This is a genomic window from Acetobacter sp. DmW_136, assembly GCF_008690365.1.
GTDB lineage: Bacteria > Pseudomonadota > Alphaproteobacteria > Acetobacterales > Acetobacteraceae > Acetobacter > Acetobacter oryzifermentans.
In genome coordinates, this window is the sequence record NZ_VHON01000022.1 from 1 (window position 1) to 40,545 (window position 40,545).

Consider the following 40,545-nt stretch of genomic DNA (forward strand, 5'->3'; position numbering starts at 1 on the left):
ATATGACCGCTGCGCACACACTTTCATGTCCGCTATCCACATCGCAGCAAGCTTCATCTTCTACCTCAAAGAATGAGTCCTGAGCCTAGACGGCAAGCAGATCGCTGGGCATGTGCAAAGTGTGGTTAGGAAGGATTATGACCGCGAAATGCGGGCGAGCAACGCTATGCCTGATCCAATTTCGACACCACGGGTGCCGGGAGTGCCGTGGGGGCATTGATTGGCAGAGAGAGAACCTTATGGCAAGGGTAGGCGCACATAGGTGTCACTTTTAGAGAAATAAAATGCGTCTCTTGGCTGTTTGTGTAGGATTGTTTTTTTCAGGTGTAGTTTATGCGCAAGATGTAACGCCACAAACAGCCTGCCCCTCTCCGGTAGGGGGGTGGCCTACGCGGCCTAGCTTTATATGCGTTGATTTGACTCCAGAAATCATTACTTCTTTGGAGGGTGTTACGCGTTCTCAGGTTCAGCAAATTTTAGGCGCACCGGGGAAGTGCTCAGAAGGCAAAAGTATGTGTTATTATGACGATTGGAACATTAAAAAAGGCTCCCACTTTGGATCTGTAGCAGTCTATTATGATTCTGTCGGAGATACGAGGCACATTCATGCGCATTCAGAACAAGCATTTCACTCTCCTTTTACAGTAGAAAATTATTTATCGGATCATCCGAACCCATCCTTTGAAGTGGAGTGGGATAATTTGTTTGATGATCTGGATTGTTCTGATTTTTCTGGGGAACCTAAGCGTTGCAATCCGTAGTATTTTAACTACGGATTGCCTTGGTTTGTTACCTCTATACAATAGAAGTTAATTGCAGGATTAAAGGGAGATTAATTTAGTTTTAGCGGCATTAAATTCCTCTGCAGAAATGGCTCCTGCCTCCTTAAGAGCCCATAGCCTTTCTATTTTTGATACTAAATCTTCTGATGCATCTTGCTGTGTCGATACATCTGTTTGGGATTTTTGAAGTCCATGAACCATATCCATAATAACCGAGCAGGCTTCACGAAACTTTGCTGCTTGGATTTTTGAATCCAGAGAAATGCAGTTGGGGGCCTTCGAGGGTGAATTTAATGAACTTGAAGACCAAAAATTTTTTTCTGTATTTTGCATGCCGCCAGCAGATATTTCAAAATATCCAGAGAGCATTTTGTATTTTACTTCAGCAGTTGCGATGCTTTTGTAAGGCAGTTGGAAGATATTCGACCCAAATGTTTGCCCCGTCATAAAGCCTGTTTTTATAATAATTATGCGTTTATTTGTGCATATAAGAGCTTCTTTATAAGCTCCCTTGAGTCTTATTACTATCGTTTCATCATTATTTAATATCTCATCTTCTTTTAATTTTAGTGCAGAGGGTAAGTCTTCTACTAAGGGGTTGGGACGCATGTTCATTCTTTGCTTTAATGGGAAAGTAAAAAATTTTTACAGATATTAGTTAAAGTAATCAATTCACAACCAACTCACCACACCTCCATGCCGTGAACAAGTGCCCCGATGGTTCTGGCTAAAGCTGAACGTGCCATCGCCGCACTTTGCTGTCGCCCCTGATGGCGCTTGCCCGGTGCGTGTGTGGGCGGGCGAGTGGACGCTGTTGCCGTCCGAGTTCTGGTAGTGCTGGTGTTCCAGTAGGGCGCTTTCGTCCGGTTGTTGGGGCTGCTGGCGGACAGGGGGCGACTGGTAGGTTGAGGGGGCAAGGGCGTGTGCAGCATGCGCTGATAAAGCGAAGGCAAGCAGTCCGAACGAGAGGACTTTACGCAGCTACTTGAGCATCCGGCCTCTCCCTGTCGCGCGCTGAGCCACGATAAAGAAAATCCCGGTCAGTCATCGAGTCTGTATCTGACCGTAAGGGTCTTGCCGTATTCGACAACCGGGACGCCGTTTTTGGTGGCGGGGGAGTATCTCGCTTTGCGGCAGTAATCCAGCGCGCTGGCGTTGAAGTCTGTATTCGTGCTGGAGACGACATGGCAGTCCGTGGTCCGGCCTTCGGTATTGACGTCTGTTTTGACCATAACCACGGCCTCGAGATTCTTTTTGACCATCTCATGCGGGTAAACCGGACCATGGGGGATTAGAGTTCCGCGGTCTGATTGTTCGGCGTGTGCGGGAGAAAGGAAAAATGACGCAGCCAAGAGTGCCGACGTGAGCGCTTTCATGTGCAAATCTTATGGTCTTTGTCTAAGCAAAGCAGAAAAAAGGCCTCATTCATCCTAAAGCCATGAATGCGGGCTTTAAGACTTACTCGCATTTCCATATAAGCGAGATCTTCAGATAAACCGCTTGTGGCCGATGCAGGTAATTGGCTGCAAGAAAGCCTAGTGCAACCCAACCCAGTTTTTCCACCCTTCTTGCCGCCCGTTCCCATAATTTGGACCCATGACATCTGAGACAGGCGCCTTAATAAATCTGTGAAAGCCAGAAGATCTGACTTTGACCAGTCAGAAAAGCATTCATAGCTGCCATCAAAATACTTTAGGCTTACATAAGGCCTTTCGCTATCGTTAGCGTTAGCTGGTCTTTTGCCGACACCAAAAACGCTTGCGACGTGCTCCGTAATAATGACCTCTCCAGGGGAGGGCGAAAGCGATTTTGTGTCTTGTTCCTGTTTTCTGGCGGCGCTTTTTAGAGACCTATTTTTAGCCATCTGCCTGAGCGCTCTGATACACCTGCGTATAGAAGCTAGCCATTGTGCTTTGGGATATCTTCTTATTGCATCGGGCTTCAGCGGGTAAGTCACCCCTTGCTTCCATCCAAGGTTCTTCACGATGCGTGAGATGCTCAAGTTTTTTAGCTGACATGTCGCCGTATGCATCCATAACCATCTCAAGATGGTCAATCTCGCATTGCAGCAGGTCAATGCCATCATCAGGCGCAGGTAACGCGTCCCAACCATAGTCTCGATAGGTCTCGTAGACAGCCCGGCACACCGGGCCGTGTGCCCAAGCCTCCAAATGATCAGGAAAAAGAGCTTGTTTTTCTAAGGCCAAATACCAAGCCTGAGCGTAATAGATCAGTTTCTGGAGTTTTAAGTGCGTAATGGCTTCGCCTGACTGTCGATCCACAGCAGCAAGAAACCATTTTGCCACCTCTTTCACGTCTGCCATCAGCTTAATCTCTTCTAAAAACACTGCTCTACTAACGAATAACCATCTGTTAGCTATCAACAAAGGTACTTTTTGTATCTGTTGATAAGTTGCATTTCCTGAGGAAAAAAGAATTCACCCTGTGGATAACCACATAATCACCATAATTAAAATGTGGATTACCTTAATTATGGGGATAAAACCGACGGAAACAAAGCCTCTGTGGATTTCCTTTTTATATCTTTGCTTAGGCGCGCCCCGCAACCCCATAAGTCACATAGATCTGACCATACAGCGCGCCAAACTCCTCCTCGCTGAACGGGTAGCTAAGATCAAATCCGGGAAACTGGATCGAACGGAAGGCGATGCTCTTGCCGGACAGGGCCGCCCTGAGGTGAGGTTCTCCCTCGAACGCCGTAATAGCCAACTCAACCAACTCTTCCGCGTCATATGGGGCAATCGCGCAGTAGATGGCTGCGCATGCGACCCCGATAACCCGCCCTCTCTCGTCCTTCTCGAGAGCGACAACTGCTCCCGTGGCGTTGGGGAATGACTTTATGGCGAGGTAAGCGTCGTCGATGCCAGTCAACGGGTAGATCGTGACCGTCTCGCCATTCCATCCTGACCATACTGCTTGACTTAGGAGGACCATTTGGACTGCCATTTGATGCCCTTTTTCTTTGGGATGTTAGTGGCTGTGGTGGGATTCGGGAGTCAGGAGTTGTGATGGGTTTTAATGACACATGATCTCTGTTTAAGGGGGGCCGTCCGCGCAATAATCTCGCTTTAACCTAGCGGGAGTCGTGGAATGATCTGGGGTTGGTTTAAGAAAAAGCCTGCAAAAGAGGAAAAGCCGGAGCGCGTGTATACACCTCCTCTCTCCCGAGGATTGAGCGCCGATGCGGAAGCTTTAACCATCAAGGCGAACCGGGATTGGTTTACGGCAGACATAGAGGAGGCTGTGCGCGAGCAGATTGACGCACTCCAAGAGGTTCCCGAGAGCGAGCGTGGCTTTATTATGGATCAGGCCAAACAGTCATTTTCTTCCGGTGGCGACTTGGGCCGGTTTAGCTGGGCGTTACGCGAAATCGGCATTGAGCGCCGCCGAGCGGCAGAAATAGCGCATGACATAAACGGTCGCGTCACAGCACTCATTAACAGGGCGAGGCAAATAGAAACCGGGATTTATGCGGCGGAATGGATGCACTCTGGAGCACCATGCTTCTTTCCTTTCGGGGAGAGCAAAAGACGCGCGGCGCGGAGCGGCCTGCATGAGAAGGCCGATGGGAAGCGTTATGATGTGAGAAAGGGCCTAAAGATAGGCAGCAAGTGGACTCACCCCGGAATGGAACCGGGATGTAAATGCGTGTCGAGGATAATCTTGAAGGGGTTTAACGATAAATAAAGGAGCGAGGGGAGGGTTAAAATCTATGCGCCACCACAAGAATGCTCTGAATCGGGCAAAGTCCATGACTTTCTAGTTCTCAGGTTGGTGGCCTTGTAAATCTTCCCCCGATCGTCTCCAGCGGGGCAGTCCTCTGGAACGGACACCAAGCACACTTTGACCTTGTCGCCCGCAACTGACGCATCGACATTAGGTATCTGACTATAAGAAACCTGGTATCCACCGTTCACAAAGGAAACGGCGGACCCAGAGCCTTTGATTGGGCCGTCGGTAGCCTCAAGGCGTGTGCCAACTGATTGAATTTTTGTGAAAACGCACGAACCAACGCGCTTTGGTAGCGCTGCTGTCTCAGCTTCTTGCGTTCCGGGCGACTCTCCAGTGATGGCCGGGCTTTTGTGGGTGTCGTCGGGCTTGGGAAACATCCATCCATATGCGGCCACGCCTACGACAGCGATAATCCCGAAGGAGGTTAACTTCTCCTGCATTTTTCGTTTTTGATAATATGCCCGGTTATATGCGGCTTTCTTGTAATCTTTTGCCCAAAAAGGCTTTTTTCTTCTGCCCATCGTAATCCCTCTCTCTTAAATTAGGGGCACGATAGCCGTACGGGGTGGGGTTGGGGAGTCAGGGCTAGAAGGGGATTTCGTCGTCTAGATCTGGATGAGATCTTTTTTCTTTAGAGGTTGGCTGCATGCCCCAACTGTCTTTGTGGAGGCCTGCGCCTTCAAGTAGCTGTTCCATCACCTGCCTTACGGCGCATCTGTCAGATGTTTTCGTCTCGCGCCACAATTCGATGAGCTTAGGCATTGCGGGCCAAAGTACTTCGATATTTTGACGGCGCAAACACGATAAATCAGGTGATACAGCGAAAAAATTCCAATGCGTCTTTACAAAGTCAAGCATTTCCTCCTCTTCAAAAGAAGGATGAGTTCTCTGGTCTAGTGCAAGGTTTATGGCGCGGATACCGTCATTTACATCCCAATAAGAGAGCCAGTTCGCTTCAATATTGTGATTGTCATCTTCAATGTAGGATCTGTCGGCAGCTTCCAAAACTGCGCGCTCAATAACTTTTGTGATGGTCTGCCCTCGCAGGCGTGCCACGAATTCCAAGGCAAAGCGCATTTTAGGGTCAAGCCGAATGGTTAGGCTTTCCGACTTCTGTGGTCGTTTACGTTTGCGCTCAGTTGTCATTCCGAATCTCCAATATTGATTGAAAATTACACGCACTGAAAAATCATTGCAAATTATGCTTGCACTAAGAATGAGAATCGTGGAATAAAAGCACTGCACAATATGTGCGAGAACATTAAGGAAAGTGCGAAGATGTCTAAATATGTGCCTTCACGAGAGAGGGCATTCGATATTTACAAAGAGGCTAGGCAAAAAGAGCCGAAAACTCGCCTAGTCACAGTTCTCCCCACAGCGGAGATTGAGGCTATTGATGAATGGGGAGTCCCAAACGGAATGGAGAGCCGAACCGCTACCATTCGTTATTTGCTCAAGTTTGCACTCGAACAAAAGAAAGCAGCAGGCCCTAACGCCAATCAGACGCCTGCTGCTTCTAAACAGTGAATAAGGAAAACACTGATATGAATTCTATTATCACAACTACCGCCAGCAATTCCACACTTACTATGTCCAGCCGCGAAATTGCGAAGCTGACCGGAAGCACGCATGATAACGTTTTAAAGACTATTCGCGGCCTAATCAAAAAGGGTGTCGTTTCTGGAAACGAGACCCCTTATATCCATCCTCAGAATGGGCAGACTTATAAGGAATTCCATTTAGACTACCGGAATACGATGGTTGTCACATCTGGTTACAGCGTTGAGCTGCGTGCTAAGATCATTGACCGCTGGATAGAACTGGAAACAAAGACCACTATCCAGATTACGGATAGTGGGAATCTCAACGCCACCCCAAAACCCAAACGCCCTCGCAAGCCGCCGATGCTTGCAACATTCAAAACTGGCTACGGCATCGCCAAGGAACTTGGATTGGATGATAATCAGGCGGCATCACATGCAGGCCGGTATTGCTTGAATAAGTGCGGCGAAAACCCACTGCCAGCCCTTGGCTTGGACAGCCGCCCTACGCCAACCGAGGCAAATTACTACACCGTGACAGAACTCGGTAAGGAGATTGGCTTAAGCGGGCAAGCCATGAACAAGCTGCTTATTGAGCAAGGGTATCAGGCGAAAGTGTCCGGAGGCAGTTCATCCGCAGCTTATGAGCCAACGGAAAAGGGGAAACCTCATGCGCGGATATTTGATGAGGTGCGTAAAGGAGGGCGTGGCTCGCAGCAGGCTTTGAAATGGAAGCATGTAATTGTGAGCCTCCTTCATCCTTTTACGAAAACACCAGCGTAAGCGCCGTAACGGCCAGCCACCCTTTCGGGGGTGGCAACGCTGGTGTGAGAATGAGCGATGCGGAAATTGAAATGTATCTTCTAAGGGCGCGATTATCACTTCCAGATGAAAACGGGCGCTATCAGGTGCCAAGAGAAGGCAGGAAAAGGAACATTCTGAATGTGGGTAAGGCTGTTGCCCAACTCTGGCACGATCTTGAGGAAGAGGAGCGGGTTGGTGTGGGGCAGAAAGCTTTGGCTTGAGGGGCCCCTTCCTTCAATCCTCTACAAATCCTCCTCTCGTTAAATGTCGGGGGGAGGATAGCGAGGTTTGGGCGGAGGGGAGGGTTATTCTTCGGAAGAGTTTTCCTATTTTTTACATAGATATGAAAGTATTTTTTCACACAGAATAACCATATATTCGTTTTCTAAATGCTTTCCGATAATACATAGAAAAACAATTTCTATAAAAAATATAAGCGTAAAAACTGGGGCTGAATTAATTAGAGATTTATATGAAAATAAATCAGCGACCAAGATGAGAGAAATTATCCAGATAAGCCGTTCAGTTTTTCTATTTTTTTCTAATTTTTCAATTTTCTCCTCAAGCTCAGCAGTCGCGTCATATGCTTTTGAGGCCCCGGCTTTTTGTGCCGGGACCGAAAAAACATTCGGATAAGTATTGAGCTGAGGTTTGGTTTTAGACTGCGTTTTGCGTCGTCTGCGCGGCGCGGGCCCGGTACTCATCCAGAATATCCTTGTTGGGAATGTCTATACCGAGGCGTCCGGGGATGTAGTTTTTAGCCCAAGCGCCATCTTCCCAATGAGTGATGGCAACCAATTCACCAGGCGTTTTGGTGATAAGCACATCAATATATTTATTGAGTGATCTAATTACGGTTGCGTCCTCAAGGGCTGGGGCGCGCTGGAATACATCACGGATCGGGTCGCGACCAAATATCGAAACCCGACGATATACCTTTGGTTGAACGGGGCCATAATCCCAAGCCTCAAAGCTGCCATCAATTAATGGTTGCCCGTTGTGTTCGCCCATGAAAGCCATGTGCGCGAGGTACAATATTTTTTGGAGCTTGAGATTGGTGACATTCCAGTTTCCGCGCTCGCAAATGTGTCGGGCCACAGAAAATGAGTTAACGCTCATACTTGCCTCCCTTTCACGAGCAAACTGTTAGGCGAAAAAAGTCTTTGCCTTTGACATGTATCTAATCATGAATTCAGGTCGGCGCAACGCAATTGGGCTCACTCTTTTGTGGATTTCTTTACGCTCTTTGAAATCAAAGGATTAAATTTTGCGGAAAAATTGAACAGTATGGCTCAAGGGAGGGCTGGGGAGGCTCGGCTACGGCGGTATTTAAGGTAAAATTCATGAGACTAGGAAATTATGATGATTCATAATTTGATATTTTTATTAATTTACCAAGGTTTGTGTTGCTGTATCTGTATGATTTTAAACATTATTTTTTAATTAATAAATGAATTAAAATAGTAACAAATGATTTATTTGTTTTTTGCTGTATATGATTCCTCTTGCTTGTCTGTTTATAAAAAGACCTACAAATGTTGTGATTGAAATAACCGATATTGAGATAATGTTACATCTTCCGCAGCTACCTGTATTGGATCATCATTTGCCATTCCCCGCTCTAGTAGTTGCTAGGGCGGCGGGAGATGTTAATTCTCCTATGGATGCTTCCAATCAGTTTTTGCGTGACTTAGATGATTGCTGTAACCGTGTTACAAGCTGGATAGGTCACGTTGAGGCTAGCCGGTATAATTTTTTAATGAAGCTTACACGCCTTGAGGCATCAGGCTCCCTTTCAAATGCTAGTGGCTCTCCTTTATTATCAGAACTCAAGGCTATAGTTTCAGATATTCGATTAGAATTTAAGCGGCAAAAAGCATCGGCCAATAAAAGTTTGGAAAGTGTCAATAAGTGTTTGGATATTATAAAACGAGATAAGCCGCCAAAAACATCTATAATTTTTTCTAGGGCGGACTTGTACAAAAGAATTGTAAAAGATTCTTTAGACTCGACGGAAGATTTCATAGATCTTGTTGAAAGAGTAATACGAAGAACTCAACAGAAACATCAAGAGTCATCAATGAATAGGGCTGTTTCTGTGTATGAAGAAGCTATAAAGCATGTTTTTCATGAGCGGCCTACTTTAAAAACATTCACAACCGTTGACCCATGCGATACAGCAGTTTGGTTTCAAATTCCTATAGAGCGGGCGACACGTCGTGATTTGGAGAGAAGAGAAGCGTTAGAGAACGACTTGTTTTCTCGGGTTGCTGCTACTGACCCTGCATTGGTGGGGGCAATCGGTATTAAATATGTTAATAAAATATAGTAATTGAGAAAAACATGGATTGCGTAGGTTTTTTTAATAGTGCTCACAAGCAACTAGAGCAATTTTCAGATGATCTTCAAGAGAGTGATGTGCGTTCTATAGTGCATATGGCTTACTATTACGTTTATCATTTATGCATTGAGAAATTAGGGGAAAAAGCGTTTGGTCGGGATAGCCTCAAACATTCTGATGTCGAAAGCAGGCTGAGGTCATACAAGGGGCTTGATCCAGTCATTCAAGACGCGAAAAGGTATTTTACTAGTTTAAAAGCGTTAAGGGTGTTGGCAGATTATAAGTTAGAATATCAGCTAACGGCTGACGAAGCGGAGGATGCTGTTGAATGGGCGCAAAAATTAAGAATTACAGCTCTTAAAGAATTAAAAAATGCATCTTAGCATTTGTAAGGCTAATGTTGATTAATGAAATGTTACTTTGCAAGTTTAGCTTTTTTTGCGCGCTACTTAATTCTCATAACTCCTCTATTGTCTCTCTCAGCTTGCTCTCATCCGGGCACCCCGTACGGGCGTGATTGGGGGGAAACGGACGCACACTGCATGCGTCGGGTAATGAGCGCCCCGAACGCACGTGGGCAGTTTAGTTTTGATATGGCGGCAAGCGTGTGTGGGCGCATTGAAAACCTTGCTACGCATTCTGTATTCACGGCTAAATCTTTGCCGTTGGATTTGCGATCTGCTCCAGAATTGCAGCAGATGGCGGAAAATCCCGACATTAATGTGAAGCACAGAGCGTTCGTGCCGCGTAATTCTACGCAGCCGTTGCAGACGTGGCCGGTGTTTTCAAATCAGGGTGTTGTGCAATAGGGCTTGTACCCGCATGCGGGTTATGCCATATATCGGTATATCGTCGTCTGTTTTGTATCAAGCCGCTCCCATATGGAGCGGCTTTTTTTGTTAGCGCTATGGTCAGCTTGCTCAGCATTGAAAACGTCATTGGCTCTATAGGGCGTTACGGGACAACTGCGCCTGTTACTCTGGGTAGTGTGCCGCTGTATGGTATGGAAATTCCAGATGTTCTGACCAATGGTGGTCAACAAAGGCTTGAAGTGCATTGGTTGCCCGGCGGTACCAAGATTGTTGACCGACTAGGCAACGACCCGGCGCGGTTCTCATGGAATGCGCGCTTCACGGGCCCGAATGCGCTGGCACGCGCACAACTTCTCGCGCAGATGCGTGATGCGGGACAGCCGGTTCCATTTACGGGCCCAGGCATCAATGAAACGGTTATTATTGCTGAATATGCCTTTGATTATTCGCTTAAGGGCGCGATCATTCCGTATCGCATTCAGCTAGAGCGCCAGTCTACTTCTGCTGCATCTACCAGCACATCAACATCTGCACTTTCATCGCTGATCGGAGATGACGCGGCTAGTGCGTTTTCTGATGTGACGAGCGCAATCAGTGATGGCGCACAAACTCTTTCCAATATTTCTGCGCAAGGGCAGGCTGTTATCGGTCAGGCAATCCCGTTGGCAAATATGGTTGGCGCGGGCAGTGCTTTGGCATCCGTTAGTGATCAGTTGACTATGGTGCAGGGGCTATCGGGCGCGGGTATCAATCTGGCCTCTGCGCCCGATAATGTGGCGTCAATCGTGACAGGCTTAAAATCTACTGGTGCCAGCTTTTTGACCACCATTTCGCAATCTGGGGCGAATATTTCGGGAATTTCTATCCAGAATGGCCCTAGTCTTTCAGTGCTTACGGCCAATGCAGGCTTGCAAAGTTCTGCTGTTGATAGTGGAGCTTTGGTTAACCGCGGCTATGCTAACACTTTAACCGCTGGAGACAGTAGCGGAAACTGGCAACTTGTATCGGCAGCGGTGTAGATGGCGAATACTATTAAAGTAAGCGCGGCAGATGGCACTTTATACCACGTGGCCTGCCGCGAACTGGGAGATGCCACGCAATGGTGGCGGATTGCGCAATTGAACGGGCTAATTGATCCTGATCTTTCGCCTTTCACCATGCCTGTAACGCTCACGCTGCCTACACCTGATCAGACCCAGAATGCGGGCATTCCTGATTATACATCATGAGCAACATTACACAGGCGGTAACCGTTGTTGGTTCTAGTGCTGCTAATTGGTGCCGCGCGCCTCGTTGTAGGGTTCTGATTGACGGAAAATCCCGACAGGAAACACAGGCAAAACAGTTCTCCCTGATGAGAACACGATATTCTCGTGCGGACACTCTTACGCTGACATTTGCTGTGGACCGTCAGTTTTTGGCTTCAGCCAGAACGGGCGGTGTCGCCGGATGGTTTGATCAAGCGGGTGTGGCGAACGGCAAACCGGGGCCTGAAATCGATATTACACTGCAAATGCAGGACGCTGCTCTAGGTGGCGCGCAATGGGCGACGGTGTTTCAGGGAATGGTGACAACGGTTTCTTATGAACCGCTTATAGCTACGCTTGATATTGAATGTCGGGATTATCTAGCGCGGCTTTTGGACATGCGCGTTCTGGATGCATGGATGAACATGACGGGGCCGGAAATTATCAAGGATATGGCTTCTCGTGCAGGCCTAACGGCTGATGTGTCAATCTTTGGCAGTATGCAGGGGCAGTTTCGGCAGACAGAACACAAGCGTCATTCTGGGGTGAGTGGTAATCGCTTCCGCAGTGCTTTTGATCTAGCCCGGTATATCGCCAATAGTTCACAGGCTGATCTATATGTAGATGGCACGATGCTTGTGTGCAGACCGATGCTTTCGCCTTCGTCTGACGGTGCCGTTGTTCATAAATTGGCTTATGTAGATAGAAGTTCCAATGCTGCCATTCAGGCCGGATGCGGGAACCTTACTCTCAGGCGCGACTACCAGATTGCTAAGGGCGTGATGGTGCATGTTTTGTCTTGGGACAGTCGGCAGCGTACGAAGGTGGAATGGTATTTCGGCCCTGATGGAGGATCTGCCCGTAAGGCATCGGAATCTGGGAACCTGCATAGTTTCCAGTTTCCGGGGTTGCGTATGGATGAAGTGCAGGCCCGCGCTGAGCAGCTTTACCATGAAATTATCGCGCATGAGCGTGTGATTTCTTACGAAGCGCCGGGAATTATCGCCTTAGAGCCTCGGCAGTTCATGTCTCTGACTGGTACAAATTCCACATGGGATGGAACGCATGCCGTGGATGCAGTGACAACATCGTACGGTGAGGGCGCAGGCTTTCGGCAAAATGTGACATTGCGCAACCGCGATGTAACGCAGGACGAGACGCAGGAATATGATTGATAGAAGGCCAATGGCGTTTGCTGCTGGGGGTACTTATGGGCAGCAAGAAAACGGTCTGATCTCAGCGGTTGACCCGGTTACATATGACGTAAAGGTCAAGGTGATGCCAGGGGGCGTAGAAACGGGTTGGCTGCCGTTTGCCGCTGTGCAGGTCGGAGACTTGTGTATTTCGTGCCCGCCGAATGTGGGCGCACAGGTGCATTTGCTGCCGGTTTGCGGCGACCCTGAACATTCTGTTGTGGCCGCGCCTGTATTCTGCACTGTGATGTCGCCACCAGTATCGCCAGCGACAGGAAAGGTGGCTCAGCCGGGGGAATATCTCCTGATGGCTGGATGTGGCGCGCCACCTGTGGATGAAACTAGCCGTGAAAGAGGAGAGGCGGCATCTGCTGCTCCGTGGATGCACATCACGCGGGATGCACTCTATTCTGGAGCGGGGGATGTCACGACAGCCACCATTCAGGATGGTCGGCACCAATGGAAAGTTGGTGGGGTTACAGCCACGCTGTCTGCTTCCGGCTTTGATGTATCTGGTGGGAATATGACCACTGATCAGGATGTCAAAGCGGGCAATATCAGCCTGACCGGGCACGTCCACAGCAATGGCAATAAAGGCGAGAATACTGAGGGGCCAATTGGATGAGTTGCCTTTCCCACGAATGGGGTGGTGATCTACAAGTTGACGCTTCTGGAGCGCTTGTAATTTCCAGCAACCATGATGGCGTGCGGCAACGCTTGCTTAGGCGACTTATGACGCCACAGATGGGATATATCTGGCAGCCTGAGTATGGCGCCGGGTTACCCCAAAAGATCGGCCAGATCATCACGGAAGAAGAGCTTTATGCACTCATCCGCTCTCAATGCGCCTTAGAAGTGGGAATTGATCAAACGCAGCCTGTGACTGTGACTCTGACTGATAATGGCGATGGCGGATTTTCCTGCCTGATTTCTTACACAGACGCGCAAACAAACAGCGTGCAGGCTCTAACGCTGACCTGACGGAAACTTCATGTCACTTCCTTTAAGAACGTATGCTGCACTTGTCGCTCAGTCAGTGGCGGCGGCGCAGGGTGCGTGCGGCACGTTGCTGGATATGGCTGTGGGCACGCCGCTGCGCGCAATTATGGAATCTGTGTCGGGCACGGGTCTGTGGTTGCAATATATCGCATTGCTTATTCTGTCCCGCTCGCGGTTAGCCACATCAAGCGGCGCGGATGCAGACAGTTGGGTGGCTGATTTCGGTATGTCCCGTATGCCGGGGACGGCTGCTACAGGCGAGGTGACGCTGACTTCATTTCAGCCAGATCAGCAGTCTGCATCAGTGGCAGTTGGGGTTCTTGTTCGTACTGTTGCGGGTGTAAATTATGCTGTGACGGAAGATACAAGCAATTCTGCATGGTCTGCCGCAACTGGTGCTTATGTGCGGCCAGCGGGAACGGGATCTATTACTGTGCCCGTTGAATGTCAGGCTTCTGGCTCAACTGGCAATGTTGCCGCAGGCGCCATCTGCCTTCTTGGAACTAGCATTGCCGGTATTGATACCGTGACGAATGCAGTAGCGCTTGTGAATGGCTCCGATGGAGAGACAGACGCGCAGTTAAGGGCTCGTTTTCCTGATTGGCTGGCGGCAAAATCTACAGCCAGTAATCCGGCTATTGAAAATGCTATTGCGGGTGTACAGACCAATCTCACTTATGAGATTATTAACTGCGCAGCACCAGATGATACATTCCGCCCAGGATACTTTACGGTTGTTGTAGACGATGGCACGGGCGCGCCATCTACTGATCTTTTGGCATCTGTGTATACAGCGATTGATGCTGTTAAAGCGGAGGGTGTCGGGTTTGCTGTTATCGGGCCCATTGAACTTCGGGCAACAGTCAGTATGACGGTAACCGTGGCTGCGGGAACAGATACAGCTACGGTTCAAACTAATATTCAGAACGCAATTACGACCGACATTGATGCCCAGAAAGTGGGGGCGGGTTACGCATACAGTCGTCTTCCTGTGGTAGCTTACAACAATGCCGGGGTGGATATTGTTTCCATCACGAATGTGCTGTTGAACGGCGCACAATCAGACCTATCTGCCGCCACAAAACAGGTGATCCGGGCAGGTTCTGTTGCGGTGACGGTTGTTGAGGCGGGAAGCTGATGGCTACGGGAGATCAAAATGATTTTGCCCGCCGTGTTCGGCAACTCCTTCCATTCGGCTGGTTCCCAAATCCTCCAGCAGCAAACCAGAGTGAAAAAGCGCCTGTTCTGAATGGTGTTTTGCAGGGCATCGGGAATATTCTGTCGTGGGTTTATGACCTGTTCGGGCAGGTTAACATTCAGATGCGTCTGGCCACGGCCACAGGCTCTTTTCTGGATCTAATTGCCTACGATTTCTTTGGCGATGCGTTGCCGAGAGCTTCTGGAGAGGCAGATGCGGCTTATAGAAAGCGCATCCGAGAGGCTCTTGTCGCCCAGAAAAACACCCGCACAGCCATTACGGAGGCATTGCAGGATCTGACGGGGCAAACGCCTGTCGTGGCTGAGCCCACGAGTGCCAGTGATTGTAAGGGACTTGGTTCAACACCAACGCCAGCCGCCGGCGGTGGCTACGGGTATGGTGTGGCAGGCCTGTATTACGGTGGCCTGAATGGAGGCCAGTTTTTCGTGACGACAAAGCAGGGCAATGCAGCGTCCGTGGCGGCGATTTATGCCGCAATCAATAATGTGCGCGCCGAAGGTGTTACGGCGTGGGTGAAGGTTGAAAACTGATGCAGCGCAGGATTGTTTATCAAGGGCAGATTCCGCTTGATGCAGATTTGTTGTGGGGTGAACGCAATCTGAAAACTGCATTGGGGCAGGCGTTAAATCTTCTTTATGGAGATTTTTCTACAGTTTCTGCGGCTTTCGGTTTTGCTGTTACGCCATCTGCTTCTGCGCTGACCATTGCTGTAGGCTCTGGTGTCGTGGCATCATCTGGCGCTATTGATGAAACAGCCTTCGGCGGGAATGGGGGTGGTATTTCTGCTGATACATCCGCGCAGTTTGTAGTTTACGGATGCGCAGGAGGAATTGTTGCCCTGACAGCAGGGCAGACCGCCACACTTTACGCCGTCTGTTCTGAGGTAGACGCAGATGAAACTGTGCTGCCATTCTATAACGCGGACAATCCAAGCCAAACACAGGCTGGGCCGGGGAATGCTGGAACACCCTTACCTGTCACCCGTTTGGCGCAGGCGGAATTGGTTCTGGCATCTGAAGCACCCACGGTGCCGTCTGGTGGCGCAGTTGTTCCACTTTACACAGTAACGGTTCCTACTGGAGCGACAACCGCTGCTGTAGCTACGGTACGGGCTCTAACTGCATTTTATCCAACGATTCCACAGCTAGAGCGTGGTCGTTATCTGGGAACGCAGAAATTCACCAGCAGCGGCATATACACTCCAAGTAACCGCGCACGAATGGTGCGTGTTCGGATGTGCGGAGCAGGTGGCCCTGGAGGATTTGCGCAGGCAAATAGTGATACTTCTCACGTTTCAGCCGGGGGGTCAGGCGGAGCTGGTGGAGAGATTGAATTCTGGTATGACGTATCGGATGGCACAGCGCAGTCTATAACTGTGGGTGCATCTGCTGAGTCTACCAATACCAATATCCAATCGACTAGTGGCTCATCATGGTTTGGGGCCGCAGTCGAGTGTCAGGGAGGGAATGAAGGTGGTTACGGCGTAACCACATTAAGTTCCGATTTGAGCATCGGTGTTCAGGCGGGCGGTGGCCCGGTGTATATCCATGATAATACGAAAATCCTGTCAGTTGCCTATCAAAAACAGGGGCAGGGTGGCGCGGGCGGATGGGCCCTTAAAAATACCGGCTATCCGGGGATAGGAACGCCATCTGGGTTTGGGGCTGGAACCTACACAACCGATAACGGTGCAGGGACTGCTGCGTCAGGGTTCGGCGCTGGTGGGGCTGGGGCTGGTTCCAATACGTCAACGGGATACCCCGGAGGGCTTGGCTCTCAGGGCGTTGTGATTATTGAGGAATATGCCTGATGCAAAGGTATGTAGTTTACCGCACGATAGCAACTAATACGCAGCCTGTCGGCTATGTAGTCAATGCGGTTCTATGGGATGGAAAATCCTCATGGGCGCCCCCGAATGGTATGGCTGTTATTCAGAATGATATTTTGAATATTGGCGATACTTACAATTCAAATTCTTAAATTCCCCTGTTTTTTATTTTTAAGGCCGCTTTTTGCGGCCTTTTTTTATGTGAGGACTCATGGCTGACGCAGATCAATACACGCCTGTGCCGCTACGGCAGTTGGCGCCACTGGTTGCGGCATTAATTGTAAAGGCCTCTTTGGATGGCCTAGACATTGGGGCTTCGACAATTAACGGTCAGCCAATTACAGACTACTCAAAAGCTGTTGATGATGCTGTCAATCAAGTTCTGGAAAATGCTGAAAATATTAATGCCGCAGCCATTAATATTGCGGCAGATGCTGATCGCGCGAATACATCTGCATCCAGCGCTCAAACTGCGGTTGCAGGCGTAACGGCAGATGCTAACGCGGCCAAGGTGCTTCTGACAGCAGCTCTGTCCGGATCTGCGCCCCTTGAATACCGCGGCTATTGGGATGCTGCGACAAACTCCCCCGCGTTAGCCAGCGGCGCTGGGACTGAGGGCGATCTCTATATCGTTTCAGTCGCCGGGACCACAAACCTAGATGGCAATGCCGCGTGGTCAGTTGGTGATGGAGCGTGGTTTACCGGCGGCAAATGGGTGTATTTTGCCCGCGCTGGATGGGCTGCCGTAGCACAAGAAATCGTAGCTCTCAACGCGTTGGGGGTGGGCGATCACAGGCTATCTGCGGGCGGCACAGGGTTTTCGATCTGCGATAGTAACGGCAACGTTGCGTTTGAGATTGATTTTTCGGGAAATATGCTTGCCATCAACCTCGGTTTTCCGGACGGCTCTATTCTGCAAGTGGCGGAAGAACAGACTGCGCCGCTACGTCTGGTCGGCTCTGATGGCACCTATCTCGATATAGGCCTGCCAGACACAGACCCGGTTATTGTAGAGGCCGCTCCTGATCTGTGGTTAGACGCAGCGAGCGGGCTAACATGCGCTGCGTCTGGTAATGTGCAGTCGTGGAGCAGCAAAACGGAATCGCCGTGGGGTGCGACATTTGCAGCGGGCAATCCCGTTAAAATTGCAAACGCAATTGGCGAACTCCCTGCTATCCATTTTGACGGTGCATCGGCGCTCTCTCACGCCCTGCCGTTTACTCCGGGCACCGTAATCGCAGTTTACCGCAACACAACTACCGCAGGCTCAGCGCAACCTGCAATTGTTGCGTGCGACAGCGCCACCGCTGGCACTCCCGCTTACGCATTGCGTGGGTTTATCCCCATGGGCGTTGGCGGCGGTTTTGCGCGTGCGCAGGGCTATCAGGTCGGCACCAGCGTATCTGGTACCGAGTTTGCAGGGCGTGTGTCTGGCGCGTTAGGCCACTGGCAGGTTCTGGGTGCAACGTATTCTAACGACACAGTAGCCGTGGCATCCGGTAAAACACACAGCATCCCGTGCGTAAAATCCCCAACCGCTACAGTGTTGGCCCCCGGCGGAAAATCTGGGACGATTGGCGCCACGTATAATGCGTCTGGCGCTCTAACAGATTATTTTACCGGCGACCTGTGCGAGTTGCTGATCTGGCAACGCGCGTTGAGCCAGCGCGAATACAACGCTGTTGTTGATGCGTTGCAGAGCAAATACGAGTTACAGCCTGTATTTGGCCGTTTTCTCTATGGCGCATTCCAAACGACCGAAGCGGGCCTTGAATCAGGTGGTGTCGAAGGTCTGGTTATGCTCACGTCTGACAATGGCGTTGAGTGGCAGCACGTTCCGACTGAGTTGATTTTTGACAGCGCACACACAATGCGTGATCCGACAATCACGTATCACAACGGGCGTTTTTTGCTGGCCTGCACCGCTGGATCGTTTGGAAACGGGTATCAGGATCGGTTTTCCGTTTATTCGTCCACGGATGGTCGGCACTGGTCATTTGTGACTGACGTGATTTGCACGGTAGGCGGCGTTACGTCTCACCAAACATGGGCTCCGGAGTGGTTCCACAACCCGGAAGATGGCGTTTTGCGCCTTGTTGTGCATCTCGATATTGGCTCTGCCGCTAGTCAGATTTACGAAATGCACCCGACTGATGATACGTTGCTTAACTGGTCAACACCGGTTCTGATTTCGCTGTCTGGTTATGCAAACGTCATTGATAGTTTCCCTCTCTATTACAAAGATCGTTGGGTTCTGTTTTTCAAAGATGAAAGCGCCCGCCAGATCCAGATTGCCACAGCATCTGCGCCCACAGGCCCATACACAGTCCTGACAACAGGCGATTGGGCTGGATGGGGCAGCGGCGTGGAAGGCCCTAGCGTGATGCCGCTTGGGGAAGATTCTGCGGGCAACACAATGTTTAGGATTTACATCGACGCTCAGGGCGCGGGCATTTCGTACAGTGATGCTGTTGGCGCATGGCCCGATGTGCTGACGGGAAAATGGTCAGCCCCCAAACTCCTGACGGTACCGTCAAACCCGCAGCACGGCACGTGCATCCGCAATCCAATTCCAAATTTTGGAGTATAAAATGTCCGGACTTTCTCTCACTATTGCAGGTGCATCATTTGCCGGTTCAGTCGGATTTGATCCCGCAGGCGATAGCACAATCACAGACTGGTACGTGTTTGGCGATCGCTCAGGCGCAGGCAGCATCACAGGCAGCCTGACCAATCAGGCGGCTGGTGCAAAAGCGCCGACTGTTACAGGCGAGAGCAGCATTGCTGTCAACCAAAACAATATTGTTATTGATAACGTTAAATCTGAGATTGTCAGCAATCTAGCGGGTGGTCAGGATTTTACTGCGTTTGCTGTTGTAACAGCAGATTTTTTTAACGCCACAACGTCTCCAACCGCTCAGGGCAACCCGGTTACAGCAGGTATGTGCGGTGTTATCCCATTCGGTAATATTATCGGTAGCCCAACATTGCAGGGGATTGGCGTTCAGGCAAATGCACAATCTGCAAATACATTTCGTTGGGAGGGATACTCTCAGGGAGCGTATTCGGGCTGGAGCACGCTGCATCAGATTTTCACCCCTACTGCGGCACTCCCGATTTCTGAAACACCGATCTTGTTGGCGCTGACACAAACAGTCTCAACAAAAACACTCACGTTTTACGATCTGACAAATGCACCGGGCAATGCGCTGTCTGCGGGCGCTATGGGCACGGGGTATAACGTTGCCGATACAAATATCCTCGTTGGCAGCTCATACGATGCACAGAATGGAAACGCTCCATGTCTGGGTGCAAAACTCTCATTTTGGGCAGGTTTCCAGCGAGCCATGACACAGACCGAGGTGCAGGACATGGCAACAAAAATCCGCCGTGTGTTGAAACAAAACGGCCTGGTTGTCGGGTAAAACCGCAAAAAATCGAGAAAATTGAATGACGGATGAACAGAGCGCGGGCACCCCCAGCGTTGCTGATGGCGTGCACGCACGTCTGGATGATCACGAAGAACGCCTTGCCGCTGTAGAAAGGCGGCAGGACGTGACAGATGGCAAGCTGGATAGCATCAGCCGAGATATTGCGGCTGTGCGGGCAGAAGGCAATGCCCGCCAGCAAGCTACAAATGCCGGAATGGATCGGATTGGTATCCAGCTTTCTGATCTTACCCGCCAACTGGCGGCCCATACGGGTGCGCAGGAAGAGCGGAACAGACTGGCAGAAGACGGTTTGCGGCGTTGGAAAAAGTTGGCGGTTATTGTGGGGATTTTCTGCACACTTGGTGCTGCGGTTGGATCCACATTGCTCTCAGATCAGGAGGTAGCCAGCACGATCTGGGTAAAATGGCTGCACTGGCGCGAACCGTGGGATGTTCCTACCCAGCCCACACCGCAGCCGCAGGAAACGCAGTTCATTCTGCCCCCGCGTGAAATGGAGGCGACATGACCGGACTAAACCTGTCTCAGTTTAAATCCCTCATCGTGCGGCCTGCGCTTGCAGGGGCTGGGCTTGGCGGTGAGGCGGCAGTTAATTTGCTAACCGGCACCTGCCTTGTTGAGAGCGGCCTTTCTTGGCTGGAGCAAGTCAGGGGGCCTGCCCTCGGTATCGCGCAAATGGAGCCCGCAACGCATGACGACTGCTGGGTAAATTACCTGCGCTACCAACAAGATACCGCAAACCACATCCTCGCAACGTGCGGCCTCTCTGGGTTGCCTGATGCGAGCGTGATGGTCTGGAACCTGCGGTATGCCGTTTTGATGGCGCGTGTGAAATACCTGCGTGTTCCAGCGCCGCTACCTGGCGCAAACAATGCCGACGCCCTCAGCGCCTATCACAAGCAGCACTACAACACGGCGTTGGGGCAGGCCAATGCCAGTGCAAACACATCTCTATTCCAGCAGGCCATCAATGCATGATGCGGGTTCTCCTGCCTCTCATGCGCCAACTGGCATGGCGATTACTCAGAAAGGACAAATACGGTGTTTCTCACCGAAACGGAATGCGAGCGCATAGCCAAACGCACCGCAGATATCGTGCTGGCAGAACTCCGCCGCAGCATCCACCGCAGCCCAAACGGAAACCTCGTAATTGAGGTTGTGGAAGTGAACACACTGCCTGTCAGCTTGCGGGGAGGGGTGTCGCATGACTGATGCACCTGCTCCCGTAGCGCCAAAACGCTCTGCCGTTGTCGCGCAAACAGCCAAGGCCATTACGGCTGGCCTGTCCTTGCCCGCTATGGTGGCGGCACTCCCACAACCTGAAGCAACATGGGTGCTTTATGCCTGTGTTGTGTTTGCGGCAGCAGGGGCGGCAGCAACGCAGATCCCACTTCCGGCCAATCAGTCCGGCAAGCTGTGGCTGGTTTATCGGATCATCAACTTCCTTGCCCTCAACTGGAAGCAGGCCGCCAATGCTGCGATTATTTTGCGCGGAGCAGTTTCTTCCAAATCTGAACCGCCCAAGGCTGGGCCGGGTTCTGTTGTGACCATTCCGAAAGACGATACGAAATGAAAAAAGCATTCCTCGTTTTGGGGCTTTTGCCTCTTCTGGCTGCCTGTGCTGATACTTCACAGGGCAAATTACGTCAGGCTGTTTATGATGTGGACAGCGCTTATCATGTGTTGGCCAACCCTATGCCGGATGTGATGGCAGGCAAGGTTCCCGGTGTGGCATTAACCGACACGCAAAAGACTATTGCCAAGGCAGCCAGTCAGACCGTGTTTAATGAAATCCAGTCTCTGGAAACCTCTATCGAAAGCGGCAACAGCATTACGCAGACGGGCGTAAGCGCATTGCAAGCAGACTTCGCATCATTCGAAACCTGCTGGGCAGGCCTGAAAACCGGCACCACGCCGGATGCCTGCGCAGCCCTTGGTGGGAAACACTAACCATGAATGCAACAGAAATCAGCGCCATCCTTGGTGTAGTTGGTACCGTAGCTGGTCTGGCCGAAAAATACGGGCCAGAAGTTTACGAGACGGTGAAAGAGGCCATTGAGCAGTCCAAGAGCAAGACTGGCCCAACTGTAGCAGATATTCAGGCCATTTTTGCCAAGTGCAAGGCGGATAACGCGGCTATTCAGTCTGCATGATGCCAGATTTTGAATGCGGGATGATTGTTGGTGGCGGGGGAGTTTTCCTCGCCACTATCGCGCTGGCTGTGGGCTGGCGGTTGCTGGTGGTGCGGTCTGATTTTTGGGGAAGAAAGTGACGGGCTTCCACCGTCTGCGGGGTATGCCATGCAGTTTATGCTGCACCGTCCAATCCCCTCTACATTGCCTGCGCCCCGAAGGTAGCCCGTAGTTTTTCCCGGCGCTGCGTTTCCGCCCCGGCTACGCGATCCCAGCAATGATTTATGCGCCATGTGCACCTGACGACTACCAGAGAGACCGATGGGGCGCTTCTATCGCCCAGAGCGGTTCGGGTCTGGCGCCCGCCAACTGTCAAGTAATCCTTGATAGCTGGAACCTGAAACTGGTTCCGGTCGGTGTATCTGCCACACCTGTTCAGGGGTTCGCCGCGCCTTTACCAAGTCTGTGACTTGAGGAGCCTACTAACCTTTGCGCCTAGCACCGGATTGTGTTGCTGCGGCGTCTCACGGCCCACCAACAAATAAACCCGCCGCAGCTCCGTGAGCATAGTACGGATTGGGGAGGGGTACAAGGGATTTGCGTTTTCTAGTTCGGGTGGCCGAGAAAAATAAATCAGGAAACGCAAAAATATAAGGGAGAGACTGGTGCTGCTGGACAGGATTGAACTGTCGACCTCTCCCTTACCAAGGGAGTGCTCTACCACTGAGCTACAGCAGCTTAGTCTGCGGGCGTTCTAGCTGTTCGCGCGGAACGCCGCAAGACCAGATACGGTAAAAAAGACGAAAAAATTAATCGTCGCGGTGGGTTTTTTCCATGCGCTCGTGCTGCTCCTGCGCTTCAATGGAAAGTGTGGCAATGGGGCGTGCCTCCAGCCGTTTCAGGCCAATGGGCTCACCCGTTTCTTCACAGTAACCATATGTGCCGTTTTCAACTCGCTGCAAAGCAAGGTTGATCTTGCCAATCAGCTTGCGGGCACGGTCTCGCGTACGCAGTTCCAGCGCACGGTCTGTTTCCACACTGGCACGGTCAGTAATATCAGCTTCATGGATGCCGCCTTCAGAAAGGCTGGCAAGCGTATCTCCTGCTTCTTTAAGAAGGTCGGCGCGCCATTTAAGCAATTTCTGCCGGAAGTACTCCGTCTGAAGGGGATTCATGAACTCTTCATCTTCAGAGGGGCGATAATCTGGCGGTAAGGTAATCATGTCTGTCGTCAGCCTTTGCAATGACAGGCAGCCTGCCTTGAAAGAATGACGCGGCTTATAGCGGCATCCCGCTCACCCGCCAACAATTTTATGGGGCTAAAACGCAGAAAAGCGACAAAGGATAAAGTAAGAGTAAGAAAAGACTGCATTTAAAATGAGTAATGAAAAAATATTTTAAGAAAGTTCCCGTTTTTATAAACGCTTTCTTAACAAAATTATGCACGTTTTTGTGAGCTTGATGCTGCTATAAGCCAACCAACAAACATAAAAATCCATCCCGCAGTGGGGAAAGAAAAAACAGCGCTGGTTGAAGTAATGGGCCATAACAGAATGCAACAGGCTACAAAGAGCATGGCTTGCTGCGGATGGTGTTCTACATCCAGCGCTTGCCAGCCAATGCGCACCCATTGAAAAGCCAAACCTATAAATGCCACAAGGCCCGGTAAACCAGCCGTTGTGGCAACTTGCAGATAATAGTTGTGCGGATGAATATTACAGCCCCGATCCGTATCATTTGTAAGCGTTTCTATGCCTAGAAAAGATAAGGCATGTGTTTGGATAGGGACGTGGCAGAAATTCCTAAAGCCATCCATACCCAGCCCCGTCCAAGGGTGTTGGGCAACCATAGCAATGGCGGAACGGAAAAGCTTACCGTAGTCGCTTTGGGCAAAATGATGCAACTGATCAGAAAATTTTAGGACAAGTTTGGCGTAAACAGGCGGAGAGATGACAGGCAAGCAGGCAATCAACCCACCAGCGCACGCAAGAATGAGGCCAAAGGGCAAGCGAAAGCGGGGAAAGATAAATGCCGTAAGAGACAGCCCAAAAAAGAGCAGCACACAGCTCATACGCTGGCCGATCAGCACCATGGTTGTAACGCCCAGCAACAGAAGCGCACAGCCAAGAACCCAGTATTTCAGCTTATTTTGGCGTAACAGGCGTAAAACGCTTGGCATAATGCCGGGAAAAAACAGCATCAGCAGCGTAAACCCCGCGCGGGGTTTTGTGAATGGCCCTGTCAGGCTGCCATCACCCCAGCGCGGCATTCCCATCAGGTTTGTGCCGGTTAGATACTGTTGCCAACATTGGCTTATCAGCCACAAAGCGGCCAGTAAGCAGATGCGTTCCAGCCACATGCGTTGTGCTTTAGTGGCAAGAAGCCAGCATTGTAGTGCCACGCAAAACAGAAAAAGCCGAGGCAGGCAAAGCGCCTGCACCCATTCCCCCGTAATGCCAACACGCATGGAAGAAAGCAGGCATAATCCGCAAAATAATGCGGCCAGTTTAAGCCACGGTTGTTTAATCCATTGCCAGTCCTGCAACAGGACACTGTGCAACAGAAACAGCCCCCCGATGATAGAAGCAAACGTGTCCGAAAGGGCGCGGCTATAGAATAGAAAAAATGGGAAGATACTCAGGCACACCAAACCTGCTGCTGTGAGATATCCAGCCAGCTTAATACGGAATGGGGAAGAAACAGCAGGAAGCATGTCTGGAATGGATAAGGCTGGCCATAAGATAGTGCAGCCAGCCTCCAATCAGTTGGGTTGATTAGAACGGGATTTCGTCATCAAGATCCCCGTTGCCGCCAGATGCATCCCAGCCGCCGGAGTTATTGCCGCCGCTGCGCTGCGCTGGCGGCTGGCGTGGTGCGGATGATGGAGCGCCATAAGAAGCACTACCGCTGCCCCCACTGTTGTAGCCACCGTAGCTGCTGCCGCTTCCACCGCTAAAGCCACCGCCGCCTTCGCTTTCACCTTCGCCACTATTGCGGCTATCCAGCAGCACCAGTTCACCACGGAAGCGGTCAATAATCACTTCCGTTGTATAGCGTTCCTGACCACCCTGATCTGTCCATTTTCTGGTTTGCAGGGAGCCTTCCAGATAAACCTTGCGGCCTTTGCGCAGGAAACGTTCGGCCACATCTGCCAGCCGTTCATTAAAAATGACTACGCGATGCCATTCTGTGCGTTCACGCCGTTCACCAGATGCGCGGTCATTCCATGTGTCGCTGGTGGCCAGAGAGAAGGAAACAATCTTTGCACCGCTCTGGCTGGAGCGCACTTCGGGGTCTTTGCCCAGATTGCCGACCAGAATAACCTTGTTAACGCTGCCAGCCATGAATGCCGTTACCTTCTATTTGCGTAAAATCCATTTTCGTTCTGCCTGTGTAGCGCACCTGCTGGAACGTGTAAAAAGCTTAAAGACGCCAGATAGAAAATCGGGCTGCGCCATGTTGGCGTTCTGCTAGAAAAACGGGTGGGCTTGCCGTTTCTAACGCTTCTTCTTGGGTGGAAAAAGGTAAAGCTTCCTCACGCCCTGTTTCAATAGCCGCAATGGCGTCTGGAGCAATCCAGCCTTTGCTTTGTAGGGCTTTGAGGGCGCGCTCAGGCAGCTTCTGGTGATAGGGGGGATCTAGAAACACCAATCTAGCCGAGGCCGTGCAGGCCGGTGGGGAGATGACATCCCGCGCAATCACGGTGCAGCTATCTTCCCATTTGCAGGCTTGAATATTGGCCCGTAACGCGGCTAGGGCAGGGCGGCTCGTTTCGAAGAAAGTTGCATGCTTTGCCCCGCGAGAAAGCGCTTCTAGTCCCAGTGCGCCTGTGCCAGCAAATGCGTCCAGCACATGCGCGCCTGAGAGAAGTGTAGGCCCACCCCAAGGTGCATGTAGCAGCATATCAAACAAGGCCTGCCGTACACGGTCTGCCGTGGGGCGTGTAATCTGCCCTGTGGGGGCTGTTAGTAGCCGCCCTTTACGGCTGCCAGCAATAATCCGAACCATTAATCTGCCTATTTTGCAGGTGCGCGTTGGGTGGTTGGGGTCTTTTCTGTTGCTTTGGGGAGCTGATCACGCAGCACGCGGGGAGAAACTTCTTCCAGTTCACGGCGCAGCAAAGTGCCAAGCTGAAAAGGCCCATAACTGGTGCGTATCAGGCGGCTGACGTGCAGGTTCATGCCCGCCATTACCTTACGGATTTCACGGTTTTTCCCTTCCTTGAGGGAAACTGTCAGCCACGCATTGTCACCCTTGCGCGAATCCAGAACAGCATGGATAGGGCCGTAACGCACACCATCAAACACGCTGCCTTGGGCAAGGCTTGCCAAGCGTTCTTCATCCACCACGCCAAAGACGCGCACTCGGTAGCGGCGTAGCCAGCCGTTGGAGGGAAGTTCCAGCCTGCGGGCTAGCTCGCCATCATTGGTGAGCAGCAGCAGTCCTTCACTGTTCAGATCAAGGCGTCCAACGCTGATAACGCGTGGCATACCCTCTGGCAGGGAGGCAAAAACCGTAGGCCGACCTTCCGGGTCTTTGTGCGTTGTCACCAAGCCATCTGGCTTATGGTAACGCCACAAACGGGTGCGTTCCGGGGCTGAAACGGGTTCTCCATCAACCTGCACAATATCGCCATTTGTTACAAAGGTGGCAGGGTGTGTTACCGGCTGGCCATTCAGGCGGATGCGGTTTTCCTCTATCATGCGCTCCGCATCACGGCGGCTGGCAACGCCACTGCGGGCCAGCCATTTTGCTATGCGTTCCCCTCGGGTTTCCTGCGTCACGCTGAATCTCCTGCTGCCTGTATGAAGGCTTTGAAAAGTGCTTTGTCTGCGGGGTCTATGCCAAATTCCGGGTGCCATTGCACCCCAAGGCAAAAAGAATGTGTGGGATCTTCAATCCCCTCAATAATACCATCTTCTGCTACAGCGTTAATAATGCATCTTCCCGGTGTTTTGACAGCCTGATGGTGGGATGAATTAACGCCAATACGTGCGGGGTTGTGCGTAATACGGGCCAATAAGGTATCCGGCGTGACCGTTACACTGTGGCTTGCTTCATCCCGTGGGTTTGGCTGTTCGTGCGGAAGGGCTGTGGGGCATTCTTCTGGAATGTGCTGGATCAGGCTGCCGCCAAGGGCCACGGCTATAAGTTGCATGCCACCGCATATACCTAAAACCGGCATATCACGCTGTAAGGCCTCAGCCAGATAAGCAGCCTCAGCCTGCGTGCGGCGAGGGCGCAAGCTTACGGTGGGGTGCACATGCGTTTCCCCATATAGAGAGGGATCAATATCAAATGCGCCACCCGTTATAATCAATCCGTCCAGCAGGTGCATGTAATCGGCACAAAGCTGCGGAAACAAAGGCAACGCAACAGGCAGCCCGCCTGCGGTGGAAACGGCAGACATATAATTTTCCCGCATGGCATACCATTTGAAGCGGGAATAACGGCCTTCACCGCCATCTTCCAAATCAAGCGTAATACCAATAACGGGACGTTTTTCTATCATATGCCACTATCCTGAAAGAACGGAAAAGAAAGAGAGGCAATACCGTTCTTTCAGGGGTATGTAGCAAAGTACTGGCGCGGGAAACAAAAACCCGTGCGACCAATCCGTTTCTGGCTTGCCTGTTAGCGGGACAGAAAGGAAGGAATACTGATAGGAAGCGTTTTGGTGGCGGTGGGGGGCGGCGCCAAGGTTGCCGGTTCGTAATTGACACCGTCTGCAATGGCGAGACCAAATCCAATGGCCGCAGCAGCCAGAATGAAAGACAGGCTATGCATGTTTCTGACCCTCCTCAATCGGGTTTGGTATGCTTGAAAAACAACCCCAAAGGTACCCTCACGCTCTGTTACAGAACAGATTAAGGCTCCTTTAAGGCAGGATGACAAAAAAGCATGCACGATTGCAAGAAGAATCTGGATATTTTCTAGTAGATACAAAGCGAAAAAAACCTGAACGTTTCGGATGGCAGAGAGTAACATTTCGTGAGTACGCGGCATGACTAAACAAAACGGCATGGAGCTGGCGTTGTGGCAGGCGCATCTTGCTGCTGCAAACGGAGAAGTGCCGGTGGGGGCCGTGCTGCTGGATAGCGCCGGAAACGTGTTGGCGCAGGCAGGTAACCGCGTTGAAGAGCTGCATGATCCATCAGCTCATGCTGAAATGTTGGTCATGCGCGAAGCCGTGCAACAGCGGCAGGGGCAAAAGCTGGCAGACTGCACCTTATTTGTCTCGCTTGAACCATGCCCTATGTGCGCGGCGGCTATGGCGCATTTTCGGCTGGGGAGGGTGGTGTTTGGCGCGTATGACCCCAAAGGCGGTGGCGTAGAGCACGGTGCACGCTTGCCGCATCGCCTCGAAACCTTACATCGTATGGAAGTTATAGGCGGCGTAAGGGAGCAGGAATCGGCGGAAATGCTGAAAACTTTTTTCCAGACATTACGCTGCCGATAACATCTTGTGAAATTATCAAAGAGACAGCTTTTTTTTCTTGGTTGAGAAACCATGTTAGCGTTGTAGGCGTAAGGCACTGTAAACTCTGGGCAATCTGTGGTGGCTGCCAGAGAGGGGTGTTTGGACCGTCCGGGAATTGTCCTGTCGGGATAAAACAAGGAACAGTCGAAGTCGTGATGTCGGGAAAATCTGTGACAAAAGTTTGGGCGCGGAACAGACGCCGTAATTGGCTCTCAGCCCTTCTGGCAAGCTGTGTATTGGTAACGGCCGCCGCTCCATGGTGCAGCACGCCAGCACGCGCAGAAGCTGATAGTGTTATTAAGCCGAACACCCCCACTTCTCAGCGTATTCCGGATTTTGTCAGTCTGGTTAAGCAGGTTAAGCCGGCCGTGGTGTCTATTACATCCATGATCCGCGCAGATGCCGTGGAAGGGGATGGCGGCGGTATGGGCGGCATGCCTTTCCCGTTCCCGTTTCCTTTCCAGATGATGCCGCAGCCTTCTCATCAGACGATTGAGGCCAGAGGCTCCGGCTTTGTGATTTCAGCCGATGGTTACGTGGTGACCAACAACCATGTGGTCAAAGGCGCCACCAAGGTTACGGTAACATTGGATGATGGCACAACGCTGCCTGCCAAGGTGGTAGGGCGTGATGGCAAAACCGATCTGGCGCTTCTGAAGGTGACAACGTCTGAAAAACTACCCTTTATTGAACTGGGGGAATCAGATGATGTGCAGCCCGGTGAATGGGTGATTGCCGTTGGCAATCCGTATGGGCTGGGTGGCACTGTTACGGCTGGTATTGTTTCTGCCCGTGGCCGAGATATTAACGAAGGCCCTTACGATAACTTCATTCAGGTTGATGCGCCCATTAATCGTGGGAATTCCGGCGGCCCGCTGTTTACACAGGATGGTAAGGTTGTTGGGGTGAATACCGCCATTCTCTCACCTTCTGGCGGGGGGTCTATTGGCATCGGGTTTGCGATTCCATCGGATACCGTGCGCAATGTGGTCGAGCAGCTTCGCAAAACGGGGCATGTGGTACGCGGCTATCTGGGCGTAAATGCACAGGTTATTTCTCCTGTTATGGCGCGCGCCCTTGGTTTGCCGGCTCCCTCCACACCGGGGGCACCGCCAGTTGGTGCGCTGGTTGCAAGCGTAAGCCCCGGTAGTCCGGCTGAAAAAGTTGGCCTGAAATCGGAAGATGTGATTACCGATTTTAATGGGCAGAAAGTCAGCAACCCACATGATCTGGCTGTGCGCGTGGCGTCTATGGCACCGGGTAAGCAGGCTACAATCGGTTATCTACGCGGCGGTAAAGCCCAGACAGCTACCGTTACAATCGGAGATCTGAAAACTGCTTCCAGTGATGGCAGCAGCGGCAGCAATACGGATGTTGCACGTGGCCAGCGGCTTGGTATTGCCTTGGCACCCCTTTCTCGCGATGTGCGCCAGCAGTTGGGGCTTTCGGCAGATGTGCGCGGCGTTGTTGTGAGTGACGTTGATCCTGGTTCCCCGGCAGATCAGGCGGGTATTCGGCCAGGAGATGTCATTCAGGCTATTGGCAGTCAGGCTGTGGATTCCCCGCGGGCGGCGGTGGCCAGCGTAAAGGCCGCACTGGCGTCTAAAAAGCCTGTGTTGTTGCGGGTTATGCGGGATAATCAGTCTCTGTTTATCGCGATCTCTCCAGATGGCAGTAATAATGCCCCGTCATCTGATGATGGCGGTGATGACGACGATAACTAAAAAATTGAGGTTATCCGAATCGTTGGAAAGGCTGGTTCAGAAATGGGCCAGCCTTTTTCTTTTATGCGCTAAATGGATTTAAGGCCGTAAGCGATGTCTTGCAGATTGGGCAGGGAAAGAATGCGGATGCAGTGATTTTCTGTGCCCGAAATAATTTTATCACGGCGGAGGGCGCTGATGGTGCGGCTTACCGTTTCAATTGTCAGCCCCAGATAGTCTGCAATATCCACACGTGTCATGGGCACAGAAGCTGTGGTTTCTGCATCGGGATCATGCGGATAGGTGCGGTGATATTGTTTGATCCGGTCTAGAAGAAAGCTGGCAACTTTTTCTTTGGCGGTTTTGCGCCCTAACAGCAGCATCTGTTCCTGTGCATCAGCCAATTCATGCGTGACAGCCGAGAGGAGATGGCGGGCAAATCCTGGGTATTCGGCCAATAAATTTTCTATCTGCGCATGTGTGCAGCGGCACAATAATACAGTGCTTACGGTTTCTGCCCCAAAAGAATAGGTGCGTGAGTTACTAAGGCCAACAAACTGGCCTGCATCTGCAAATCCGGTAATCTGGCGGCGTCCATCTGGTAGAGATTTAAACAGTTTAACTGTGCCGCTAATAACATTGAAAAAAGCAGATGCCGGTGTGCCTTCTTCAATAACTGCCGTGCCCGGAGGCAAGGAAATCTGACGTGTGGCGTGTGCCAAAACCGCCACATCCTGATCTTCTATGCTGCTGCACAGGTTATACTCGCGCACCTTGCACATCAAACATCGAGTGGAATCGGTATCTGTGCGTCCGGTGCGTTTGCCAACGGAATGAAGTGCCTGAGCGGAAGGAGAAGGTGGCATGGAAGCAGAATCCGGAAAACCCGGTACCTTCAGCATTATGGCGAACGTGCTGGACCGGAAAGAAAAGGAATATGTGGCGTAACTATTATGTCCTTGTTGATATAAATCAATAATGCGCAGTTGTCTGGGGTGGATTGGTTACAATTTGCCCTAGCTATAGGCCTTAAAATGCGCTGTGGTTAAAATGACACAGTATTGTCGCATATGGGGCGGAGATGTCTGGGATTTGATCTAAATCAAGGCTGGAAGAACGCGCGCATGATTTTTCCCGCTTCAGATATTGTTCTCTAGCGCAGTGGAAAGACACACAGGCATGGTCAAGTTCCGTTCCCTTTTTACGGCAGTGGTGGCTGGCGTTGCCGCTCTGGCCGGTACCGCCAAAGCTCAGACAACAGCTCCTAACGCTGCATATGTGAATGCACCGGTCATGCAGCGCATTCCCGATGCACCAAAGCCGGGTGCGGGGCATTGTGGCCTGTTTGAAACCTGCGCCAGCACAAAGATCGGTCTTGGCCGTGGGGACTTCATGATCCGTTTGTCCGGTGTGGGCGTTCTGCCGCAGGATCGTGATAGCAAGGCTTGGCTGACAGCTCCTGGCCTTGGTCTGAACCATCTGCCATTGAACAACACGCATCTTTCCACCACCAATCAGGCCATGCCGGAACTGACGGTGGAATACTTCATCACAGACAACCTGTCTGTTGATCTGATTGCCACCAGCACCCGTCATGAAGTGGCTGCGCTGGGTAGCGATGTGCCTTCTCTGGGTGGCCCCCGCAAGCTGGATGTTGGTAGCGCATGGGTTCTGCCCCCAACGGTAACATTCGCTTGGCATTTCCGTCCGCATAAGCGCTTCAACCCATATGTGGGTGTGGGTGCAACGGCTATGTGGTTCCACAACATGAACGGTAACCGTGGTTCTGCTCTGGGTCTGACCAAGCTGAACGCTGGCTTCACCGGTGGCCCGTCTGTTAACGTTGGTTTCGATTACCAGATCGTGGGCAACTGGTTCTTCAACGCAGATGTCAAACAGATGTTCGTGCGTATGCATGCTTGGGTTGAAAACCCGGCAGAAAGCCTGAAAGTGAAAGCACACGAATCTCTGGATCCGACAGTGGTTTCCGCTGGTATCGCTTACCGGTTCTAAGGCACATTATGGGCGCGGTATCCGTATCTGATCTGATTTCCCGCTACGGTGGGAATCTGCCGCGCTATACAAGTTACCCGACCGCAGCCAGCTTTACGGAAGCGGTCGGCCCCCAACAGGTTGCAGGTTGGTTGAAAGCACTGCCTGAGAATGAACCTGTCTCCCTCTATTTTCATGTTCCTTTTTGCGATGAACTCTGCCGGTTTTGTGGGTGCAACACATCCGTTATGCGGCATGAGGATGGGCGCTTAGCTTACGGTGATCTTCTGCGTGAGGAAATGCGCCGTATTGTGGCCCTTGTAGGGGAACAACGCACAGTAAAGCATGTGCAGTTTGGTGGCGGCACGCCTACCACTTTGCCTCCGCATGCTTTGCGGCAGATTATACGCTCTATCCGAACATTTTTTCAGTTTGATCCACAAGCCGAATTGGCGATGGAGCTTGATCCTCGGCATGTGCCGCAGGATTATCCTGCGTTGCTAGGTGATTTGGGTTTTACCCGTATTAGCCTCGGCGTGCAGGATCTGGAACCTCGGGTGCAGGAAGCGTGTGGTCGTCATCAGTCTTTTGAGCAGACGCAAGCAAGTATTCAGGCAGCGCGTGCCGCTGGTGTGTCTGGCGTGAATATTGATCTGATTTACGGCTTACCTTACCAGACAGTAGAAAGCGTGGGCGCAACGGCGCTTAAAATTGCCTCCTTACGGCCAGATCGGCTGGCGGTATTTGGGTATGCGCATGTGCCGTGGAAGCAAAAGCGGCAGCGCCTGATCCCGGAAGCCTCCTTGCCGAAGTCTGATGAAAGACTGGCGCAGCGGGCGGAAATAGATCGGGTTTTGCAGGCACAGGGCTACCAACCCATAGGGTTAGATCATTACGCTCTACCAGAAGATGGTTTGGCTAAAGCAGCCAAAGCTGGAGCGCTACATCGTAACTTTCAGGGTTATACAACAGATTCCTGCCCTGTTTTGTTAGGGATGGGGGCTTCGGCCATTTCCATGTTGCCTGCCGGGTTTGCCCAGAACATTACAAGTGTGGCCGCTTATGCGCGGGCAATGGCTGAAAATTCCGATTCTCTCCCGGTAGCGCGTGGCGTTGCTTTTACGGAAGATGACAAACTGCGCGGGGCCATTATTGAACGCATTATGTGCGATATGGCTGTTGACCTTGCCGCTGTAGGGCAGGGGTACGATTTTTCTGAAGAGCTTGCACAGCTTCGTCCATTTGAGCAGGATGAGTTGGTGAAGATTGATGGCCAGAACATCAGCGTTACTGCGTTTGGCCGGCCTTTTGTAAGGCATGTGGCTGCTGTGTTTGATACGCGGCGGCGTGCTTTGCAGCAGCAGGCACAGGCAACAGGGCAAGGTGCTGCACCACAGTTTTCTGCTGCTCTTTAAGTAGAACCAAGCCTTGATTGTGCCAGTATTTTGGCGCAAGGAAGGAAAGCTTCCCATGAAAGGGAGCTATGCAAGACAGCCATAGCGCTGCCTTTATCCAGCCGATATTCTGTGACAGCTGAAGGATCGGACGCCATGAGTCCTGATGCCACTGCTCCCGATCAGAGCGGGACATTCTCTCTGCCAAATTTGCTGGCGCAAACGCCAGTGGCCTCTCACCCTTTTCCACATTGGATGTTGGCAAATGTGCTGGAGCCAGATGCCTGCAAGGCATTATTGGCATGGGATCCAGGCGAGTCGGCTATTGCAGGGGATGTGGGCGGTCGGCGTGAAACACGGAACAAGTCTCGCGTGTTTGTTGATCCCGCGGTTCGTCAGCAAGATGAACGCTTAAACCGTATGGCGCATTTGCTGGATAGTGATGCCATGCGGCATGCGTTTGAACGTGTCTGTAATGTAAAATTGGATACAGCAGCGCTGCGTCTGGAATTGTGTCTGGATTCGGATGGCTTCTGGTTAGAGCCACATACGGATATTGGGGCTAAAAAACTTACCCTGCTTATCTCTCTTTCCACTGGGGAAGGAGCCGATGAACTGGGGACAGATTTGATGACTCCAGATGGCAAATCAGTTGCACGTGCTTCTGGGGCATTTAATTCGGCCGTGCTTTTTATTCCGTCTGACAAAACATGGCACGGTTTTGTAAAGCGGCCCATTAAAGGTACGCGTCGCACATTGATTGTTAATTTTGTTGATCAGAACTGGCGGGCAGTGCACGAACTAGCGTTTGGGCCGCGCTCTGTTCAGCACTAATTTTTCTGACATGGCTGTTTCTGGCAGAACGGGCCTGCGTGCCCGTTTTTGCAATTCTGCGCCAAATCGGGTTTAGGAAAGCAGCATATCTTTAAACGGGGATGAAACGGGAATGAGCGAGCCTGTGCGGGAATCGATGGAATTTGATGTCGTTATTGTTGGGGGCGGCCCGGCTGGGTTGGCTGCTGCAATTCGCCTACGCCAGCTTTCTCCAGATCTGAGCGTCTGCCTGATTGAAAAAGGCAGCGAGATCGGGGCGCATATTGTTTCCGGGGCCGTTATTGAACCCCGCGCACTGGCAGAACTCATTCCTGATTGGAAGGAACGTGGTGCGCCGCTGAACACGCCGGTAACATCGGAAGATATGTTGTATCTGACCGAAACCGGCAGCCTGCGCGTGCCCCTGCTGGATAAAGTCATGCCGCACATGGCCAACCACGGCAATTATATTGTCAGCCTTGGGGAAGTCTGCCGCTGGTTAGCCACGCAGGCAGAAGAACTGGGCGTGGAAATCTATCCAGGTTTTGCCGGTGCCGATGTAATTATCGAGCGTAACCGCGTGGTTGGTGTTGTAACGGGAGACATGGGTGTAACCAAAGAAGGCACGCCCGGCCCCAATTACCAGCCCGGTATGGAACTGCGTGCCCGTTACACCTTGTTTGCAGAAGGGTGCCGAGGCTCTCTGACCAAGCAGGTGATGGGGCATTACGATCTGCGCAAGGATGTGGACCCACAAACATACGGCCTTGGCATTAAGGAAGTGTGGGAAATTCCGGCGGAAAAACATCGCCCCGGTTTGGTGCAGCATAGCTTTGGCTGGCCGTTGGATGACAGTACTTATGGTGGTGCATGGTTGTACCACTTTGGCGAAAATCTGGTGTCCTATGGTTTTGTGGTTGGGCTGGATTACGCCAATACGTGGCTTTCTCCTTTTGAAGAAATGCAACGGATCAAGCTGCATCCGGCTTTCCGCCAGCATCTGGAAGGTGGTCGTCGCATCTCTTACGGTGCACGTGCTCTTTCTGAAGGTGGGTTGCAGGCTATCCCGCGCCTAACTTTCCCCGGTGGCGCTTTGATTGGGGATTCTGCTGGCTTCCTGAACGTGCCTAAAATCAAGGGCACCCATACAGCGATGAAGTCCGGCATGCTGGCGGCAGAAGCCGTTGTAGAAGCCATAAAAACCGACCGTGTTGAACCCGGCGTATTTACAGAAAAAGTGCGGCGTTCATGGTTGTGGCCAGAACTACGTTCTGCCCGCAATATTCGTCCGGCTTTTGCGCATTTTGGTGCCAAGGGTGGTGCCGTGTACGCGGCTATTGATGCCATGTTGCTGCGTGGCCGTGCCCCGTGGACACTGCATTTTAAGCATGAAGATAGCGATACCCTTAAGCCTGCTTCTTTGTCTGAAAAGCCGTTCTATCCGAAGCCTGATGGCAAGCTAACGTTTGATCGTCTTTCTTCGGTATTCTTGTCTGCTACGAATCATGAGGAAGATCAGCCGGTGCATCTGCGCCTGCGCAACCCCAGCCTGTGGAAGCCGGTGAACTGGGATGTTTTCCGTGCGCCGGAAAGCCGTTATTGTCCCGCTGGAGTGTATGAAGTGGCAGACGAAGCCACAAATCCACATTTGCAGATCAATGCCCAGAACTGCGTGCACTGCAAAACGTGTGACATCAAGGATCCCGCCCAGAATATAGATTGGACCACGCCAGAAGGTGGTGGTGGTCCTAATTATCCGGCCGGTATGTGAATTTGGAGTAAAGTACGGTAAGGCTGCGTCCGAACCATCCTGCGTCTGCAAGCGAAAGAAGTCATGAAGATACTTGTACCTGTAAAGCGGGTTGTTGATTACAACATCAAACCGCGTGTGAAGGCAGATGGCAGTGGTGTTGATACCACTGGCGTCAAGATGTCCATGAACCCGTTTGATGAAATCGCGGTGGAAGAAGCTGTGCGCCTGCGTGAAAAAGGCGCTGCTTCTGAAGTTGTTGTGGTTTCTGTTGGTGTTCAGAAGGCGCAGGATACGCTGCGCACTGCCATGGCGATGGGTGCAGACCGCGCCATTCTCGTTCTGTCAGAAGAAAGCCCTGAACCTCTGGCCGTAGCCAAAGTGCTGCGTAAGCTGGTTGAAAAGGAAGAGCCCGGTCTGGTTATTCTGGGCAAGCAGGCCATTGATGATGACATGAACGCCACAGGCCAGATGCTTGCTGGCCTGCTTGGCTGGGGGCAGGGCACATTTGCCAGCAAGGTAGAAATTGCTGATGGCCATGCACGTGTTAGCCGTGAAATTGATGGTGGCACGGAGGAAGTTTCCCTCACGCTTCCCGCTATCATCACGGCCGACCTGCGCCTGAACGAGCCACGCTATGCGTCTTTGCCGAACATCATGAAGGCCAAGAAAAAGCCGCTGGAAACCATTGAAGCCGCTGAGCTGGGTGTGGATATGACACCCCGCCTAAGTGTTGTTTCCGTGGCTGAGCCGCCGGAACGCAAGGCTGGCATCAAGGTTGGTTCCGTTGCGGAACTGGTGGAAAAACTGCGTAACGAAGCAAAGGTGATCTGATCATGACCGCTCTTGTTCTTCTGGATCATGAAGAAGGCCAGATCAGAAAGGCCGCTCTGTCTGCTGTAACGGCAGCTACCCAGTTGGGTGAAGTGCATGTGCTGGTGGCGGGTGATGCCTCCATCGCGCAGGCTGCGGCTGCTGTGCCGGGCGTTGCCAAGGTGCTGCACGCAGCAGATGCACGCTATGCACATGAGCTGGCTGAACCTCTGGCTGCTCTTATTGTTTCTCTGGCAGGCCGGTACGATCATATCGTTGCGGCTGCGGGCGCCACGGGCAAAAACGTGCTGCCACGTGCGGCTGCTCTGCTGGATGTGCAGCCTATTCCAGACGTTGTTCGCATTGTGGATGCAGAAACATTTGTGCGTCCCATTTATGCAGGCAATGCTCTGGCCACGGTCAAATCCTCAGATGCTAAAAAAGTGCTGACAGTGCGCAATGCTTCCTTTGATGCAGCAGCATCTACGGGCGGCAATGCTCCGGTAGAAGCTGTGGAAGCAGTGGATGCGCCAGCAGTTTCTAAGTTTGAGGCTGTGCAGCTGTCTGATTCTGAACGTCCAGATCTGGAAACAGCCCGTGTGGTGGTATCCGGTGGGCGCGGAATGCAGAGCGAAGAAAAATTCCATACGCTAGACCCACTGGCAGATGCTCTGGGTGCAGCTATTGGGGCATCTCGCGCTGCTGTGGATTCTGGTTTTGTGCCGAACGAATATCAGGTGGGGCAGACAGGCAAGATTGTTGCGCCTGAACTCTACATGGCCTTCGGTATTTCCGGCGCTATCCAGCATCTTGCTGGCATGAAAGATAGCCGCGTGATTGTGGCGATCAATAAAGACCCAGAAGCTCCCATTTTCCAGGTTGCTGATTATGGAATGGAAGCTGACTTGTTTGAAGTTGTGCCGCAGTTGGTTGAAGAGCTGAAGAAATAAATCTTTGCTCCCAAGCTATTTGCTTAAGCAGCCCCGCATACAATCATGTGTGCGGGGTTTGTTTTTTAGTGGGTATTTTATGTACCATAAGTGGCCAGAAACATGTTTACAGAGGCATGAATAATTTTCTCTTCGTCCTCAGTCATGTTGTCATAGGGCATGTTGAAGCGCTTTCTATGCGCAATTCGTGTCTGGCAAAGTGAGAAAAACTGCTCTGCAGCAAAAACAGGATCATCTGTTTTTAATGTGCCGCGCAGGGTTTGTTCGCGAATCCAGTTGGACAGAGTTTCAATGGCAATGCGTGGGCCATGAGACCAAAAGATGGTTGCAAGTTGCGGGAAGTGCGGGGCCTCAGAAACAATCATCCTATAAAGCATCAAGCTTTCAGGCTGCGTAATCAGTTGCACCATGGCACGGCCTACGGCTGTAAGTGTTTCTTTGGGGGATGCCTCTTTTTGTACGGGGGCCAAGGTAGGGGGGAGTTTTTCCCGGCAGCATTTTTCTACAAAAGCCCCAAAAAGATCAGCTTTATTGGTGAAATAATTATATAATGTGCCCTTAGAAACACCTGCCTCCCGCGCAATGGCAGACATGCTGGCGCCTTCGTAACCGTGTTCAGCAAACACGTTGTAAGCCCCTTTTAAAATCTGCTCTCGCTTTGCTTCTGATTCCCCCGTGCAAGCAGAAGTGAGGGAGGAAACGGAGGAAGATTCGGACATCAGGATTTCAGACTTTAAAGATCAGGCGATTGACGCACAGAGGAAAGAAGGTAGGTTACCATGCTGACCGAACTGGTCGGTCAGTGCAAGGGCTGGTATTTTCTATCAGGCATATCATTTTCGGTGAGGGTGAACGGGTGGCAAAACGGAATGCACAGCGCACAGGCGCGTTGGCGCTGGTTTTCATGCTGGCGGGGTGCATGGTGGGGCCAGATTATAAAAAGCCGGATACATGGTCTCCCTCCCAGTGGCAGCGCGCAGCAAATAAAGATACATCACAGATGCTGAGTGTTCCTACAACGCAAGCGCCAGATCCGCAGTGGTGGGCCATTTTTAATGATCCCGAACTCACATCGCTTGAAAAACGTCTGGCAGATCAGAACCTTGATGTACAGCAAGCCACTGAACAATTTGCAGTTAGTCGTGGTCAGTTACTGCTAGCTGGAGCAGAGCGGTTTCCAGATCTTGCAGCTTCTGGATCATACCGCAGGGCGCAGTATAGCAGCAAACAGTTGCAGCGTATTGTAGAGCGTATTGGTGAAAACGCGGCTGGAACAGGTATGGGGGAAATGCTTTCTGCGCAGTCCTCTTCCATCTCCATTCCTTTGCTGAATCAGTGGCAGGATGGGGTGCAGGCCAGTTGGGAAGTAGATCTTTGGGGCCGTGTGCGCAGGCAGTACGAAGCTGCTAAAGCGTATATGAACGCGACTATGGAAGAGCGCCGAGGTATTCTGATTGCACGGCAGGCGGAGCTGGCGTCAGATTACATGACTCTGCGTAACTTGCAGGAACAGTTGCGCATCACGAAAGAGAATCGTGATGCAGCATCAGCAATCCTGCAATTGAGCTCATCACGTTATAAAAGCGGCTTGGTCAGCGAGCTGGATGTCGATAGCGCGCGTTCAGAGGTGGAGCGGACAAGCGCGCTTATCCCTCAGTTTGAGCAGCGCATTGCTATGCAGATCAATGCGATCAATCTGCTGATGGGCGCGCCTCCAGGCGGATTGAATACGGAATTGGAGCAAACCGCAGGTATTCCGCCAGTGCCGCCGCAAGTGCCTGTTGGTTTGCCATCAGAACTGGCAGAACGTCGCCCCGATATCCGAGAAGCGGGTGAGGAGCTTCATGCCGCTACCGCAGAGGTGGGGCAGGCTGAGGCGGATTTCTATCCAAAAGTCACTATTGATGCGGGCTTTGGTTTCCAGTCCTTCTCTTTCCGCGATATGGGCTTCTGGAGTTCCCGTATGTGGAATGTTGGGCCAGCTATCACGTTGCCTATTTTTCAGGGTGGGCGTCTAACAGGCCAACTGCACATGAAGAAGGCCTCACAAAAAGCTGCCGCCCTGAGGTATCGTAAAACGGTTCTGAACGCATGGAAGGAAGTGGATAACGCCCTTACGGCCTATCAGGCAGAGCAAAAGCGTAATCAGAACATTCGTAACCAGGTTGCGGCAGATGCGCGCTCTCTCGAACTAGCGCAGAGCCAATATAAACATGGGCTCCAAAGTTATCTGCAGGTTTTGGATACGCAGCGCCGGCTTTTGCAGTCTCAGACGCAGTTGGCGGATAGCACCGCAACTATATCGGGTAATTTGGTGCAGCTTTATAATGCCCTTGGGGGAGGTTGGGAGACTGCGTTCCCAGAGAAAACCAAGGCTGTTGCTAAAAACTGAGTGTAAAAATTGGGCGGCCGTATGGCCGCCTTATTTTACGAAAAAATGCACTTCTTTGAAGAATATGAATTTTTTCTGATTTTAGGGATTGACGTTATATTATGGTGGGGTGTAGAAGCTGCTTCACCGAGACGGAGTAGTCTTGGCGGGTTTAGGA

The 40,545-nt window shown here is 51.6% G+C and carries 53 protein-coding genes and 1 tRNA gene; 34 read left to right on the forward strand and 20 right to left on the reverse strand.

The features are described 5' to 3' along the window. The first annotated feature begins 284 nt into the window (after nucleotides 1-284). Nucleotides 285-761 (forward strand): hypothetical protein, encoded by a 477-nt coding sequence (locus FKW31_RS07865; RefSeq protein ID WP_150178226.1) that lies wholly within the window; start codon nucleotides 285-287, stop codon nucleotides 759-761. Nucleotides 762-821: 60 nt separating this feature from the next. Here the strand turns inward: FKW31_RS07865 and FKW31_RS07870 are convergent, their stop codons facing one another. The 6 genes from FKW31_RS07870 to FKW31_RS07895 form a co-directional block, all read right to left on the reverse strand. Then, the gene (locus tag FKW31_RS07870) at nucleotides 822-1,391 is read right to left on the reverse strand and encodes a PH domain-containing protein (protein WP_166443393.1); all 570 of its coding nucleotides are present in this window, start codon (nucleotides 1,389-1,391) and stop codon (nucleotides 822-824) included. A 63-nt stretch (nucleotides 1,392-1,454) separates the two neighbouring features. Beyond that, nucleotides 1,455-1,763, reverse strand: a complete 309-nt coding sequence (locus tag FKW31_RS16675; protein WP_150178258.1) for a DUF3761 domain-containing protein — start codon at nucleotides 1,761-1,763, stop codon at nucleotides 1,455-1,457. A 59-nt stretch (nucleotides 1,764-1,822) separates the two neighbouring features. Then, on the reverse strand, nucleotides 1,823-2,158 hold the full coding sequence (locus FKW31_RS07880) for an energy transducer TonB (RefSeq protein WP_150178228.1): 336 nt from the start codon (nucleotides 2,156-2,158) through the stop codon (nucleotides 1,823-1,825). Next, nucleotides 2,155-2,646: a hypothetical protein gene (locus FKW31_RS07885; RefSeq protein ID WP_150178229.1), complete on the reverse strand. Its 492-nt coding sequence runs from the start codon at nucleotides 2,644-2,646 to the stop codon at nucleotides 2,155-2,157. Before FKW31_RS07885 ends, FKW31_RS07880 begins: the two co-directional genes overlap by 4 nt. Further along, the gene (locus FKW31_RS07890) at nucleotides 2,639-3,106 is read right to left on the reverse strand and encodes a Panacea domain-containing protein (protein WP_086897007.1); all 468 of its coding nucleotides are present in this window, start codon (nucleotides 3,104-3,106) and stop codon (nucleotides 2,639-2,641) included. Before FKW31_RS07890 ends, FKW31_RS07885 begins: the two co-directional genes overlap by 8 nt. 226 nt (nucleotides 3,107-3,332) lie before the next feature. After that, a complete protein-coding gene (locus tag FKW31_RS07895) occupies nucleotides 3,333-3,749 on the reverse strand; it encodes a hypothetical protein (protein WP_150178230.1) in 417 nt (138 codons plus the stop codon). Between the two features lie 144 nt (nucleotides 3,750-3,893). Between FKW31_RS07895 and FKW31_RS07900 the strand changes: the two genes are divergently transcribed. After that, nucleotides 3,894-4,490, forward strand: coding sequence for a hypothetical protein (locus FKW31_RS07900; protein WP_077929669.1), 597 nt, complete (start codon nucleotides 3,894-3,896; stop codon nucleotides 4,488-4,490). Between the two features lie 23 nt (nucleotides 4,491-4,513). Here FKW31_RS07900 and FKW31_RS07905 read toward each other — a convergent pair whose 3' ends face one another. After that, on the reverse strand, nucleotides 4,514-5,056 hold the full coding sequence (locus FKW31_RS07905) for a hypothetical protein (RefSeq protein WP_202878722.1): 543 nt from the start codon (nucleotides 5,054-5,056) through the stop codon (nucleotides 4,514-4,516). A gap of 64 nt (nucleotides 5,057-5,120) precedes the next feature. Further along, a complete protein-coding gene (locus tag FKW31_RS07910) occupies nucleotides 5,121-5,681 on the reverse strand; it encodes a hypothetical protein (RefSeq protein ID WP_150178231.1) in 561 nt (186 codons plus the stop codon). A gap of 132 nt (nucleotides 5,682-5,813) precedes the next feature. Here FKW31_RS07910 and FKW31_RS07915 point away from each other — a divergent pair, with 132 nt between their 5' ends. Genes FKW31_RS07915 through FKW31_RS07925 form a run of 3 tightly spaced genes read left to right on the forward strand, consistent with a single transcriptional unit; the run spans nucleotide 5,814 to nucleotide 7,101 of the window. After that, a complete protein-coding gene (locus tag FKW31_RS07915) occupies nucleotides 5,814-6,062 on the forward strand; it encodes a hypothetical protein (protein WP_150178232.1) in 249 nt (82 codons plus the stop codon). Between the two features lie 17 nt (nucleotides 6,063-6,079). After that, entirely contained in the window at nucleotides 6,080-6,859 is a 780-nt protein-coding gene (locus FKW31_RS07920; RefSeq protein WP_202878723.1) for a Rha family transcriptional regulator, read from the forward strand. 50 nt (nucleotides 6,860-6,909) lie between these two features. Next, the gene (locus tag FKW31_RS07925) at nucleotides 6,910-7,101 is read left to right on the forward strand and encodes a hypothetical protein (RefSeq protein ID WP_150178233.1); all 192 of its coding nucleotides are present in this window, start codon (nucleotides 6,910-6,912) and stop codon (nucleotides 7,099-7,101) included. Between the two features lie 105 nt (nucleotides 7,102-7,206). On the opposite strand, the gene FKW31_RS07930 is transcribed toward FKW31_RS07925, so the two are convergent. Both FKW31_RS07930 and FKW31_RS07935 read right to left on the reverse strand, forming a co-directional pair. Continuing rightward, a complete protein-coding gene (locus FKW31_RS07930) occupies nucleotides 7,207-7,584 on the reverse strand; it encodes a hypothetical protein (RefSeq protein ID WP_150178234.1) in 378 nt (125 codons plus the stop codon). Continuing rightward, nucleotides 7,538-7,999, reverse strand: a complete 462-nt coding sequence (locus tag FKW31_RS07935) for a Panacea domain-containing protein (RefSeq protein ID WP_150178235.1) — start codon at nucleotides 7,997-7,999, stop codon at nucleotides 7,538-7,540. The genes FKW31_RS07930 and FKW31_RS07935 overlap by 47 nt, the downstream gene beginning before the upstream one ends. A gap of 421 nt (nucleotides 8,000-8,420) precedes the next feature. Here FKW31_RS07935 and FKW31_RS07940 point away from each other — a divergent pair, with 421 nt between their 5' ends. The 20 genes from FKW31_RS07940 (at nucleotide 8,421) to FKW31_RS16550 (ending at nucleotide 22,240) form a co-directional block, all read left to right on the forward strand. Continuing rightward, nucleotides 8,421-9,209 carry a hypothetical protein gene (locus FKW31_RS07940; protein WP_150178236.1) on the forward strand — a complete coding sequence of 263 codons (789 nt, stop codon included), beginning with the start codon at nucleotides 8,421-8,423 and terminating at the stop codon, nucleotides 9,207-9,209. A gap of 14 nt (nucleotides 9,210-9,223) precedes the next feature. Next, nucleotides 9,224-9,604 carry a HEPN domain-containing protein gene (locus FKW31_RS07945; protein WP_150178237.1) on the forward strand — a complete coding sequence of 127 codons (381 nt, stop codon included), beginning with the start codon at nucleotides 9,224-9,226 and terminating at the stop codon, nucleotides 9,602-9,604. Nucleotides 9,605-9,775: 171 nt separating this feature from the next. Then, nucleotides 9,776-10,030 carry a hypothetical protein gene (locus tag FKW31_RS07950; protein WP_238332776.1) on the forward strand — a complete coding sequence of 85 codons (255 nt, stop codon included), beginning with the start codon at nucleotides 9,776-9,778 and terminating at the stop codon, nucleotides 10,028-10,030. A 98-nt stretch (nucleotides 10,031-10,128) separates the two neighbouring features. Beyond that, a complete protein-coding gene (locus tag FKW31_RS07955; RefSeq protein ID WP_150178239.1) occupies nucleotides 10,129-11,052 on the forward strand; it encodes a hypothetical protein in 924 nt (307 codons plus the stop codon). Beyond that, nucleotides 11,053-11,262 (forward strand): hypothetical protein, encoded by a 210-nt coding sequence (locus FKW31_RS07960; protein ID WP_089178536.1) that lies wholly within the window; start codon nucleotides 11,053-11,055, stop codon nucleotides 11,260-11,262. After that, nucleotides 11,259-12,455: a hypothetical protein gene (locus FKW31_RS07965; protein WP_150178240.1), complete on the forward strand. Its 1,197-nt coding sequence runs from the start codon at nucleotides 11,259-11,261 to the stop codon at nucleotides 12,453-12,455. The genes FKW31_RS07960 and FKW31_RS07965 overlap by 4 nt, the downstream gene beginning before the upstream one ends. Further along, nucleotides 12,448-13,098, forward strand: coding sequence for a phage baseplate assembly protein V (locus FKW31_RS07970; protein ID WP_150178241.1), 651 nt, complete (start codon nucleotides 12,448-12,450; stop codon nucleotides 13,096-13,098). The genes FKW31_RS07965 and FKW31_RS07970 overlap by 8 nt, the downstream gene beginning before the upstream one ends. Continuing rightward, complete coding sequence (locus tag FKW31_RS07975; RefSeq protein WP_089178539.1) at nucleotides 13,095-13,454, forward strand: hypothetical protein; 360 nt, start codon at nucleotides 13,095-13,097, stop codon at nucleotides 13,452-13,454. Before FKW31_RS07970 ends, FKW31_RS07975 begins: the two co-directional genes overlap by 4 nt. 10 nt (nucleotides 13,455-13,464) lie before the next feature. Next, nucleotides 13,465-14,610 (forward strand): baseplate J/gp47 family protein, encoded by a 1,146-nt coding sequence (locus tag FKW31_RS07980; protein ID WP_150178242.1) that lies wholly within the window; start codon nucleotides 13,465-13,467, stop codon nucleotides 14,608-14,610. Next, nucleotides 14,610-15,221, forward strand: a complete 612-nt coding sequence (locus FKW31_RS07985) for a hypothetical protein (RefSeq protein ID WP_150178243.1) — start codon at nucleotides 14,610-14,612, stop codon at nucleotides 15,219-15,221. Before FKW31_RS07980 ends, FKW31_RS07985 begins: the two co-directional genes overlap by 1 nt. After that, complete coding sequence (locus FKW31_RS07990) at nucleotides 15,221-16,501, forward strand: hypothetical protein (RefSeq protein WP_150178244.1); 1,281 nt, start codon at nucleotides 15,221-15,223, stop codon at nucleotides 16,499-16,501. Before FKW31_RS07985 ends, FKW31_RS07990 begins: the two co-directional genes overlap by 1 nt. A gap of 229 nt (nucleotides 16,502-16,730) precedes the next feature. After that, nucleotides 16,731-19,109 carry a hypothetical protein gene (locus tag FKW31_RS07995; RefSeq protein WP_150178245.1) on the forward strand — a complete coding sequence of 793 codons (2,379 nt, stop codon included), beginning with the start codon at nucleotides 16,731-16,733 and terminating at the stop codon, nucleotides 19,107-19,109. Between the two features lies 1 nt (nucleotide 19,110). Next, on the forward strand, nucleotides 19,111-19,944 hold the full coding sequence (locus FKW31_RS08000) for a hypothetical protein (RefSeq protein WP_150178246.1): 834 nt from the start codon (nucleotides 19,111-19,113) through the stop codon (nucleotides 19,942-19,944). A 25-nt stretch (nucleotides 19,945-19,969) separates the two neighbouring features. Beyond that, entirely contained in the window at nucleotides 19,970-20,476 is a 507-nt protein-coding gene (locus tag FKW31_RS08005; RefSeq protein ID WP_063353486.1) for a hypothetical protein, read from the forward strand. Next, the gene (locus FKW31_RS08010) at nucleotides 20,473-20,946 is read left to right on the forward strand and encodes a hypothetical protein (RefSeq protein ID WP_150178247.1); all 474 of its coding nucleotides are present in this window, start codon (nucleotides 20,473-20,475) and stop codon (nucleotides 20,944-20,946) included. The genes FKW31_RS08005 and FKW31_RS08010 overlap by 4 nt, the downstream gene beginning before the upstream one ends. 63 nt (nucleotides 20,947-21,009) lie before the next feature. Then, nucleotides 21,010-21,180: a hypothetical protein gene (locus FKW31_RS16030; protein ID WP_166443394.1), complete on the forward strand. Its 171-nt coding sequence runs from the start codon at nucleotides 21,010-21,012 to the stop codon at nucleotides 21,178-21,180. Further along, nucleotides 21,173-21,541: a hypothetical protein gene (locus FKW31_RS08015; protein ID WP_150178248.1), complete on the forward strand. Its 369-nt coding sequence runs from the start codon at nucleotides 21,173-21,175 to the stop codon at nucleotides 21,539-21,541. The genes FKW31_RS16030 and FKW31_RS08015 overlap by 8 nt, the downstream gene beginning before the upstream one ends. Next, complete coding sequence (locus FKW31_RS08020; protein ID WP_150178249.1) at nucleotides 21,538-21,918, forward strand: hypothetical protein; 381 nt, start codon at nucleotides 21,538-21,540, stop codon at nucleotides 21,916-21,918. Before FKW31_RS08015 ends, FKW31_RS08020 begins: the two co-directional genes overlap by 4 nt. A 2-nt stretch (nucleotides 21,919-21,920) precedes the next feature. Next, the gene (locus FKW31_RS08025) at nucleotides 21,921-22,121 is read left to right on the forward strand and encodes a hypothetical protein (protein WP_150178250.1); all 201 of its coding nucleotides are present in this window, start codon (nucleotides 21,921-21,923) and stop codon (nucleotides 22,119-22,121) included. Then, on the forward strand, nucleotides 22,118-22,240 hold the full coding sequence (locus tag FKW31_RS16550; RefSeq protein WP_255448229.1) for a hypothetical protein: 123 nt from the start codon (nucleotides 22,118-22,120) through the stop codon (nucleotides 22,238-22,240). Before FKW31_RS08025 ends, FKW31_RS16550 begins: the two co-directional genes overlap by 4 nt. A 523-nt stretch (nucleotides 22,241-22,763) precedes the next feature. Here FKW31_RS16550 and FKW31_RS08030 read toward each other — a convergent pair. The 8 genes from FKW31_RS08030 to FKW31_RS16035 all read right to left on the reverse strand — a co-directional run bounded on the left by FKW31_RS08030 (nucleotide 22,764) and on the right by FKW31_RS16035 (nucleotide 27,887). After that, nucleotides 22,764-22,838 (reverse strand) — tRNA-Thr (locus FKW31_RS08030). Nucleotides 22,839-22,909: 71 nt separating this feature from the next. Continuing rightward, nucleotides 22,910-23,323 (reverse strand): RNA polymerase-binding protein DksA, encoded by a 414-nt coding sequence (dksA, locus tag FKW31_RS08035; RefSeq protein WP_003626519.1) that lies wholly within the window; start codon nucleotides 23,321-23,323, stop codon nucleotides 22,910-22,912. 215 nt (nucleotides 23,324-23,538) lie between these two features. Then, on the reverse strand, nucleotides 23,539-24,813 hold the full coding sequence (locus tag FKW31_RS08040) for an O-antigen ligase (RefSeq protein ID WP_150178251.1): 1,275 nt from the start codon (nucleotides 24,811-24,813) through the stop codon (nucleotides 23,539-23,541). Nucleotides 24,814-24,874: 61 nt separating this feature from the next. Beyond that, a complete protein-coding gene (ssb, locus tag FKW31_RS08045) occupies nucleotides 24,875-25,444 on the reverse strand; it encodes a single-stranded DNA-binding protein (protein WP_150178252.1) in 570 nt (189 codons plus the stop codon). A 79-nt stretch (nucleotides 25,445-25,523) separates the two neighbouring features. Next, nucleotides 25,524-26,108 carry a 16S rRNA (guanine(966)-N(2))-methyltransferase RsmD gene (gene rsmD / locus FKW31_RS08050; RefSeq protein WP_150178253.1) on the reverse strand — a complete coding sequence of 195 codons (585 nt, stop codon included), beginning with the start codon at nucleotides 26,106-26,108 and terminating at the stop codon, nucleotides 25,524-25,526. A gap of 8 nt (nucleotides 26,109-26,116) precedes the next feature. Next, nucleotides 26,117-26,884: a pseudouridine synthase gene (locus tag FKW31_RS08055; RefSeq protein WP_150178254.1), complete on the reverse strand. Its 768-nt coding sequence runs from the start codon at nucleotides 26,882-26,884 to the stop codon at nucleotides 26,117-26,119. Further along, on the reverse strand, nucleotides 26,881-27,612 hold the full coding sequence (locus FKW31_RS08060) for a gamma-glutamyl-gamma-aminobutyrate hydrolase family protein (RefSeq protein WP_150178255.1): 732 nt from the start codon (nucleotides 27,610-27,612) through the stop codon (nucleotides 26,881-26,883). Before FKW31_RS08060 ends, FKW31_RS08055 begins: the two co-directional genes overlap by 4 nt. 122 nt (nucleotides 27,613-27,734) lie before the next feature. Continuing rightward, nucleotides 27,735-27,887 (reverse strand): hypothetical protein, encoded by a 153-nt coding sequence (locus FKW31_RS16035; RefSeq protein WP_003626506.1) that lies wholly within the window; start codon nucleotides 27,885-27,887, stop codon nucleotides 27,735-27,737. A gap of 217 nt (nucleotides 27,888-28,104) precedes the next feature. Here FKW31_RS16035 and FKW31_RS08070 point away from each other — a divergent pair, with 217 nt between their 5' ends. Together FKW31_RS08070 and FKW31_RS08075 are read left to right on the forward strand one after the other, a co-directional pair. After that, the gene (locus tag FKW31_RS08070; protein WP_150178256.1) at nucleotides 28,105-28,560 is read left to right on the forward strand and encodes a nucleoside deaminase; all 456 of its coding nucleotides are present in this window, start codon (nucleotides 28,105-28,107) and stop codon (nucleotides 28,558-28,560) included. 176 nt (nucleotides 28,561-28,736) lie between these two features. Next, complete coding sequence (locus FKW31_RS08075; protein ID WP_035353081.1) at nucleotides 28,737-30,305, forward strand: Do family serine endopeptidase; 1,569 nt, start codon at nucleotides 28,737-28,739, stop codon at nucleotides 30,303-30,305. Nucleotides 30,306-30,373: 68 nt separating this feature from the next. Here the strand turns inward: FKW31_RS08075 and FKW31_RS08080 are convergent, their stop codons facing one another. Next, entirely contained in the window at nucleotides 30,374-31,186 is an 813-nt protein-coding gene (locus FKW31_RS08080) for a Crp/Fnr family transcriptional regulator (RefSeq protein WP_006115589.1), read from the reverse strand. A gap of 277 nt (nucleotides 31,187-31,463) precedes the next feature. Between FKW31_RS08080 and FKW31_RS08085 the strand changes: the two genes are divergently transcribed. The 6 genes from FKW31_RS08085 to FKW31_RS08110 all read left to right on the forward strand — a co-directional run bounded on the left by FKW31_RS08085 (nucleotide 31,464) and on the right by FKW31_RS08110 (nucleotide 37,996). Next, a complete protein-coding gene (locus tag FKW31_RS08085) occupies nucleotides 31,464-32,297 on the forward strand; it encodes an OmpW family protein (RefSeq protein ID WP_035353084.1) in 834 nt (277 codons plus the stop codon). 8 nt (nucleotides 32,298-32,305) lie between these two features. Beyond that, nucleotides 32,306-33,691, forward strand: a complete 1,386-nt coding sequence (hemN, locus tag FKW31_RS08090) for an oxygen-independent coproporphyrinogen III oxidase (protein ID WP_063354748.1) — start codon at nucleotides 32,306-32,308, stop codon at nucleotides 33,689-33,691. A 135-nt stretch (nucleotides 33,692-33,826) separates the two neighbouring features. After that, nucleotides 33,827-34,504 (forward strand): 2OG-Fe(II) oxygenase, encoded by a 678-nt coding sequence (locus FKW31_RS08095; protein ID WP_063354747.1) that lies wholly within the window; start codon nucleotides 33,827-33,829, stop codon nucleotides 34,502-34,504. 112 nt (nucleotides 34,505-34,616) lie between these two features. Further along, nucleotides 34,617-36,254, forward strand: coding sequence for an electron transfer flavoprotein-ubiquinone oxidoreductase (locus tag FKW31_RS08100; RefSeq protein ID WP_063354746.1), 1,638 nt, complete (start codon nucleotides 34,617-34,619; stop codon nucleotides 36,252-36,254). A 63-nt stretch (nucleotides 36,255-36,317) separates the two neighbouring features. Continuing rightward, on the forward strand, nucleotides 36,318-37,067 hold the full coding sequence (locus FKW31_RS08105; protein ID WP_006115584.1) for an electron transfer flavoprotein subunit beta/FixA family protein: 750 nt from the start codon (nucleotides 36,318-36,320) through the stop codon (nucleotides 37,065-37,067). A 2-nt stretch (nucleotides 37,068-37,069) separates the two neighbouring features. Next, a complete protein-coding gene (locus FKW31_RS08110; RefSeq protein ID WP_063354745.1) occupies nucleotides 37,070-37,996 on the forward strand; it encodes an FAD-binding protein in 927 nt (308 codons plus the stop codon). Nucleotides 37,997-38,073: 77 nt separating this feature from the next. Here the strand turns inward: FKW31_RS08110 and FKW31_RS08115 are convergent, their stop codons facing one another. Continuing rightward, complete coding sequence (locus tag FKW31_RS08115; protein ID WP_150178257.1) at nucleotides 38,074-38,715, reverse strand: TetR/AcrR family transcriptional regulator; 642 nt, start codon at nucleotides 38,713-38,715, stop codon at nucleotides 38,074-38,076. Between the two features lie 83 nt (nucleotides 38,716-38,798). On the opposite strand from FKW31_RS08115, the gene FKW31_RS08120 reads away from it, so the two are divergent. Next, nucleotides 38,799-40,388 (forward strand): efflux transporter outer membrane subunit, encoded by a 1,590-nt coding sequence (locus tag FKW31_RS08120; protein ID WP_116100200.1) that lies wholly within the window; start codon nucleotides 38,799-38,801, stop codon nucleotides 40,386-40,388. Nucleotides 40,389-40,545 lie beyond the last annotated feature (157 nt).

Bases quoted from the DNA above. Each gene is read 5' to 3' on its own strand.
- FKW31_RS08020 (WP_150178249.1), top strand. From the start codon at position 21,538: ATGAAAAAAGCATTCCTCGTTTTGGGGCTTTTGCCTCTTCTGGCTGCC.
- FKW31_RS07935 (WP_150178235.1), bottom strand. From the start codon at position 7,999: ATGAGCGTTAACTCATTTTCTGTGGCCCGACACATTTGCGAGCGCGGA.
- FKW31_RS07895 (WP_150178230.1), bottom strand. From the start codon at position 3,749: ATGGCAGTCCAAATGGTCCTCCTAAGTCAAGCAGTATGGTCAGGATGG.
- FKW31_RS08040 (WP_150178251.1), bottom strand. From the start codon at position 24,813: ATGCTTCCTGCTGTTTCTTCCCCATTCCGTATTAAGCTGGCTGGATAT.
- FKW31_RS07945 (WP_150178237.1), top strand. From the start codon at position 9,224: ATGGATTGCGTAGGTTTTTTTAATAGTGCTCACAAGCAACTAGAGCAA.
- FKW31_RS16035 (WP_003626506.1), bottom strand. From the start codon at position 27,887: ATGCATAGCCTGTCTTTCATTCTGGCTGCTGCGGCCATTGGATTTGGT.
- FKW31_RS07870 (WP_166443393.1), bottom strand. From the start codon at position 1,391: ATGCGTCCCAACCCCTTAGTAGAAGACTTACCCTCTGCACTAAAATTA.
- rsmD (WP_150178253.1), bottom strand. From the start codon at position 26,108: ATGGTTCGGATTATTGCTGGCAGCCGTAAAGGGCGGCTACTAACAGCC.
- hemN (WP_063354748.1), top strand. From the start codon at position 32,306: ATGGGCGCGGTATCCGTATCTGATCTGATTTCCCGCTACGGTGGGAAT.
- FKW31_RS07890 (WP_086897007.1), bottom strand. From the start codon at position 3,106: ATGGCAGACGTGAAAGAGGTGGCAAAATGGTTTCTTGCTGCTGTGGAT.
- FKW31_RS08105 (WP_006115584.1), top strand. From the start codon at position 36,318: ATGAAGATACTTGTACCTGTAAAGCGGGTTGTTGATTACAACATCAAA.
- FKW31_RS08080 (WP_006115589.1), bottom strand. From the start codon at position 31,186: ATGCTGAAGGTACCGGGTTTTCCGGATTCTGCTTCCATGCCACCTTCT.
- FKW31_RS08060 (WP_150178255.1), bottom strand. From the start codon at position 27,612: ATGATAGAAAAACGTCCCGTTATTGGTATTACGCTTGATTTGGAAGAT.
- FKW31_RS08025 (WP_150178250.1), top strand. From the start codon at position 21,921: ATGAATGCAACAGAAATCAGCGCCATCCTTGGTGTAGTTGGTACCGTA.
- FKW31_RS07975 (WP_089178539.1), top strand. From the start codon at position 13,095: ATGAGTTGCCTTTCCCACGAATGGGGTGGTGATCTACAAGTTGACGCT.
- FKW31_RS08005 (WP_063353486.1), top strand. From the start codon at position 19,970: ATGACGGATGAACAGAGCGCGGGCACCCCCAGCGTTGCTGATGGCGTG.
- FKW31_RS08095 (WP_063354747.1), top strand. From the start codon at position 33,827: ATGAGTCCTGATGCCACTGCTCCCGATCAGAGCGGGACATTCTCTCTG.
- FKW31_RS08085 (WP_035353084.1), top strand. From the start codon at position 31,464: ATGGTCAAGTTCCGTTCCCTTTTTACGGCAGTGGTGGCTGGCGTTGCC.
- FKW31_RS07930 (WP_150178234.1), bottom strand. From the start codon at position 7,584: ATGAGTACCGGGCCCGCGCCGCGCAGACGACGCAAAACGCAGTCTAAA.
- FKW31_RS07885 (WP_150178229.1), bottom strand. From the start codon at position 2,646: ATGGCTAAAAATAGGTCTCTAAAAAGCGCCGCCAGAAAACAGGAACAA.
- FKW31_RS08115 (WP_150178257.1), bottom strand. From the start codon at position 38,715: ATGTCCGAATCTTCCTCCGTTTCCTCCCTCACTTCTGCTTGCACGGGG.
- FKW31_RS07950 (WP_238332776.1), top strand. From the start codon at position 9,776: ATGAGCGCCCCGAACGCACGTGGGCAGTTTAGTTTTGATATGGCGGCA.
- FKW31_RS07990 (WP_150178244.1), top strand. From the start codon at position 15,221: ATGCAGCGCAGGATTGTTTATCAAGGGCAGATTCCGCTTGATGCAGAT.
- FKW31_RS07985 (WP_150178243.1), top strand. From the start codon at position 14,610: ATGGCTACGGGAGATCAAAATGATTTTGCCCGCCGTGTTCGGCAACTC.
- FKW31_RS07965 (WP_150178240.1), top strand. From the start codon at position 11,259: ATGAGCAACATTACACAGGCGGTAACCGTTGTTGGTTCTAGTGCTGCT.
- FKW31_RS07920 (WP_202878723.1), top strand. From the start codon at position 6,080: ATGAATTCTATTATCACAACTACCGCCAGCAATTCCACACTTACTATG.
- FKW31_RS08015 (WP_150178248.1), top strand. From the start codon at position 21,173: ATGACTGATGCACCTGCTCCCGTAGCGCCAAAACGCTCTGCCGTTGTC.
- FKW31_RS07980 (WP_150178242.1), top strand. From the start codon at position 13,465: ATGTCACTTCCTTTAAGAACGTATGCTGCACTTGTCGCTCAGTCAGTG.
- FKW31_RS08110 (WP_063354745.1), top strand. From the start codon at position 37,070: ATGACCGCTCTTGTTCTTCTGGATCATGAAGAAGGCCAGATCAGAAAG.
- FKW31_RS08075 (WP_035353081.1), top strand. From the start codon at position 28,737: ATGTCGGGAAAATCTGTGACAAAAGTTTGGGCGCGGAACAGACGCCGT.
- FKW31_RS08000 (WP_150178246.1), top strand. From the start codon at position 19,111: ATGTCCGGACTTTCTCTCACTATTGCAGGTGCATCATTTGCCGGTTCA.
- FKW31_RS07865 (WP_150178226.1), top strand. From the start codon at position 285: ATGCGTCTCTTGGCTGTTTGTGTAGGATTGTTTTTTTCAGGTGTAGTT.
- FKW31_RS07970 (WP_150178241.1), top strand. From the start codon at position 12,448: ATGATTGATAGAAGGCCAATGGCGTTTGCTGCTGGGGGTACTTATGGG.
- dksA (WP_003626519.1), bottom strand. From the start codon at position 23,323: ATGATTACCTTACCGCCAGATTATCGCCCCTCTGAAGATGAAGAGTTC.
- FKW31_RS07910 (WP_150178231.1), bottom strand. From the start codon at position 5,681: ATGACAACTGAGCGCAAACGTAAACGACCACAGAAGTCGGAAAGCCTA.
- FKW31_RS07915 (WP_150178232.1), top strand. From the start codon at position 5,814: ATGTCTAAATATGTGCCTTCACGAGAGAGGGCATTCGATATTTACAAA.
- FKW31_RS08100 (WP_063354746.1), top strand. From the start codon at position 34,617: ATGAGCGAGCCTGTGCGGGAATCGATGGAATTTGATGTCGTTATTGTT.
- FKW31_RS07900 (WP_077929669.1), top strand. From the start codon at position 3,894: ATGATCTGGGGTTGGTTTAAGAAAAAGCCTGCAAAAGAGGAAAAGCCG.
- FKW31_RS07995 (WP_150178245.1), top strand. From the start codon at position 16,731: ATGGCTGACGCAGATCAATACACGCCTGTGCCGCTACGGCAGTTGGCG.
- FKW31_RS08070 (WP_150178256.1), top strand. From the start codon at position 28,105: ATGACTAAACAAAACGGCATGGAGCTGGCGTTGTGGCAGGCGCATCTT.
- ssb (WP_150178252.1), bottom strand. From the start codon at position 25,444: ATGGCTGGCAGCGTTAACAAGGTTATTCTGGTCGGCAATCTGGGCAAA.
- FKW31_RS07880 (WP_150178228.1), bottom strand. From the start codon at position 2,158: ATGAAAGCGCTCACGTCGGCACTCTTGGCTGCGTCATTTTTCCTTTCT.
- FKW31_RS16550 (WP_255448229.1), top strand. From the start codon at position 22,118: ATGATGCCAGATTTTGAATGCGGGATGATTGTTGGTGGCGGGGGAGTT.
- FKW31_RS07905 (WP_202878722.1), bottom strand. From the start codon at position 5,056: ATGGGCAGAAGAAAAAAGCCTTTTTGGGCAAAAGATTACAAGAAAGCC.
- FKW31_RS07955 (WP_150178239.1), top strand. From the start codon at position 10,129: ATGGTCAGCTTGCTCAGCATTGAAAACGTCATTGGCTCTATAGGGCGT.
- FKW31_RS07960 (WP_089178536.1), top strand. From the start codon at position 11,053: ATGGCGAATACTATTAAAGTAAGCGCGGCAGATGGCACTTTATACCAC.
- FKW31_RS08010 (WP_150178247.1), top strand. From the start codon at position 20,473: ATGACCGGACTAAACCTGTCTCAGTTTAAATCCCTCATCGTGCGGCCT.
- FKW31_RS07925 (WP_150178233.1), top strand. From the start codon at position 6,910: ATGAGCGATGCGGAAATTGAAATGTATCTTCTAAGGGCGCGATTATCA.